52 protein-coding genes (2 of these 52 cut by a window edge) are annotated in these 56,684 nt (G+C 59.9%); 18 read left to right on the top strand and 34 right to left on the bottom strand.

Annotated features, from left to right (window positions below):
- Together ACOQOY_RS01260 and ACOQOY_RS01255 are read left to right on the top strand one after the other, a co-directional pair.
- Positions 1–885 carry the 3' portion of an MmgE/PrpD family protein gene (locus tag ACOQOY_RS01260; RefSeq protein WP_420583677.1) on the top strand. It extends 432 nt beyond the left edge of the window, so the window shows 885 of its 1,317 coding nt (coding positions 433–1,317); its start codon lies beyond the left edge, outside the window; its stop codon occupies positions 883–885.
- Positions 886–1,048: 163 nt separating this feature from the next.
- Positions 1,049–2,239, top strand: a complete 1,191-nt coding sequence (locus ACOQOY_RS01255; protein ID WP_420583676.1) for a pyridoxal phosphate-dependent aminotransferase — start codon at positions 1,049–1,051, stop codon at positions 2,237–2,239.
- 49 nt (positions 2,240–2,288) lie between these two features.
- Here the strand turns inward: ACOQOY_RS01255 and ACOQOY_RS01250 are convergent, their stop codons facing one another.
- The 3 genes from ACOQOY_RS01250 to ACOQOY_RS01240 form a co-directional block, all read right to left on the bottom strand.
- Positions 2,289–4,697, bottom strand: coding sequence for a GcvT family protein (locus ACOQOY_RS01250; protein ID WP_420583675.1), 2,409 nt, complete (start codon positions 4,695–4,697; stop codon positions 2,289–2,291).
- 37 nt (positions 4,698–4,734) lie between these two features.
- Positions 4,735–6,288 carry a trimethylamine methyltransferase family protein gene (locus tag ACOQOY_RS01245; protein WP_420583674.1) on the bottom strand — a complete coding sequence of 518 codons (1,554 nt, stop codon included), beginning with the start codon at positions 6,286–6,288 and terminating at the stop codon, positions 4,735–4,737.
- 135 nt (positions 6,289–6,423) lie between these two features.
- Positions 6,424–7,431 carry a GlxA family transcriptional regulator gene (locus ACOQOY_RS01240; RefSeq protein ID WP_420583673.1) on the bottom strand — a complete coding sequence of 336 codons (1,008 nt, stop codon included), beginning with the start codon at positions 7,429–7,431 and terminating at the stop codon, positions 6,424–6,426.
- Positions 7,432–7,651: 220 nt separating this feature from the next.
- Here ACOQOY_RS01240 and ACOQOY_RS01235 point away from each other — a divergent pair, with 220 nt between their 5' ends.
- Positions 7,652–8,995 (top strand): MmgE/PrpD family protein, encoded by a 1,344-nt coding sequence (locus tag ACOQOY_RS01235; protein ID WP_420583672.1) that lies wholly within the window; start codon positions 7,652–7,654, stop codon positions 8,993–8,995.
- A gap of 12 nt (positions 8,996–9,007) precedes the next feature.
- Here ACOQOY_RS01235 and ACOQOY_RS01230 read toward each other — a convergent pair whose 3' ends face one another.
- The 20 genes from ACOQOY_RS01230 to ACOQOY_RS01135 all read right to left on the bottom strand — a co-directional run bounded on the left by ACOQOY_RS01230 (position 9,008) and on the right by ACOQOY_RS01135 (position 29,940).
- The gene (locus ACOQOY_RS01230) at positions 9,008–9,664 is read right to left on the bottom strand and encodes a TetR family transcriptional regulator (protein WP_420583671.1); all 657 of its coding nucleotides are present in this window, start codon (positions 9,662–9,664) and stop codon (positions 9,008–9,010) included.
- A complete protein-coding gene (locus ACOQOY_RS01225) occupies positions 9,661–10,188 on the bottom strand; it encodes a hypothetical protein (protein WP_420583670.1) in 528 nt (175 codons plus the stop codon). The genes ACOQOY_RS01230 and ACOQOY_RS01225 overlap by 4 nt, the downstream gene beginning before the upstream one ends.
- Positions 10,189–10,199: 11 nt before the next feature.
- Complete coding sequence (locus ACOQOY_RS01220; RefSeq protein ID WP_420583669.1) at positions 10,200–11,135, bottom strand: SDR family NAD(P)-dependent oxidoreductase; 936 nt, start codon at positions 11,133–11,135, stop codon at positions 10,200–10,202.
- Between the two features lie 205 nt (positions 11,136–11,340).
- On the bottom strand, positions 11,341–12,093 hold the full coding sequence (locus ACOQOY_RS01215) for an SDR family NAD(P)-dependent oxidoreductase (protein ID WP_420583668.1): 753 nt from the start codon (positions 12,091–12,093) through the stop codon (positions 11,341–11,343).
- On the bottom strand, positions 12,090–13,007 hold the full coding sequence (locus ACOQOY_RS01210) for a LysR substrate-binding domain-containing protein (protein WP_420583667.1): 918 nt from the start codon (positions 13,005–13,007) through the stop codon (positions 12,090–12,092). The genes ACOQOY_RS01215 and ACOQOY_RS01210 overlap by 4 nt, the downstream gene beginning before the upstream one ends.
- Before the next feature lie 25 nt (positions 13,008–13,032).
- On the bottom strand, positions 13,033–14,235 hold the full coding sequence (locus ACOQOY_RS01205) for an NAD(P)/FAD-dependent oxidoreductase (RefSeq protein WP_420583666.1): 1,203 nt from the start codon (positions 14,233–14,235) through the stop codon (positions 13,033–13,035).
- Positions 14,235–15,050: an NAD-dependent epimerase/dehydratase family protein gene (locus tag ACOQOY_RS01200; RefSeq protein ID WP_420583665.1), complete on the bottom strand. Its 816-nt coding sequence runs from the start codon at positions 15,048–15,050 to the stop codon at positions 14,235–14,237. Before ACOQOY_RS01200 ends, ACOQOY_RS01205 begins: the two co-directional genes overlap by 1 nt.
- A gap of 8 nt (positions 15,051–15,058) precedes the next feature.
- A complete protein-coding gene (locus ACOQOY_RS01195; RefSeq protein ID WP_420583664.1) occupies positions 15,059–16,264 on the bottom strand; it encodes a pyridoxal phosphate-dependent aminotransferase in 1,206 nt (401 codons plus the stop codon).
- Entirely contained in the window at positions 16,261–17,880 is a 1,620-nt protein-coding gene (locus tag ACOQOY_RS01190) for a hydantoinase B/oxoprolinase family protein (RefSeq protein ID WP_420583663.1), read from the bottom strand. The genes ACOQOY_RS01195 and ACOQOY_RS01190 overlap by 4 nt, the downstream gene beginning before the upstream one ends.
- A gap of 3 nt (positions 17,881–17,883) precedes the next feature.
- The gene (locus ACOQOY_RS01185; RefSeq protein WP_420583662.1) at positions 17,884–19,971 is read right to left on the bottom strand and encodes a hydantoinase/oxoprolinase family protein; all 2,088 of its coding nucleotides are present in this window, start codon (positions 19,969–19,971) and stop codon (positions 17,884–17,886) included.
- Positions 19,968–21,638: a thiamine pyrophosphate-binding protein gene (locus ACOQOY_RS01180; RefSeq protein WP_420583661.1), complete on the bottom strand. Its 1,671-nt coding sequence runs from the start codon at positions 21,636–21,638 to the stop codon at positions 19,968–19,970. Before ACOQOY_RS01180 ends, ACOQOY_RS01185 begins: the two co-directional genes overlap by 4 nt.
- A 107-nt stretch (positions 21,639–21,745) precedes the next feature.
- Entirely contained in the window at positions 21,746–22,477 is a 732-nt protein-coding gene (locus ACOQOY_RS01175) for an aspartate/glutamate racemase family protein (RefSeq protein WP_420583660.1), read from the bottom strand.
- 11 nt (positions 22,478–22,488) lie between these two features.
- Positions 22,489–23,238: an SDR family NAD(P)-dependent oxidoreductase gene (locus ACOQOY_RS01170; protein ID WP_420583659.1), complete on the bottom strand. Its 750-nt coding sequence runs from the start codon at positions 23,236–23,238 to the stop codon at positions 22,489–22,491.
- Between the two features lies 1 nt (position 23,239).
- Positions 23,240–23,977, bottom strand: a complete 738-nt coding sequence (locus tag ACOQOY_RS01165; protein ID WP_420583658.1) for an SDR family oxidoreductase — start codon at positions 23,975–23,977, stop codon at positions 23,240–23,242.
- Positions 23,974–24,639, bottom strand: a complete 666-nt coding sequence (locus tag ACOQOY_RS01160) for an amino acid ABC transporter permease (protein ID WP_420583657.1) — start codon at positions 24,637–24,639, stop codon at positions 23,974–23,976. The genes ACOQOY_RS01165 and ACOQOY_RS01160 overlap by 4 nt, the downstream gene beginning before the upstream one ends.
- A 10-nt stretch (positions 24,640–24,649) precedes the next feature.
- The gene (locus tag ACOQOY_RS01155; RefSeq protein WP_420583656.1) at positions 24,650–25,321 is read right to left on the bottom strand and encodes an amino acid ABC transporter permease; all 672 of its coding nucleotides are present in this window, start codon (positions 25,319–25,321) and stop codon (positions 24,650–24,652) included.
- Between the two features lie 4 nt (positions 25,322–25,325).
- Positions 25,326–26,081: an amino acid ABC transporter ATP-binding protein gene (locus ACOQOY_RS01150; protein ID WP_420583655.1), complete on the bottom strand. Its 756-nt coding sequence runs from the start codon at positions 26,079–26,081 to the stop codon at positions 25,326–25,328.
- 74 nt (positions 26,082–26,155) lie between these two features.
- Positions 26,156–26,977, bottom strand: a complete 822-nt coding sequence (locus ACOQOY_RS01145) for a transporter substrate-binding domain-containing protein (protein ID WP_420583654.1) — start codon at positions 26,975–26,977, stop codon at positions 26,156–26,158.
- Between the two features lie 116 nt (positions 26,978–27,093).
- Positions 27,094–28,509: an FAD-binding oxidoreductase gene (locus tag ACOQOY_RS01140; protein ID WP_420583653.1), complete on the bottom strand. Its 1,416-nt coding sequence runs from the start codon at positions 28,507–28,509 to the stop codon at positions 27,094–27,096.
- Between the two features lie 3 nt (positions 28,510–28,512).
- On the bottom strand, positions 28,513–29,940 hold the full coding sequence (locus tag ACOQOY_RS01135) for an aldehyde dehydrogenase family protein (protein ID WP_420583652.1): 1,428 nt from the start codon (positions 29,938–29,940) through the stop codon (positions 28,513–28,515).
- Positions 29,941–30,164: 224 nt separating this feature from the next.
- Here ACOQOY_RS01135 and glmS point away from each other — a divergent pair, with 224 nt between their 5' ends.
- The 5 genes from glmS to ACOQOY_RS01110 are packed head-to-tail and all read left to right on the top strand — an operon-like array spanning position 30,165 to position 35,409.
- Entirely contained in the window at positions 30,165–30,656 is a 492-nt protein-coding gene (gene glmS / locus ACOQOY_RS01130) for a methylaspartate mutase subunit S (protein WP_420583651.1), read from the top strand.
- Between the two features lie 20 nt (positions 30,657–30,676).
- Positions 30,677–32,143, top strand: coding sequence for a methylaspartate mutase subunit E (locus ACOQOY_RS01125; protein ID WP_420583650.1), 1,467 nt, complete (start codon positions 30,677–30,679; stop codon positions 32,141–32,143).
- Between the two features lie 16 nt (positions 32,144–32,159).
- Complete coding sequence (locus ACOQOY_RS01120; protein WP_420583649.1) at positions 32,160–33,407, top strand: methylaspartate ammonia-lyase; 1,248 nt, start codon at positions 32,160–32,162, stop codon at positions 33,405–33,407.
- Positions 33,404–34,561, top strand: a complete 1,158-nt coding sequence (locus ACOQOY_RS01115) for a CaiB/BaiF CoA transferase family protein (RefSeq protein WP_420583648.1) — start codon at positions 33,404–33,406, stop codon at positions 34,559–34,561. The genes ACOQOY_RS01120 and ACOQOY_RS01115 overlap by 4 nt, the downstream gene beginning before the upstream one ends.
- The gene (locus ACOQOY_RS01110) at positions 34,558–35,409 is read left to right on the top strand and encodes an HpcH/HpaI aldolase/citrate lyase family protein (RefSeq protein WP_420583647.1); all 852 of its coding nucleotides are present in this window, start codon (positions 34,558–34,560) and stop codon (positions 35,407–35,409) included. Before ACOQOY_RS01115 ends, ACOQOY_RS01110 begins: the two co-directional genes overlap by 4 nt.
- Here ACOQOY_RS01110 and ACOQOY_RS01105 read toward each other — a convergent pair.
- From ACOQOY_RS01105 to ACOQOY_RS01095, 3 genes are all read right to left on the bottom strand, one after another.
- Positions 35,384–36,328: a LysR family transcriptional regulator gene (locus ACOQOY_RS01105; RefSeq protein WP_420583646.1), complete on the bottom strand. Its 945-nt coding sequence runs from the start codon at positions 36,326–36,328 to the stop codon at positions 35,384–35,386. The two genes, ACOQOY_RS01110 and ACOQOY_RS01105, sit on opposite strands and share 26 nt — an antisense overlap.
- Positions 36,329–36,342: 14 nt before the next feature.
- Entirely contained in the window at positions 36,343–37,938 is a 1,596-nt protein-coding gene (locus tag ACOQOY_RS01100; protein WP_420583645.1) for a FumA C-terminus/TtdB family hydratase beta subunit, read from the bottom strand.
- 95 nt (positions 37,939–38,033) lie between these two features.
- Positions 38,034–38,906: a LysR family transcriptional regulator gene (locus ACOQOY_RS01095; protein ID WP_420583644.1), complete on the bottom strand. Its 873-nt coding sequence runs from the start codon at positions 38,904–38,906 to the stop codon at positions 38,034–38,036.
- A gap of 205 nt (positions 38,907–39,111) precedes the next feature.
- Between ACOQOY_RS01095 and ACOQOY_RS01090 the strand changes: the two genes are divergently transcribed.
- Both ACOQOY_RS01090 and ACOQOY_RS01085 read left to right on the top strand, forming a co-directional pair.
- Positions 39,112–39,681 (top strand): YHS domain-containing (seleno)protein, encoded by a 570-nt coding sequence (locus ACOQOY_RS01090; protein ID WP_420583643.1) that lies wholly within the window; start codon positions 39,112–39,114, stop codon positions 39,679–39,681.
- 61 nt (positions 39,682–39,742) lie between these two features.
- Positions 39,743–40,291, top strand: a complete 549-nt coding sequence (locus ACOQOY_RS01085) for a DM13 domain-containing protein (protein WP_420583642.1) — start codon at positions 39,743–39,745, stop codon at positions 40,289–40,291.
- 51 nt (positions 40,292–40,342) lie between these two features.
- On the opposite strand, the gene ACOQOY_RS01080 is transcribed toward ACOQOY_RS01085, so the two are convergent.
- The 4 genes from ACOQOY_RS01080 to ACOQOY_RS01065 are packed head-to-tail and all read right to left on the bottom strand — an operon-like array spanning position 40,343 to position 43,432.
- Complete coding sequence (locus tag ACOQOY_RS01080) at positions 40,343–41,443, bottom strand: pyridoxal-phosphate-dependent aminotransferase family protein (RefSeq protein ID WP_420583641.1); 1,101 nt, start codon at positions 41,441–41,443, stop codon at positions 40,343–40,345.
- A complete protein-coding gene (locus tag ACOQOY_RS01075; RefSeq protein ID WP_420583640.1) occupies positions 41,443–42,177 on the bottom strand; it encodes an SDR family NAD(P)-dependent oxidoreductase in 735 nt (244 codons plus the stop codon). Before ACOQOY_RS01075 ends, ACOQOY_RS01080 begins: the two co-directional genes overlap by 1 nt.
- A gap of 5 nt (positions 42,178–42,182) precedes the next feature.
- Complete coding sequence (locus ACOQOY_RS01070; protein ID WP_420583639.1) at positions 42,183–42,713, bottom strand: 2,4'-dihydroxyacetophenone dioxygenase family protein; 531 nt, start codon at positions 42,711–42,713, stop codon at positions 42,183–42,185.
- A gap of 17 nt (positions 42,714–42,730) precedes the next feature.
- Positions 42,731–43,432, bottom strand: a complete 702-nt coding sequence (locus ACOQOY_RS01065; RefSeq protein WP_420583638.1) for an SDR family NAD(P)-dependent oxidoreductase — start codon at positions 43,430–43,432, stop codon at positions 42,731–42,733.
- Between the two features lie 96 nt (positions 43,433–43,528).
- Between ACOQOY_RS01065 and ACOQOY_RS01060 the strand changes: the two genes are divergently transcribed.
- The gene (locus ACOQOY_RS01060) at positions 43,529–44,284 is read left to right on the top strand and encodes an IclR family transcriptional regulator (protein WP_420583637.1); all 756 of its coding nucleotides are present in this window, start codon (positions 43,529–43,531) and stop codon (positions 44,282–44,284) included.
- Positions 44,285–44,299: 15 nt separating this feature from the next.
- On the opposite strand, the gene ACOQOY_RS01055 is transcribed toward ACOQOY_RS01060, so the two are convergent.
- A complete protein-coding gene (locus ACOQOY_RS01055; protein ID WP_420583636.1) occupies positions 44,300–46,333 on the bottom strand; it encodes an FAD-dependent oxidoreductase in 2,034 nt (677 codons plus the stop codon).
- A 304-nt stretch (positions 46,334–46,637) separates the two neighbouring features.
- On the opposite strand from ACOQOY_RS01055, the gene ACOQOY_RS01050 reads away from it, so the two are divergent.
- Positions 46,638–48,431, top strand: coding sequence for a cobalamin-dependent protein (locus tag ACOQOY_RS01050; protein WP_420583635.1), 1,794 nt, complete (start codon positions 46,638–46,640; stop codon positions 48,429–48,431).
- Between the two features lie 9 nt (positions 48,432–48,440).
- Here the strand turns inward: ACOQOY_RS01050 and ACOQOY_RS01045 are convergent, their stop codons facing one another.
- A complete protein-coding gene (locus ACOQOY_RS01045) occupies positions 48,441–48,860 on the bottom strand; it encodes an Lrp/AsnC family transcriptional regulator (RefSeq protein WP_420583634.1) in 420 nt (139 codons plus the stop codon).
- 138 nt (positions 48,861–48,998) lie between these two features.
- Between ACOQOY_RS01045 and ACOQOY_RS01040 the strand changes: the two genes are divergently transcribed.
- Entirely contained in the window at positions 48,999–49,775 is a 777-nt protein-coding gene (locus ACOQOY_RS01040) for a carbon-nitrogen hydrolase family protein (RefSeq protein WP_420583633.1), read from the top strand.
- 38 nt (positions 49,776–49,813) lie between these two features.
- On the opposite strand, the gene ACOQOY_RS01035 is transcribed toward ACOQOY_RS01040, so the two are convergent.
- Both ACOQOY_RS01035 and ACOQOY_RS01030 read right to left on the bottom strand, forming a co-directional pair.
- Positions 49,814–50,551, bottom strand: coding sequence for a response regulator (locus ACOQOY_RS01035; RefSeq protein WP_420583632.1), 738 nt, complete (start codon positions 50,549–50,551; stop codon positions 49,814–49,816).
- On the bottom strand, positions 50,548–51,738 hold the full coding sequence (locus tag ACOQOY_RS01030) for a sensor histidine kinase (RefSeq protein ID WP_420583631.1): 1,191 nt from the start codon (positions 51,736–51,738) through the stop codon (positions 50,548–50,550). The genes ACOQOY_RS01035 and ACOQOY_RS01030 overlap by 4 nt, the downstream gene beginning before the upstream one ends.
- Positions 51,739–51,962: 224 nt before the next feature.
- Between ACOQOY_RS01030 and ACOQOY_RS01025 the strand changes: the two genes are divergently transcribed.
- The 5 genes in view from ACOQOY_RS01025 to ACOQOY_RS01005 are tightly spaced (at most 8 nt apart) and all read left to right on the top strand, a layout consistent with a single transcriptional unit that may run on beyond the window.
- Positions 51,963–52,976, top strand: coding sequence for a substrate-binding domain-containing protein (locus ACOQOY_RS01025; protein ID WP_420583630.1), 1,014 nt, complete (start codon positions 51,963–51,965; stop codon positions 52,974–52,976).
- An 8-nt stretch (positions 52,977–52,984) separates the two neighbouring features.
- Positions 52,985–54,454: a sugar ABC transporter ATP-binding protein gene (locus ACOQOY_RS01020; RefSeq protein WP_420583629.1), complete on the top strand. Its 1,470-nt coding sequence runs from the start codon at positions 52,985–52,987 to the stop codon at positions 54,452–54,454.
- Entirely contained in the window at positions 54,451–55,377 is a 927-nt protein-coding gene (locus ACOQOY_RS01015) for an ABC transporter permease (protein ID WP_420583628.1), read from the top strand. The genes ACOQOY_RS01020 and ACOQOY_RS01015 overlap by 4 nt, the downstream gene beginning before the upstream one ends.
- Complete coding sequence (locus tag ACOQOY_RS01010; RefSeq protein WP_420583627.1) at positions 55,374–56,351, top strand: ABC transporter permease; 978 nt, start codon at positions 55,374–55,376, stop codon at positions 56,349–56,351. The genes ACOQOY_RS01015 and ACOQOY_RS01010 overlap by 4 nt, the downstream gene beginning before the upstream one ends.
- Positions 56,348–56,684, top strand: the beginning of a protein-coding gene (locus tag ACOQOY_RS01005) for an SMP-30/gluconolactonase/LRE family protein (protein ID WP_420583626.1). It continues 566 nt past the right edge of the window; only the first 337 of its 903 coding nucleotides appear in the window; its start codon is at positions 56,348–56,350; its stop codon lies beyond the right edge, outside the window. Before ACOQOY_RS01010 ends, ACOQOY_RS01005 begins: the two co-directional genes overlap by 4 nt.

Below are 56,684 nucleotides of genomic sequence, written 5' to 3'. Positions count from 1 at the left end.
GACTACCACACTTCGGGCGCGTGGGTCGCTCTGGCCGCGGCGGCCATGGGCGCGCGCATTCTGGGGCTGGATGAAACCCGCACGCGCGAGGCGCTGGGGATCGCCGAGTACCACGGCCCCCGCAGTCAAATGATGCGGGCGATTGATGCCCCAACCATGGTCAAGGATGGCTCGGGCTGGGGGGCGATGACCGGAGTCTCTGCGGCCTATCTGGCCCGAGATGGGTTTACAGGCGCACCGGCGATTTCGATGGATGCTGCCGATTTGGCGGATATCTGGGGCGATATCGGGCAGCGTTGGTACATTCAGGACCAGTATATCAAGCTTTACCCGGTCTGCCGCTGGGCTCAGCCCGCCGCCGAGGCCGTCATGGCCCTGCACCGCGCGCATCAGTTCAGCGCAGACGACATCACCGCAATCCGGGTCGAAAGTTTCCACGAAGCCAAACGCCTGAATGCGATCCCGACGACAACAGAACAGGCACAGTATTCGCTGCCCTTCTCAGTGGGTGCAGCACTGGTCGCCGGAACCATTGGCGTTGACGAGGTGATGGAACCGGGTCTCAGCAACCCCGATATCCTGCGTCTGGCCCGCATGGTCGAGATTGAGGAAACCGACGCCTTCAACGACGCCTTCCCCGCGCGCCGCTTTGCACAAGCCCATATCGTACTGGCAGATGGGCGCACGCTGACGTCCGAGGTCACCGAAGCACAAGGCGATCCTGAAGACCGGGTGAGCCACGAGATCATCCGCGAGAAGTTCCTGCGCCTGACGGAACCGGTCATGGGTGAAGACAAGGCGCGGGCGCTTCTGGCCAGCATCGAAGGTCTTCCGAATGACGGAGACCTTTCTGACATGATCAACAGGCTCAGCTATAGAAGCTGAGCTGCCACACCCGCCGTAAGGGCAGATCAAGCCGTGTTGGCAGGGCAATACTAATGGCGCCGCTAGATGCTCTGAAACTATGTTCAGGCTAGGAATTTGGCCATTCGTTTGAAATCATCCGGGTAATCCGCGGTATAAAGATCGGAATGAAAGAGGCCCTTCCATGCTGTCCAAACTTGTTCAGGCCCTGCCCTCATCGCCGATCATTGAGGTGTTCAACAAGGCCTATACCTTGCGCCAATCCGGGGTCGATCTGATCGACTTTTCAGTGGGTGAACCCGATTTCGACACTCCCGACCATATCTGCGAGGCCGGTATCGCCGCAATCCGCGACGGCGACACTCGGTATACTCCGGTAGACGGGAACATGACCCTCAAGGCCGCGATTGCCCAGAAGTTTCAGCGCGACAACGGGCTGCCCTACTCCCCGGATCAGATCATCGCCTGTTCCGGGGCCAAGCCGCTGTTGGCTGCTGCAATCCAGTCCGTGCTGAACCCCGGGGATGAGATGATCCTGCCCACGCCGTTGTGGGCGTCGCATCTGGGTATGGTACAGGCCGTAGGTGGCCATCCGATCCTTATCGACACAGCAGATCACGCGTTCAAGCTGACACCAAAGGCGCTTGAGGCCGCAATCACACCTAATACGCAGCTATTGATGATCTGCTCGCCGTCGAACCCAACCGGTGCGGTTTATTCGGCCCCGGAACTTGAAGCATTGGCCGAGGTTCTGCGCGCGTACCCTCAGGTCAACGTGATCTCGGACGACCTGTATGAACATATCGTTTTTGATGGCGTGCAGTTCGCAACTCTGGCCGCTGTGGCTCCGGACCTGCAAGACCGGGTGCTGACCATCAATGGCGTGTCCAAAGCCTTTGCCATGACCGGCTGGCGCATCGGTTTTTCTGGCGGCCCGGTCTGGTGGGCGGATGGTATCCGCAGCCTGTTCAGTCAGACCAATGGCGGGCCGTGCTCGATCAGTCAGGCCGCAGCGGCTGCCGCCCTGACTGGTCCGCAGGCGTTCCTGAAGGACTGGAGCAAGATCTATCAGGCCCGCCGCGATATTGCCCTGTCCGGACTGGCAGAGATCGACGGACTGAAGACGCAAACCCCACAAGGCGCGTTCTACTTGATGCCCGATTGCGGAGAATTTTTGGGCCGGGTCAAATCGGACGGTCAGATCATCGAGACGTCAATCAACCTTGCCTCGTATCTTTTAGAGAACGGAGTCGTCGTGGTGCCCGGACCGGGTTTTTCCTGCGATCCGTTCTTCCGCATGTCGATCGCAACATCGGAATCCAACATCCGCGAAGGTGTGCGCCGTATGAAAACCGCGCTGGATCTTCTGACGTAAACCCCTAGGGCGTTCAGCCCCAGGGGTTAATTTTCTTAAGGCGAGATGATCAGGCCCGCAAGCGCTTACCTTCGGGATCAAAGGGCGGCTCGGACAGGATCGTGGCCGGAACCGCGCCGCCCAGAATGGCCACATGAACCGTATCACCCGGCTGCGCCAGACCCGCCTTCACATAACCGATGGCCAGCGATTTTTCGACGCTATAGCCATAGGCACCACTGGTCACCTGACCGGCCGGTGTGCCGTCGGGCAGGAAGATCGGCTCGCCACCCAGCGCGTCATTGCCGTCGCTGTGAACCTCCATCAGCAGCATGTTCTCACGCGGTGCGCTGTCAGCAATGGCGGCATAGGCGTCTTTGTTGAGGAAGTCCTTGTCCATCTTCACCAGACCGGCCAGACCCTGTTCCTGCGGCCAGTATTCCGGGCTGTAGTCACGGCCCCACGAGCCATAGCCTTTCTCGACCCGCAGGCTCATCAGTGCGCGACCACCAACCGGCCCGGCCCCGATGGCCTTGCCCGCCTCGATCAATGCAGCATAGAGCGTAGCCTGATCTTCGGTGGCACAGTGCAGCTCCCACCCCAGATCGCCGGTGAAAGAGACGCGCAGCGCGACGGCTTCGACCCCGGCGATGGTGATGCGCTTGGAACGCATAAAGGGGAAGTCCGCGGTTTCCAGCGAGGTATCGGTCAGACCCTGCAAAAGGACCCGCGATTGCGGCCCGGCCACGTTGAAGCCGCACATCGCCTCAGTCCGGCTTTCAAATGTTGTGCCTTCGGGCAGCGGAGCATCGGCGAAGAAGCGGCTGTGATAACGTTCCGCCATTCCCGAGCCGATGATCAGAAACTCATCCTCGGCCAGACGGGTCACGGTGAAGTCACCGGCCGGACCACCGCGCTTGCCGATCAGCGGCGTCAGGCAGGAGCGACCAACGGATTTCGGCATGTTGTTGGCGAAAATGGCGTTCAGCCAATCCTCGGCACCGTCGCCTTTGACTTTGTATTTGGCAAAGTTCGAGATGTCGATAATCCCGGCTACGTCGCGCAGCATCCGTACCTCGCGGCCAACACTGTCCCACCACGGCTGACGGGTGAACCCGGCGCTGTCGGGCGTGTCGGCGTCAAAGTACAGCGGATGCTCCCAGCCATAGTTCAGGCCGAATTTCGCGCCCATATCCTTTTGCATCTCATAGATCGGGCGGGTGCGGACCGCGCGGCCGGCCTCACGCTCTTCGCCGGGGAAGTGGATCTTGAAGCGGTTGGCATATTGGTCTTCGACCCGCGCCTTGGTGAAGTCCTTGCCCGCCCAGTGGCCATAGCGCGCCATGTCCCAGCCGAACATGTCCAGCTTGGGCTCGCCCTCGACCAGCCATTCGGCAACGTGCTGACCCATGCCGCCCGACTGGCTAAAGCCCGGAATGATCCCGCAGCAACAGAAGTAACCTTTGAGTTCCGGAACCGGCCCCATCAGAACCGAACTGTCCGGCGACCAGATCATCGGGCCGTTAATGACCCGCTTGATCCCGGCAGTGCCAACGACCGGCACCCGGTCAATGGCGCGCAACATGTTCTCTTCGATCCGTTCCAGATCGTCGGCGAACAGCTCATGCCCAAAGCCCAGCGGCGTGCCGTCTTCGGCCCAGAAACGCATGTCTTTCTCATACGCGCCAACCAGCAGCCCGTTGCCTTCCTGACGCAGGTAGTATTCACCGTCGCGGTCCGCGACGGATGGCAGACGTCGATCCAAGCCTTCGATTTCCGAGATCGCCTCGGTCACGAAGTACTGATGTTCGGTTGGCATCAGCGGCAGTTCAACCCCTGCCATCGCGGCAACTTCGCGCGCCCAGAGACCCGCGGCGTTGATCACCCACGGGGTACGGATGTCACCCTTTTCGGTGCGCACGATCCAGCTGCCATCCGGTTGCGGCTCGGTCCCGATTACCGGGGTAAAGCGCATGATCTCGGCACCGCGCTGGCGCGCACCAACCGCATAGGCGTTGGTCACGCCCGACGGGTCAACATTGCCGCCATCGGGTTCAAACATGATGCAGCGGATGCCGTCGTAGTCGACCAGCGGGTGCAGGCGCTCGGCCTCTTCGCGGGACACTTCGTGGAAGTTCATGCCATAGCGGCGGGCTTTGGCCTCTTGCAGGCGCAGCTGATGCTCGCGCGCTTCGGTCTGGGCCAGATACAACGAACCGGGCTGGAACACGCCGCAGCTTTGACCGGTTTCAGCCTCAAGCTCGTTATACAGCGTCATGGTATAGTGCTGGAGGCGCGATATATTGGTGCTGTCATGCAGCCCGTGAATATTCGCCGCTGCGTGCCAGGTCGAGCCGCTTGTCAGCTCATCCCGCTCCAGCAGGACCACATCGGTCCAGCCCAGCTTGGCCAGATGATAGAGGATCGAGCATCCGATGACGCCACCGCCGATCACGACGGCCTGAGCATGGGTGCGCATGGTGTTTCCTTTCAGATAAACGCGAGACAAAGGCGGTTTATGGCTCGCCTGCCCCGATCTCTTCCTTGCGGTGTGCGATATAGGTGGTCAGTTCCTCGGCAATGGCCGGGTCCAGTGTTGGTTCCTGATATTCATTCAGCGCCCGCTGCCACAATTCGGTGGCACGGGTCAGCGCGTCCTTGGCCCCTGCGGCCTCCCACGCGCCGTGGTTGGTCCAGTCCGACAGGATAGGCGAATAGAACGCCGTCTCGTACCGTTCCAGCGTATGCGAGCTGCCAAAGAAATGGCCTCCGGTCGGTACGTCGGCAATGGCATCAAAACCCAGCTCATCTGCCGAAAAGTCGATGGGCCGCAGCATCTCCATCATGTTCTGGATGATCTCGACATCGAGGATCAGTTTCTCATACGAAGCCGTCAGACCGCCCTCAAGCCAACCTGCGGCGTGATAGACCATGTTGGCCCCGCCCATCACGGCGCCCCATGTGGCCATCGAGGTCTCATATGCGGCCTGAAGGTCCACGGCGTTCGAGGCGTTTGCGTTCGATGTGCGGTATGGAATCTTGTAGCGGCGGGCCAGTTGACCCGCGATCAGGTTCGCCTTGGTGTTTTCGGGCGTGCCAAACGCAGGAGCGCCGGATTTCATATCCACGTTCGAGGTGAACGCGCCATACATCACCGGCGCGCCGGGTTTGACCAACTGGGTCAGGACCACACCAAACAATGCCTCAGCATTCTGTTGTGCCATGGCGGCGGGCAGGCTGACCGGGGTCATCGCACCCATCAGCGTGAACGGCGTCACCGATACGGGCTGACCGTTTTCGGCCATGGCAATCAGGCCGTCAGCCATTTCACCGTCCAGCAGGCGGGGCGAGTTGACCGAGATGATGGTGATCAAACCCGGATCCTCGGCCATTTCCGCGACCGAGATGCCACGCGCGATAGCCATCATGTTGATCCCGTCCATCGCACGGCCCTGCCCGATCGCGGTGCAGTGGAAGGACAGATCGCTCAGGCGCAGGTTGGCGTGATAGGTGTCCAGATGGCGATTGTTGGCGGGCAGTTCCATCGGCGCGGTGACCTGATTGCCGATGATATTGATCGCGTTGAAATGATGCGCCAGACGGATAAAGTTCTCATAGTCTGTCAGGTTGCCCGGCCGGCGTCCGTTGATGCAGTCATGAACGTTGGGCGGCCCTGCCACCAGACCGAAGGTCACGCCACGCCCGCCAATGGTCAGCTTTTTCGACGGGTTGCGTCCGGTCAGGGTAAAGGTTTCCGGCACCGTGCGCAGCGCCTCATCCACCAGTTCCTGATCAATGCGGATCGTGCCTTCGTCGCGGTCAACCTTGGCCCCGGCGGCCTCAAAGATGTCCATCACGCGCGTGCTGATGACGCGGATGCCAAGTTCCGACAGGATACGCAGCGAGGTGTCGTGGATTGCCTCGATCTGCTCGGGCCGCGCAAGCTCCATCGGCGCATAAGCGTTCTGTACACTATGCCAGGGCATCTGCTGAATCGGAGCCCTCCCTCGCGACGCCCGATTGCGGCGGCCTCCGCTGCGTCTTTCTGTTGCTTTGCTGGCGGTGTTCATGACCCGATCTCCGAAACTGCTGAGAAACGCTCAAATCACCTTTTTGGGCCGGAATTCTGAACGCACTTCTGGCCCCTCAACTTACTTTCAGTATACCGCAGTACGTTGCACTTTTCGGACTATTTCTTGCACATTTCAGCCAACCCTGCGCACGCTCTGACGTCGCGTTTCCGAGGGGCTTTCATTGAAATGAGATTTGTAGCTGCGGCTGAAATGACCAAGGCTGGAAAAACCGCAGAGTTCCGCAATCGACTCGAGCGATTCCGTCGAACCAAGGATCATGCCCCGCGCCGCCCTGAGCCTGAGGTCGAGATAGAATTTGGACGGCTGCATCTTTGTTCCCGCCTGAAACAGACGGGACAACTGACGGTCCGAGACCCCGACACGCGCCGCGATATGCGGGATCGGTTTGGGCTGCGACAGATGGGATTGCATGATTTCAATCGCCCGCAGCAACCGCGGATCATTGACCCGGAACCGCCAGCGCACATCCTGGCGCTGCTCGTGCGAGGAAGGGCGGATCTGACCGTGCAGGAATTGCTCGGCCACGTCATTGGCCAGCGCATCCCCCTTAAGCCGGGCAATCAGCGCCAGCATGAGGTCCATCGCCGCCGCACCGCCGGCCGAGGTCAGCACGTTGCGATCCCAGCAATAGATGTCGGGCGACAGTTTCACATCGGGGAACGTCATCTCAAGCTCGCGAGCCGTTTCCCAGTGGATCGTCACCCGCTGGTCCCCCAGCACACCGGCACGGGCCAACAAATACGTGCCACTGCTGATCGCGCCAATCATCCGGCCCGTGGCACGCAGGCGTCTGAGGCGCGAGAACAGCATGGTGTTGCGGTAGTCTGAGGGGAAGAAACTGGCGACAATGATCGTCAGGTCCGGCAGGGCCGCGTTTTCCAAATCCTGCTCGGCTGGGATCTCCATACCGCTGCTGGAGGTCACATGACCTGCGGTGTCGCTGAACAGGCTCCAGGAAAACAGTGTTTCGCCCAGTAGTCGATTGGCGGCCCGCAATGGCTCGATGGCAGAAGACAGCGCCATCATGGAAAACCCGTCAATCGCGATGAACTGGATCGTCATCGGCGACGGCAGGCTGATGCCGTCTTTCAGATCACCCTGTTTTGCCCTGTCTGCCAATGTTGGCTCCATTTCCCGGCCACCGGACGCCGCGCATGCGATCAATTCGCGACTTGCGACGGATCATATGTGCCAGCAGCCAAAGAAGACCGCTGCCCGTTATACTCGTCCGCCAGATATATACCTCCATATCAACGTCATGACATGTCGGTTTTGTGCAATTCGCTCCGCCTACGGGTCGGTAGGTTTAGGTTAGAGCACATGACAGGGCAGGTATCTTATGGTGGTGAGATTTGACGAATTTGCAGCCGGGCTGCGGTACGAAGACCTGCCCGAACAGGCGCTGTGGACCTTGCGCCGGTCTTTTCTTGATACGATGGGCGTTGCCGCCATCGGCGCGACGACCGAATTGTCCGGGATCGCCCGCCGCGTTGCTCCGATGATTTTTGGTGCAGGTACTGCCGGACAGGCGCGATTGCTGATGGACGGGCAGCCCGTCAGCCCGGTCGGCGCTGCGATGGCGGGGGCGTTTACCGTAGACAGTATCGACGCGCATGACGGGACCACGCCCTGCAAGGGGCACGCGGGATCGGCGATCTTCCCGGCCATGATCGCAATGGCTCAGGCCAGCGCCCCAGACATCGACGGCAAAGGCTTCGCTGAAATCCTCGCCACTGCGTATGAATTGTCCTATCGCGCCGGGCTGGTGCAGCACGCAACCTGCGCCGACTATCACACGTCGGGCGCATGGACGGCCGTAGGCGTGGCAGCCGCCGGGGCCAAGCTGCTGGGGGGCAGCGCCGAACAGATCAGGCACGCGGCGGGGATCGGCGAGTATCACGGCCCACGCAGTCAGATGATGCGCTGCATCGACCACCCGACCATGGTGCGGGACGGGGTGGGATGGGGCGCGCCCTCGGGCGTCACCGCCGCCTATCTGGCCCGCGAAGGGTTCACCGGCGCCCCTGCCCTGACCTGCGAGGGCGAGGACGGAGACGCCTTTTGGCAGGATCTGGGAACAGGCTGGCGGCTGATTGACCACACACATTACAAAGCCTACCCCTGTTGTCGCTGGGCGCATCCCTCATTGGATTCCGTCAGGGACATGATGCAGGCGCACAACCTGAGCCATGAGCAGATCGAGCGCGTCGACATTCGCACCTTCCACTATGCAACCCGCCTTGCCGGCCACGAACCCGCCAATCAGGACGAGTTCTCTTACGCTATCGCCTTTCCTGTGGCGGCCATGATCGTGCGCGGTCAGGTCGGTGTTGACGAGTTGAGCCCCGAGGCCTTGCGAGACCCCGAAATCCTGCGCGTCAGCCGCGCGGTCCAGTTGATTGACGACCCCGAGATGACGCGGATCAGTACCGACAAACGCTGGGCGCAAGTCACACTGGTTCTGAAAGATGGACGCCAGATCGAAGATGACCCGCGTACCCCGCGCGGTGACGCCGATCTGCCGCTCAGCAATGCCGAAATCCTCTGCAAGTATCACGCGCTGGCAGACCCGGTTCTGGGCGCTGAACGGGCCGGGCAGATCGCCGAGCTGGCGCTGCACTTTGACAGTCTGAACCGGGATGAGTTCAGCCGATTGCTATCCCTGTGCTGCCAGCCGATTTGATCCGGGCAGTCGTTAGGACTGGCCACCAGGCGCGCAAGCCATCCCGGCGATCTGTGCCTCAAGCATGCGCTGCAATTCCGCGCGAAAGTCCAGATCAAGGTGCTGCAACCCGTCATAGACAGCAAGCTGCCGGATCGGCGCGTCAGGGCTGGCCATCGGCCAAAGCCCTGCAACGATGATCCCAGAAGCAAAGGAAATCCGCGCCGCCAACCCCGCATCCACGCCGTCCAGAACTCGCGCAATGGCTTGTGCCACCCGCTGTGAATCTGCCTGCCCGTCCGTTTTGATGTCTCGGATTGTTTCCAGCGCGATGTTCTGCTCAAGCACCGAGGCTGAAACGCTGAGCAGATCGCACAACAACGGCTGCTGATCGTATAGTTGGGCGATGACGCCGCAAAGCTGAGAAATCGTCATAGGGCCGCCCGCAGTTTCGGCCTCAAGCCGGGTGGCGAACCTGTGGGTTTCCTCGTGCAGCAGGATCAGCAGGATCTCTTCCCGGCTGCCAAAATAACGGTAAAGATTGGATTTCGTGATATCTGCCCGGCGGCCCAATTCGTTCAGAGACCAGCCCATCACTCCGGCCTCTGCGCACAGGTCCCGCGCGCGGAACAGAATGCCCGCCCGGCGCTCGGCCTTCTGTTCGTCCCGTCGGGCGCGCTGAAAACTCATTCTGACTCCGCTGTGGATGATGTCGTCTGTTCGATCTCTGCCTCGATTGCATTTGCATAGGTTACAGCGCGTTCTTTCGAGAACATATCGACAATCAAGGCGGACAACCCAAGAAAGACAAGTGCCACCGCTATCGCACGCAGTGTGGCATGTTCCGAAAATACAAACAGCGCCAAGGCAGCGGCAAATGCCACAGCGGCCCCGATCAGCGTGTAGGTATAGAGAGCCTCAAACGCCTCGACCCGCGCCTTTTCGGCATGAACAAACGCAACCGGGTCCTGATTGAACGCGGCTGCATAATCCGCCAGCCTGTCCTGGCTTCCGATGGAGCCACCCAAACCACCGGCCAGAAAGATCAGGGCAACGACCACCAGAGGTATCGGCAAGGCTTGCCCAACAGGTGTCGGCGCAAATCGCCACATAAGCCCGGCGACCACCAGAACCACTACTCCGGCGGTTGCCAGCAGCGACATCTCAAAGGCCTCGCCCCTGGCCCAAGCCAGCGTATGGTCCAGAAACTGCATGGCGCCCTCCGTTACTCTGCCGCCTGTGCCGGGGCCAGTCCGGTCATTTGAAGCGTGATCTCTTTCATACGGGCGACATTTGCATCGTCCAACGCCAGTGGGTTCGGGGCCAGAAGTATGTCTTCGTAGATGAACTCGCCCGACGCCTGTTGGTACTTTTCGTCCAACGCAGCGGCAACGATACGTTCACCCCCAACCCAAGTCGGAGCCGCCAACTTTCCAAACAGCGCTCCGAACACGCGCGAGAGCCCTTTGCTGTCACGTCCCAAATTAGATTTGATATAGCCGGGGTTCAGGCAATTGATCGTGGTATCGCTGTCGACCAGCCGCTTGGCCACATCACGGCCGTGCATAATCAGGCAGAGTTTTGCCTGCGCATAAGAGGCCAGCAAGCTCCATTTGTTTTCCAGCTGAAGATCTTCGAAATTCAGTTTGGCAACCTGTTGCGTCCCTGAAACCAGTTGTATGATCCGCCCGCCGGGGGTCGCTTTGATCCGCTCCAGCAACAGTTCGGTCAGCAGATACGGCCCCAGATAGTTGACCGCAAAGTTCACCTCAAACCCGTCCGGGGTCAGTTTACGCTCGGACATGTTGATGCCTGCGCAATTGATAAGATAATCAATTCGCTCAAACCGTTCCAACACTTCGGCGGCCGCACGGCGCACCTGATCGAGCAGGCCAAGATCGCATTGCACAACCGAGAACTGGCCCTTGTGCCCGGCAGCAATCAGTTCATCCACCACCCGCTGCGTCTTTTCGAGATTGCGCCCGAACAGGCAGATATCGGCCCCCATTTCAGCAAAGCGTTCGACTGCTACGCGACCCATCCCGTCCGTACCACCAGTGAAAATGATCGTTTTTCCGGTCAGGTCCCTGTTGGGAACCATTTCCGTCGTCTTGCGGGCAAAGAATGTCTCTAGCCAGAGATTTCCTGTGGGCCGTTTCATAATGAACCTCATAGATCGCAGGTTTAAATCGTTTCCCATATTATAAGACCGTCGGTCACTTATTTAAAGACCATCGGTCACATAATCGCATAAGGCGCTAGAAACACACCTGAAATTCTCGCTTTCCAAGGGCAAAAACGGACCCTCGTAACAGAGGGTCCGGCGTCGATTCATCCAAATTGTACTGCGCGATTCTCGGGTTTTTTTAAATCAATCCACCGTTCACATGGATCACTTGCCCCGTCACATATGACGCTTGCTCGCTAAGCAGAAAGCATATGCAATTGGCCACGTCCTGCGGCATCCCTAACCGTTGCAGCGGGATGCGCTGCCTGATTTCATTCAGGGTATCGTCGTCCAGCCCATCCCCTGTGCCTTCGTCCTTCTGAATGTAGCCCGGCACGACGGAATTGACCGTTATACCATCTTTGGCCAGCGCCAGAGACAGGCTGCGCACGGCAGTTTCCACCGCGCCTTTCGAGGCCGCCGAGGCCGGGAATTGCGGCATATCGGTTCGGAAGACATGTGCGGTGAAACTGCTGACCGCAACAATTCGGGCATTCGAAGACGCGCGCAGCAGGCTGTGGCTGGCCTGTACCAGTTCAAACAGGCTCTGGGTATTGCCACGGAAGGCATAGGCGATGTCGTCCAGCTCCATATCCGCCAGTGACAAAAGCAACGGAAAGCCTGCATTCGCGACCAGAGCATCCAGGCTGCCGAAACGCGCCTCATGCGCGGCGATGATCTTTTTGCCCTGCCCCGGCTCGGCAAGATCGCCGGTGATCAGTTCAACCTCGGCACCTTTGGCCCTTGCCTGTTCGGCAACGCCTTCCAGACGGTCGATCGAACGGCGAGTGTGCAAGGACAGCCGCACTCCGGGCTGGGCCAGCTTCAGCGCCACCGAAGCCCCTACACCGCTTGCGGCACCTGTTACAATTGCAGAGAAATCTTCAGTCATTCGAGGGTCTTTTCCCAATCTTGCGACGTTACCCAATTGCAGAAATTCGCCACGCCCGAGACACGGCGATGGGCTTTGGGCAACACCAGATAAAACCCGGGAACCTGATCCGCGGGCATGTCATACAGAATATCTACCCCCAGCGGGGCCACAAGATCGCCGGACCGGATGTCCCGTTCCGCGTCCACACGCGAGATCAGCCCAATGCCCAACCCCGCCATTGTGGCCCGCCGCATGGTTGCCGCATCGTGAAACGCCAGTTCCGAGGTCGAGTCCGCCGACCCAACCTGGAGAAAGTCGAAGATATCCGACCAAAGGGAGTTTTGCAGAACCGGATGCAACAGACGATGCTGCGCCAGATCTTCCGGAGATTTAACCTGTTCAGCCAATTCCGGCGTGCAGCAGATGACCTTGTGATCCTTGATCAGCAGGTTCACCTCAAGATCGGGCCAGTCGCCGAAACCCCATTGCACCGCCACGTCGATGTCATCTCGTTTGAAATCAGGCGTGTCGACCATGGTGGTCATCCGCAGATCGGAATTCGGCACCGACTCGCGAAACCCTTCCAACTGGAGCATAAGGTAACGGGTCGCAAAATAAGGGGATACGTTCAGGGTGATCCGATCCTGATACTTTTTGGTCGTGACCCTGCGCACGCCCTCGGCCAGTTCTTCAAACCCCGCATCAACATAGCGCGCCAACAAAACGGCGGTTTCGGTCGGTTCAATGGTGCGGCCGCGCCGTTCAAACAGCACGACCTGCAATGTATCTTCCAACAGCTTGATCTGCTGGCTCACCGCTTGCGGTGTGACCAGTAATTCGTCAGCCGCGCTGCGGATCGACCCGTGGCGTACCGCAGCGTGAAAAGCCTTGAGCGCGTTCAGAGGCGGTAGTCTGAGGAGATTTAAGCTCATGGTTTTCCAATGCGCTGCCCAAGGGTCAGATTACCGCTTTTTCCAGGAACGGTTCGTTACGGACAACCCTATCATAGCCGATCTCAGTCAGGTCAAGGGTACGGTACGCGCCGTAAGTGATCCACTCGGACACGCCGCGCCCGACGGCAGGTGACTGCTGCAATCCGTGGCCCGAGAACCCGTTGGCGAAGATGAAGTTCTTCACCTCATTATGCGGCCCGGCTATCACGTTGTGGTCCAGCGTGTTGAAGGCGTAATGACCGGCCCAGAAGTTGACCAGCTTGATCGCTTCGAAGGATTCAGACCGTTCGGCGAGGTCGATCCACAGCCGTTCGAACTCCTCATGGCGGGGCTCGAAATCGTCCCAATCCACGGCGGGGTCTTCGGACGGTACAGTGCCTGCCAGGAAATACTTGCCTTCCGGGCGGCAGAACGAACCTGTCGGGTCGATCATCAGTGGCAAGCGGCCTTGGTTCACATTCGCAGTACCTTCCGGTGACTTGGCGCAATCGAACACAAACAGTGAGCGTTTGCGTGGCTCGACCGGAATGGTCAGATCGGCCATCGCTGCGGTTTGTGCCGCACGTGGACCCGAGGCGTTGACCAGCGTGCCGCAGCCGATTGTCTTGCCGCTTTTCAGCACAACGCCGGTGACCCGGTCACCGTCGCGGTTGATGTCCACGACCTCGTCAATCAGGTATTCCGCACCCTGCGCCCGCGCCTTTTTGCGGAAGCCGTTCATCAGGCCGGTGTTCGAGAACCAACCCTCACCCGACTGCCCATAGCTGGCCAGTTGCAAGTCATCCACGCGGATATGCGGGAAAGCTTCCTTGATCTGCTCCGGGTTCCACAGCACCACATCCGCGCCCAGAGATTTCTGGACCTCGTGGTTTTCCCGCAGAATCTGCGCCTGTTCGTCGGTCGAGGCCAGGAACAAATACCCGCCCTCGTGGAAACCCAAATCCGGTTTCTCGCCGTCCACTTCCATCGTGTCGGCAAATTCACGGATGAACTTGGTGCCGAACTGACCGATCTGCACGTTGACCGGGTTCGAGAACTGATTGCGGATCGCCGATGAACTCAGCGAGGTCGAGGCCTGCGCAAAAGTCGGATCACGCTCGATCATCAGGACCGAGCCGTTGAAATCCGGGTTGGCAGTCAGGAAATAGGCTACGGCAGAACCGATAACGGCCCCGCCGACGATGACGACGTCATAGCTGTCTTTCATCACTTTTCCTCATCATCCGGGTGGCCCAGTTCACAGAACCAACCACCAAGATATTGAACGGACAGAGCGTTGGGGTCAGCGACCTCAGTCCGCGCCTCCACCGCCTCACGATAGGGTTCCGAGCTGTCCTGTGGGATATAGCCCAGATGATTGGCGCCCGAGTTGTCCACCACTTTGACCTTGTTGTCAGACAGACCGAAGGTCAGCGTGTGGCCGATGCGTGGGGCGGTCAGGGCGGCGGCCGTCAGGCGTACACAGTCGTCAAATGACAGGTAGGACCACAGCATCCGGCGATCCGCCGGTTCCGGGAAGGACGAGAAAATCCGCAGACAGGCCGACTCAATGCCGAACTTGTCCCAATACAGACGGCTGAGGCTTTCGACAAAGTTCTTAGAAACCCCGTACAGGCTGTCCGGGCGTACAGGCGCGTCGACGCCGATATGGTCTTCCATCTTGTGGTAGCCGATGGCGTGAACGGACGAGGCATAGATCACCCGCTTGGCCCCATGTTTCCGCGCACCTTCGTAGATGTGGTACGAGCCGCGGATATTGCTGTCGAGAATGGTCTGCCAAGGGCTTTCCAGAGGCGCGCCGCCATAATGCACGATGGCGTCGCAGCCTTCGGTCGCAGCAATGGTGGCGTCCATATCCGAGAGGTCGAAGATCACCTGTTCTTCGTTCTCGGCCAAATCGTCAATCGGTTTGCGTGCCGCCAGACGGATCGTGTCTGCCAGCGGGGCCAGGCCCTTGCGCAGTTCCGTGCCAAGGCGACCGGCAGCGCCGGTGATCAGAATCTTCTTGTAAGGTTTTGTCATGATAGTCCTCAGCGTTCCAGTTTGCCGACGGCATCCGCGATGCGGCTAATGGCTTTGTTTAGTTCTTCGTCAGATGTTGCAGTCGAGATGCGGAAGAATGGCGACAGCCCGTAAGCCGTTCCCGGAACCGCCGCGACATGGCCTTCGTCCAACAGGTATTGCGTCACCGCGATATCGTCCGACAGCACATTCCCGGCGGGCGTCTTTGCCCCAATCAGCGCCGCGCATCCGATATAGGCATAAAACGCACCTTCCGGCGGGTCGAGTGTCAGACCCTCGATCCCCGCAATGCCTTCCACAACCAGATCACGGCGGCGCTCAAATGCCTCGCGGAACCGGGCCACTTCGTCCTGCGGTCCATCAAGGGCCGCTTGCGTGGCGATCTGCGCTGGGGTGCAGACCGAGGTGCAGGATTGGCTTTGCACCGTGGACATCGCCTTGATCAGGCCGCGCGGTCCGGCTGCATAGCCAACCCGCCAGCCGGTCATGGCATAGGCTTTTGACACCCCGTTCACAATCAGACTGCGGTCGCGCAGTTGCGGACAAGCCGCGCCGAAAGACACGAACTCGTGCCCGTCAAAGACGATATGTTCATAGATTTCATCCGACAGGATCATGACCTGCGGGTGACGCTCCAGAACTTCGCCAAGGGCCACCAGCTGCTCGCGAGTATAGACTGCGCCAGACGGATTGCCCGGCATGTTCAGAAACAGCCAGCGGGTCTTGTCGGTAATCGCGTCTTCCAGAACCTCGGGTGTCAGTCGGAAACCGGTCTCAGCGGGACAGGCCGGTGTAACAGGCACGCCACCGAACAGCTTTGCCATCTCGGGATACGAGACAAAGTATGGCGCGGGCAGGATCAGCTCATCGCCTTCTTCGACCGTCGCCATCAGAGCGTTGAAGATGATCTGCTTGGCCCCGTTGGCCACGGCGATCTCATCAATCTCATAGTCCAGCCCGTTTTCGCGTTTGAACTTCGCCGCGACCGAGCGGCGGCAATCCGGTGTACCCAATGCCGCCGTATACAGCATCCGCTCGCGGCTTGCGGCTTCGAACGCGGCGTTGGTCACATGCGCCGGGGCGGAAAAGTCTGGCTCGCCCAGCCCCAGATTGCACACGTCGACACCCGTGGCCGCCAAATCTTTGGCGGCCTGACTGACGGCCATCGAGGCCGAAGGTTTCACGACCGACAGGCGTGAGGCGATTTTGGTCATGACTGGTCTCCGGACACATAGCCCTTCAGGTGATCATCAGCGTGCGCCTCGGCATCGCGTTCAGACGCCGGGCCGAACCCGCCCCCACCGGGGGCTTTGAGGATCAGACGTTTGCCTGCGGGGACATGCTGCCAACCCTTGGGACGCAGCTTGGTCCCATCGCACAGCTCGACAACGCCGGGGGCACCATCTTCGCCGCCATCGCGTCCGCGGGCAGGGTGGTTGACCCGGTCGAACATGGCGGAAAAGTCGAACTCATGCCCTTCGGCCGGAGCGATCTCGATGATCTGACCCAGACCACCACGCAGCTTGCCTGCGCCACCGCTGTCGGGGCGCAATTCCTTGCGCCAGACAACGATCGGCCCGGTGTGTTCGGTCGCCTCGATCGGCATCGTGTGCACACCGGACGGGAACGCCGTTGCCGCCAGCCCATCCAGACCAGGCCGCGCGCCGGTACCGCCCGAGTTGAACATCAGCACTTCGGAACGACGACCTTGACCGCCCGCCTCGGGGCGCGCCGAAATGTGAATGTTCCACAGGGCAGCTGCGCCTTCGGCCATGATCTGACCAGGCAAGGCTTTGGCCAGCGCCCCAAGAACCAGGTCAGGGACCATATGGCCCATGACATGGCGGAGAGATACGGGCGCTGGCCGCTCTGCGTTCAGGATATTGGGAGGAGAAGAAACCGTAAACGGCTCCAGAGACGCAGAGTTGTTCGGAATATCGGGGGCCACCACGCATTTCACAGCGTAGCAGGCATAGGCTTTGGAATAGATCATCGGGCAGTTGATGCCCCATTTGCTCTGACCGTCGGTGCCAGCGAAATCAACATTCACTTCACCATCCTTGACCGACAGAGTGGTCGCCAGCTGAACCGGCACGTCATAGCCATCCACGGTCATCTCATTGCCCCAGCTGCCCTTGGGCAGTGCAGCGATGCGTTCCAGCGTGGCGGCGCGCGACCGGCTGAAGATGAACTCACCCAGATCGTCCAGACTGTCCATGCCGGTTTCCGACATCATGTCGATCAGGCGACGGTGGCCCACTTCGTTACAGGCCGCCAGCGAGTAGAAATCGCCCACAACCTGATTGGATTCACGCACGTTGTTGCGCAGAATGTTGATCAGATCGCGGTTCACTTTGCCTTTTTCGGCAAACTTCATGATCGGGATCAGGATGCCTTCTTCGTAGACCGATTTGCCATCGGCACCAAAGCCACGGCCACCGACGTCAACCACGTGCGCGGTACAGGCAAAAAAGGCCACCAGCTTGCCATCCTTGAAGGACGGCGCAACCATGGTGATGTCATGCAGGTGCCCGGTGCCCTTCCACGGGTCGTTGGTCACATAGCAGTCGCCTTCGAACATCTCTTCGCGGGGAATTTCCGCCAGAAAATGCAACACGGCTTCGGCCATGGTGTTCACGTGGCCCGGCGTGCCGGTCACGGCCTGCGCCAGCATCAGACCTTCGGGGGTAAAGACACCAGCGGACAGGTCGCCTGCTTCGCGAACCGAGGTCGAAAACGCGGTGCGCAGAAGGGTCAGCGCTTGTTCCTCGACCACCGAGATCAGGCGGTTCCACATCACCTGCATACGGATTTCTGAAAGTCCGGCCATGGCTTAAGCCTCCTTCCGAATAAGTAGAATGGTGCCGTCACCTTGAAGCACGGCGTCAAAGGGCGAGGTCACGACGGTCGAGGTTTCACGCTCGACGATCACCGCAGGACCGGTGACGCGATCACCCGCCGACAGCGTATCGCGTTCGACGATGCGGCTGTCTTGCAGACCATCGCTGCTGGGATCGAATACCGGACGGGTGTTCGGCGCGTCCGCGACCGAGCCCTCGGTCACAAGCTCGACCCGTGCCGGAGCCGGACGGATGTCGCTGGCCTTCATCGACCATGTGACGATCTCGATCTCCAGGCCGTTCAGGCCGTCAATGGCGCGGCCAAAGAAACGGGCATAGTTCTCGCGGAAACGGTCGCGGATCAGGTCAACGTCATCAGCGGTCAGGACTCGATCCGGGATCGCAACCGGGATTTCCCAGCCCTGCCCCTGATAGCGCATGAAGCCCACGACTTCGCGCTTGATCTCACCATCTGTACCGGCGCGCACAAACCCTTCGGCGGTTTCGCGCAGGTCGGTCAGCATGGAGTTTACGGCGTCGACATCGAACTCGGACAGGCGCACCAGACGCGAGGCCAGCGCCTCGTACCCAAACGGTGCTTTCAAAAAGCCGATGGCCGAACCAACACCCGCACCCGGCGGGATCAGGCACTGGTCAACACCCAGCTTTTCGCACAGACGCGCCGCGTGCAGCGGGGCCGCACCGCCAAAGGCGATCATCACGTTGTCGCTGATGTTCTTGCCGTTCTCGACCGCATGAACACGGGCGGCGTTGGCCATGTTTTCGTCAACCACTTCGACAATGCCGAAAGCAGCCTCAAGCGGTTCCAGAGACAGCTTGTCGCCAACATCCTTGGCAATCGCTTTGCTCGACGCATCCTTGGACAGCGGGATGGCACCACCGGCAAAGTTGTCGGGGTCGATCTTGCCCAGCATAAGGTCGGCATCGGTAATCGCGGGGCGGTCGCCACCGCGCTGGTAACAGGCCGGGCCGGGTTCTGACGCGGCACTTTCCGGGCCGGTCTGGATGCGACCCATCGAGTCGACCCACGCAATCGAGCCACCACCGGCCCCGATTTCGATCATCTCGATCACCGGGATCGAGATCGGCATGCCCGAACCTTTGCAGAAGCGATAGGTCCGCGCCACCTCGAAGGTGCGGGCCGTCTGCGGCTCAAAATCTTCGATCAGGCAGATCTTGGCGGTGGTGCCGCCCATGTCATAGCTGACGACTTTTTCGATACCGAATTTGGCCGCAACATCTGCGGCAAAGATCGCACCACCCGCCGGGCCGGATTCAACTAGACGCACCGGAAACTCAATCGCAGTTTCGACCGAGATCAGACCGCCGCCCGAATGGATCATGAAGACCGGGCAATCTGCACCTTGCGCTTGCAGACGCGATTGCAGGCGGGTCAGGTAGTCTTCCATCTGCGGGCGCACGTAGGCATTGGCGCAAACGGTGTTGAAACGCTCGAACTCGCGCATCTGAGGGCTGACCTCAGCCGAGATCGAGATCGGCATGCCCGGCAGTTTCGCAGCCAGAATTTCGCGCGCACGTTCTTCATGCGCCGGGTTCTGGTACGAGTGGATAAAGCCAATCGCCACAGCCCCAAAGCCGCCATCTCGGATTTCGTCGGCCAGCGCCTCAAGGCGGGCTTCGTCCAGCGGCTGCAGTTCGTTGCCTTGCGCATCAATCCGACCTGCGACCGGGAACCGGTCCTGACGCGGGATCAGCGGGGCAGGCAGTTTCAGGTTCAGGTCATATTGCTCGAACCGGTTCTCGGTCCGCATCTCGATGACATCACGGAACCCTTCGGTCGTTACCAGCGCGGTCTTTGCCCCGCGACGCTCAATCAGCGCGTTGGTGGCCAGCGTGGTGCCATGGATGATGATGTCCAGATCGCTAAAACCAATCCCGGCCTGCTCGGTCACGATGGCGATCCCGTCCAGGATCGCCTGTTCCGGCGCGGTGTAGTTGGTCAGAACCTTGGTCGAGTGGATTTCGCCACGCACATCCAACGCAATATCGGTAAAAGTACCGCCGATGTCGGCACCCAGACGGATATCTTGGGTCGTCATGCCTGAGCTCCTTTTGCTGCGTCGCGCATCTGGCTGAGGGTCTGGCGCGGTGTCAGCGCCTCTGGGGAGATATTGAGCTCCAACACCGCGCCGGTATCCGAAGCCATCGCACGTTCAAACGCGGCCTCGAAATCCTCGGTCTTTTCAACACGCTCGGCGTGATAGCCATAGGCCTGGGCGAGCGTCACGAAATCGGGGTTCTCCAGCATGGTGCCGGAAATCCGCTCGGGGTATGTCCTTTCCTGGTGCATCCGAATGGTGCCGTAGATGCCGTTGTTCAGGATCAGAACGATCGGCTGCGCACCCGCCTGCATGGCGGTGCCCAATTCCTGACAATTCATCTGGAAATCGCCGTCCCCGGCAAAGCAGACAACGGTGCGTTCAGGATTGGCAACCTTGGCGGCAACCGCGGCAGGCACACCGTAGCCCATCGCGCCCGATTGCGGCGCCAGCAGACGCTGGCCGGGGCCGAACTTGAAGAACTTGTTGGGCCAGACGGTGAAGTTGCCCGCACCGTTGGTCAGAACGGCATCTTCGGGCAGACGGTCCCGCAGGAAGGCGGTGACTTTGCCCATGTCGACGGGGCTGGGCAAGTCGGGCAGGTCGAAGGCCGCTTCGAAACCCGCACGGGCATTGGCGCGCCAGTCGGCCCAGTCACCGCTGACCTTTTGATCTGCCAGAGCCGCAGCAAAGGCGTTCGAGCCCGCCTGAATACCCAGATCCGGCACATACACTTTGCCAATCTCACGGTCAGAGACGTGAACGTGGATCAGCTTTTGCGCAGGTTTCGGCACGTTCAACAGGGTATACCCGTCTGTGGTCATCTCGCCAAAGCGCACACCAATGGCCAGAATCAGATCCGCGTCCTGCACCAGCTTTTTGGTGACCGGCGTCATTCCTACGCCAGCGTCACCAACATAGCTCGGTGAGTGGTTGTCGTAGAAATCCTGGAACCGGAACGCCGCCAACACCGGCAGGTCCGAGTTTTCGGCAAATTTTTGCAGTGCCGCGCTGCCCTCGTCAGACCAGCCACTTCCACCCATCAGGATCAGCGGGCGTTTGGCCTCGGACAGGGCCGAAAGGACCGCCCCCATGGCGGATTGCGAGGGGGCGGCCTCTTCGACAGACATCGGGCCAGTGAGAGCGGGAACGGCCGTCATGTCAGTCAGCATATCTTCGGGCAGCGCCACAACGACCGGGCCCGGTCGACCCGTGGTCGCGGTTGCCCACGCACGCGCGATGATCTCGGGGATGCGGTCGGCGTCATCAATCTCGGTCGCCCATTTGGCGACAGTGCCGAAATAAGCGCGATAGTCGATCTCTTGAAACGCCTCGCGGCCTTTCATGTCAGTGCCGACCTGACCCACGAACAGCAGCATGGGCGAGCTGTCCTGCATCGCGGTATGCACACCAATCGAGGCATTGGTCGCGCCGGGGCCGCGGGTCACAAAGCAGATGCCGGGTGTGCCGGTCAGCTTACCGTAGGCCGAGGCCATAAAGGCTGCGCCACCTTCGTTCCGGCACAGGGTAAAGTCCAATGCGCCCTGCGTGTCATGCAGCGCGTCCAGCACCGCCAGATAGCTTTCGCCGGGAACGCCAAAACTGTGCCGCGCCCCAAGCGCCTGCAAGCATTCGACGATTACTTTTCCGCCATTTCTCTGAGTCATTTCGGACCTGTTAGTCTAAGGGTTCTGGACGCATTCTAGTGTCACCGGCACAAAGTCGTCGGTGCAGAAATTCTTGAAACAGAAAAGAAATTCTACACCGATCCATTTCACATCACCCCGGTATAGGGTTTACGCGCCAGCGTCTCGTGTACGTAGTTGATCATGGTGATAAAATCGAAGACCGGCAGCCCGGTCGCGGCCTGCACCGCATGGGCATATGGCGGCAAATCCGAGCATTCCAGAAGGATCGCGCCAAGGTCTTCGTGATCGGCCTGAAGCTGCTGCGCGACCTCGATTACACCTTCGCGAATCGCGTCGTCATCCAGCGTGCCGTCCGGATAGAAAATCGCCTGAGTGAAGGCTTTGTTCTGCTCCATACCGCCAAACGCCAGAGGGGTGTTTTCAGCAATACCCGATTTGGTCAGATGTTCCTGCGTCAGGTTGGACTTGTCCGCCGAAATCACCCCGACTCGCTTGCCGGTGATCTGGTGAATGAACGGCACCTGAAGCAGGCTCGACATGAAAACCGGGATGCTGACGCTGGCCGCGATCTCTTGCTGAAACAGCGCCATAAATCCACAAGCGCCGGTGATGGCACGGACGCCTTCGGCCTCCAGTTTTTGGGCCGCCTGAATGAACGGCTCCAACAGGGCCGGGTCCCGGTCATAGATCAGACGGTGGTTATCGGCCCCCTCCGCTACGGCGTAGCGGACGGGGAAATCATAGGTCGTGGCATTTGCCACATTGCCGGGGATATACGGATATTCACAGTCCAGAACGATGATCCCGATGGTCTCACCGGCCCAGTTCTGACTTTTCCGGCGGGTTTTGTAGATCATCGCCCTGCCCTTTACGCGTAAATGTAACCGCCCGAGACGATGATGTTCTCGCCGGTCATGTAAGTGTTTTTTGGACCACCGGCCATCATCACCCATTCCGCCATCTCGCGCGGTTCGCCACCGCGACCCAGAGGGCTGGCTGCGGCCAGTTCGCCCAGGAATCCAGCCTCGCGTGCCTTTTCAGTGGCCATGCCAGCAGGAGCGACCGAGTTCACCAGGATGTTGTCCGGGGCAACCTCATGCGCAAAGCTTTTGGTCAGGCTGACCACGGCGGCTTTGGTTGCTGCATAGTGGGCGTTTTGCGGATGCGCTTTGAACGCATCGACCGAGGTGATGTTGACGATCCGGCCTTTGACTACTCCGTCCGTCTCTTGCGCCCGGAACTGCTTGATCGCGGCAACGCACATGTGGAACGTGCCTTTGATGTTGACCGCGTTCGACGCGTCCCAATCCGCATCGTTGATTTCCAGCATCGGCTTGCGCGGATAGATCGCGGCCGAGTTGATCACCGTGTCCACGCGACCCAGCTGTTCCGCGATCTGCGCAAACGCCGCATGCGCCGCATCAGCGGTGCGGATATCACACGCCGCCGAGGCGGTTTTCAGGCCCGCCGCACGGGCCGTAGCCAGCGCCGCTTCGGCAGCCTCCCCATTGACATCAATGATGCCAATGCCTGCAGCGCCGTTTTCCACAGCCATATCCGCCAGTAGTAGGCCCAGACCTGCGCCTCCGCCTACTACAACAACAGACAATCCGTCCATTTTAGTCTTCCTTTTGAGCAAAGCCCCCGCCACCAACAAACTGGGCGGTAGGCAGAATATCAAACCGTGTCACATCCACATGCGCCGGCATTTGCAGCACTGACAACAGCATCTGGGCCACTTCATCCGGCTGCACCGCATCAAAGGCGGAATACATATCGGCCCGCGCGCGGTCGGTCAGTACTTCTTTGTAAAGGTTGGTTTCAACCCGACCCGCGACGATCTCGGTCACCCGCACGCCCGAGCCGGATATGTCGCAACGCAGAGCCGCCGCAAAGCTGGAAATCGCCGCTTTGGACGCACCATAAACCGCCATGTTCGGGAACGGTCCCTGACCCGCAGTCGAGCCGGTAAAAAACACATGACCCTGCTCACGCGCCACCATGCCCGGCAGAATCAGACGTGTGGTCGCCACAGCCGCGCTAAGGTTCACCTCGAACGTGGTGTCGATATCCGACTGATCCATCTCATCAAAACGGGTCACAGGGGGGATTACCCCGGCGTTATTGACCAGCACGTCGATCTGCTCACCCTCCAACGCCGTTGCCAGCGCCTCGCGGTCGGTCAGATCCAGTGCCAGCGGGCGCACGCCCTCGGTGGCCTGCATCTGCTCAAGCGTTGCGGCGCTGCGGCCCAGTGCGATGACCTGATAGCCCGCGCCCGCCAGAGCAAAAGTGATCGCCTTGCCAATGCCACTGGTGGCACCCGTGACCAGAGCAGTTTGTTTTTCTTTGTTCATGCTTTGACAACTTTTAGAAGCCGCCCTTCAACCATGCTGACGGCACGGGTCAACGGGAAGCCGATGCAGAAGTAAATGATCGCGACGGCGGTCAGAATCTCGATCGGACGCGCCACATTATTGGCGATGTTTTGCCCGACATACATCAGATCCGCCATACCCACAGCCGAAACTAATGCACTTTCTTTGAACAGCGACACAACGTTTGACAGCAGGTTCGGGATCGCACGCAACACCGCCTGCGGCAGGATCACATAGATCGTGCGCACACCGCTGGGCAAACCCAACGCGGTACAGGCGTCGAACTGACTGTTTTCGATGGATTTCAGCGCCGCACGAAAGCTTTCCGAGGTGATCGCGCCGCTATACAGCGACAGCGCGATCACAGCCGAAGCAAAGCCGCTCAGCTCGAGCCCCAGAAACAGAGGCAAGCAGAAGAAGATCCAGAACAGCTGCACCAGAACCGGGGTACCGCGAAAGAACTCCACATAGATCGTGCTGGTCCAGTACAGGAAAGGGTTGGTCGAAGTCCGCGCCATGCTGAGAATGAAGCCCCAGATCAGGCCAAGGATCACCGCCAGCCCAACAAATTGCAGCGTGGTCAGCAACCCGCGCCACAAAACACCCGAGTATTCAAGGAGGAATGAGAAATCGAGTTCCATGGGTTCCTCCTTAGGAAGCGAGCAAGCGCTTGGTGCGCTTTTCGACAAGGGTTACCGCCTGAGACACCGGGAACGACACCGCAAAGTAGATCAGCGCGACAGTTGTCAGGGTCTCAATCGGGCGGAAGGTCTGCGTTGCGATGTAGCGGCCCTCATACATCAGATCCTGAACCGAGATCAGCGCGACCAGAGCGGATTGCTGGAAGATGCCGATACCGTTGGTGATCAGAACCGGCAGCGCAAGGATCAGCGCCTGCGGCAGGATCACGTAGATGATCCGCTGAAAGGCATTCAAACCCAGCGCGGTGCTGGCATCGTTATGTGCATGTGGAATGGCCTGAATCGCGGCGCGATAGGCTTCGGCGTTGAAGGCCGCGAGGTTCAGACCTAGGGCGAGAATGCCCATGAATTCCGCGCTCCACCACACATTGAACAGGATCGGGACGCAGAAGAAGAACCACACCAGCTGAATCAAGGCCGGAGTACAGCGGAAGAACTCGATATAGGCGGTCAGCGGCCAGACGATCAGCTTGATCTTCGACATCATGCCGATGGCGACGATGAACCCCAGCACCAGACCGATGATGTTTGCCCACATCGTCAGTTCCAGCGTCACCCACAGACCTCGCATCAGGTCGGGTATCGCTTTTTCGACATAGAACCAGTTGAACTCGTAATTCATCGGCTCACCCCTCGATATGCAGCACGTTGCGCAAAAAGTCACGTGTGCGGTCTTGCTGAGGGTTGCCGAACAGCTCTTTTGGCGGCGCGGCTTCGATCACCTTGCCGCGTTCCTGGAACACGACCTGAGTGGCGATGTTGCGGGCGAAATGCATGTCGTGGGTCACGATCATCATCGGCATTCCGGCCTCGGCCAGTTCCATCATGGTGTTTTCCACCTCGACCACGAGTTCCGGGTCCAGCGCCGAGGTCACCTCATCAAACAGCATCAGCTTGGGGTCCAGCATCAGCGCCCGGGCGATGGCCACACGCTGTTTCTGACCACCGGACAGCTGGCTGGGGTAGAAATTGGCGCGCTCGGCCAGACCGAAACGTTCCAGCAGGCCCATCGCCTTGTCGCGCGCCTCGGATTTTTTCACGCCGCGTGAACGTGTCGGGGCAAGGCAAAGGTTCCCAAGGACGCTGAGATGCGGAAACAGTGTATAGTGCTGGAACACCATCCCCACCTCTTTCTGAACCTGACGGTTCAGCTTCATTTTCCCGTTGGGCGCGCCGTCGATATATTGATCGTTGCCCAGACGGATGGTGCCGCCCGCGATATCCTCAAGCCCCATCATGCAGCGCAACAAGGTGGATTTGCCGCAACCCGACGGGCCAATCAGAACCAAACGGTCCGTGCTGCCCATCTTCAGATCAAAACCTTCAAAGATCGAAAGCGACCCATATCGCTTGACCAGTCCGTCAATCTCAACAAAGGCCATGACGCCCTCCCATCTTTTTGTCCCAGCTTGAAAATGCCGCCCCGGTGATCCGGGGCAGCACAAAAAACCGGGAATTATTCGCCGGAAATTTGGTCAACCGCGGCTTCGTACAGACGCTGTACGTTGCCGGTCGCAACCTGCTCTTCCAGATAGATGTCCAGAACCTGGATGTCCTCCAGCGGCACGGACTTGCGCAGACCGAATGCGATGCCCTGTTTGGCAATCGCAGGCTCGGGCAGGGTTTGTGCGGCCCAATCCGGGTTTTGCAGGATGGTGATGCGGTGGATGTCGCTGTCGGTTGCGAACACGTCAGCGCGCTTGGCGATGATGGCCAGACGGCCTTCGTTTGCGCCATCCAGACGGATGATCTTGGCGTTCTCAACCTGAGGCGTGATCGACAGGTCACCGGCAGCGCCCTGAATGACCGCGATGGTGATGCCCTCTTTGTCGAAGTCCGCCAGCGAGGTCATGTCTTCGGTGATTTTGGGGTTACGCGTGTCATACAGCAGGCCGATCTCATAGCTCCAGATCGGGATCGAGTAGTTCACAGCCAGCGCACGCTGCGGCTTGCGGTTCAGAGCCGAGGAGATGTCCCACTTGCCAGCTTGCAGGCCTGCGACCATGTTGCCCCAGGTGGTTTCAACCGGCTCGACCTTGACGTCGATCGACTCGGCAAAACCGTCCATCACGTCCAGAAAGTAGCCCGACCATTCGCCGGTTTTGGGGTCACGCACCAGAAGTGGCGGGGCTTCGGCAACGCCGACACGCAGGGTGCCGCGCTCTTGCACGTCGGCCCACAGGTTTTCACGCTCTTGCGCAACGGCGCCTTGCGCCAGAGCTGCTGCGGAGAGAGTGGCCACCGCGGCAAAAGTTTTCATTTTGGACATAAAGGACATGGGTTTCCTCCCGTTGGTCTCGGAACCCGGCATGCACGGGTGCACATACTCGGAATGCAAAGACTGTGGCCCAGCAAACCCCTGTCCAAAATCAAGAATTTCGGTAAACCGACAAGTTATTCTTGCGTGTTATCTTCCTGTAGGATCACCCCGGGGTTGAGGGTGTTGTCGGGATCGAAAGCGCGCTTGATGGCGGCCATCAGATCGCGTTCTTCGTGACTACGCAATTGATCTGCAAAGGTTATTTTTGACCGTCCCAAACCATGTTCGGCCGCAAAACTGCCTCCTGCCTCCTCAGCCGACTGGTAAAGGCAAATCGAAAGGGCGGCTTTGCTATCGCCAAAATCGTCCTGCCCAACAGGCGGTGACAGGTTGAAGTGAATATTGCCGTCACCCAAATGCCCAAACGGGTTGAGTCGCACTCCGGGCAGAATCGCATCCAACTTGGGTACAGCGGCATCAACGAACGATCCCAGCACCGCAACCGGCACTGAAATATCGTGCTTGATCTGCGCCGATTCCAGTCGCTGGCCTTCGGGCATTTCCTCGCGCAGATGCCACATTGCACCGCGTTGCGCATCATTGGCAGCGACCGCGCCATCGGTGATCAGGCCCGCTTCAAACGCTTCTCCCAGCGCTTCCTCCATCATCGCCGACAGGTCAATTCCCTTGGCCGAAGTCGACAGCTCAACCAGCACATAGGCCTGCGTGCGTTCGCTCAGCGGATAATCAAGACCCGAGACATTGCGCAGCAACATCTCAAGCCCGGTTTCACAGAAGAATTCGAGCGCCGAGATGAACTCACCCAGATCACGCCGTAGCACGGCACCCAGCCGCACCATGGTGTCGAAATCGTCGACCGCCAGCAGCGCCGTCGCGCGCGAAATTGGCGCAGGGTACAGACGCAGCGCGGCGCGTGTTACCACGCCCAGCGTGCCTTCGGACCCGCAGAACAGACGCCGCAGCTGATAGCCCGCATTGTCCTTGAGCAAAGGTCGCAATCCGTTCCAGATCCGCCCATCGGGCGTCACCACTTCAAGCCCCAGAACAAGGTCCTGCATCATGCCATAGCGCACCGCATGGCTGCCGCCCGCATTGGTGGCGATCAAACCGCCGATCTGCGCGCTGCCTTCCGCGCCCAGATGCATGGGGAAGATCAGGTCGTGCTCTTCAACAGCCTGATGAACCGAGGCCAGAACGGCCCCGGCCTCGACCGTGACCGTGACCGTAAAGGCTAGCGGGTCGACGTCGCCGATCTTGTTCATGCGCGACAGTGACAGGATGATATGCCCCGCCGCGCCGGGAACAGCCCCGGCGCAAAGGCTGGTATTACCCCCTTGCGGCGTGACCGGAACACCCGCCGCATGGGCCAGACGCATCACCTCGGCCACTTCGGTCGTGTTGGCCGGACGCGCGACGCCCAAAGGCGTGTGCGACTGCATGTTCAGCCAATCGGTCTGATAAGCCTCGACATCGTCCGTCAACCAGCCTTTGGGGCCAAGTAGAGCAGCAAGATCCTGTTCCAGCGCCATGGTTTAACCCGCGAATGTGTAGGCTGTCTTGACCGTTGTGTAGAACTCGACCGCATAGCGTCCCTGTTCGCGCGAACCGAAGGACGAGCCTTTGCGACCGCCGAACGGCACGTGGTAGTCCACGCCCGCCGTCGGCAGGTTGACCATCACCATCCCGGCTTCGGACCGGCGCTTGAATTCGCGCGAATGGCGCAGCGAGGTGGTGCAGATACCCGAGCTGAGACCGAACTCGGTGTCATTGGCCAGCGCAACCGCATGGTCGAAATCGCTGGCTTTGATGACACTTGCGCAGGGGCCAAAGATCTCTTCTCGGCTGGACCGCATGTCATTGGTGGCATTCACGAACAGTGCCGGTGCCTGGAAAAAGCCGGGGCGATCCAGATGTGCGCCACCGATCACTTCGGCCCCTTCTTCTCGGGCCAGATCGACATAGCCAAGGTTGCCGCGCAGCTGACTTTCGGACGCCACCGGACCAATCTGAGTCTCGGTCTCAAGCGGATCACCCAGAACCAGCTTGTTCATTGCGGTTTCCATACGCTCGACAAAGGCGTCGTGGATGCCTTCTTCGACAATCAGGCGCGACGAAGCGGTGCAGCGCTGACCGGTCGAGAAGAACGCGCCGTTCAGGCAGGCACCCACGGCCACGTCCAGATTGGCATCGGCCATGACGACCATCGGGTTCTTGCCACCCATCTCCATCTGCAATTTCTTGCGGTGACGCGCGCAGCCCTCGGCGATACGCTGACCAACACCTTCGGACCCGGTGAACGAGATCGCTGCGACCTGCGGATGTTCGACCAGAGCGTTGCCGATGACCGAACCCGGACCCATGGCAAGGTTGAAGACGCCTGCGGGGCAGCCCGCCTCTTGCAGAATCTCGGCCAGAATATGGGCCGACGCCGGGGTCTGCTCGGCTGGTTTCATCACAACCGTGTTGCCGAAGGCTAAAGCGGGCGCAGCTTTCCATGCGGGGATCGCAATGGGGAAGTTCCACGGCGTGATCAGACCCACAACGCCCAGAGGTTCCCGTGTCACTTCGACATCCACACCATCGCGGATCGAGGCAATCGCATCACCCGCCAGACGCACGGCCTCACCGCCGAAGAACTTGAACAATTGCCCGGCGCGCACGGTCTCGCCCGTGGCTTCGGCCAGCGTCTTGCCCTCTTCGCGGGCCAGAATGCGACCAATCTCGGCACTGCGGGCCAGAATGGCGTTGCCTGCACGATCCAGAATGTCGGCGCGGAGCTGGGGCGACGCATTCGCCCATGCAGGGAACGCCGCAGCCGCAGCGGCAACAGCCTGATTGACGGTTTCCGCATCGCCACGGGTGAATTGTCCGATCAGGTCATCAGGGTTTGCAGGACTGCGATTTTCGATCTCGGTCTGGGCAGCGACCCATTCGCCCCCGATGAGATTTAACTTGGTCATATCCAGCTCCAGGTGCAGAGAATTTCCTGCGGATTATGCGGTATCGCGAAATTCAAAGTGCGCAAGAAATTCTTCTTTTGAACAACAAATTCTTCGGGCCTTGGCACACTCGGTCACCTTATTAGTAATTTTTTCTTATCATTGTAAATTCTTTCGTCATTTTTCTTTACGGTAAGAATCACAATTGTTACGACGGCAAACAGCGCGACAGAGGAGAGGTCAAAATGTTTGACGCCAACGCAACATACAAAGTGGTTCTGGGTGTGATCGGAGCCGACTGCCACGCGGTAGGAAACAAGATTCTCACCAGCTTGCTGAACCGGGCCGGTATCGAAGTTGTCAATCTGGGCGTCATGGTCAGCCAGGCGGAATTCGTGACCGCAGCGCTTGCCGAGAACGCCGATGCCATTCTGGTCTCTTCGATCTACGGGCATGGCGAGATTGACTGTCAGGGCCTGCGCGAACGCTGTGAGGCCGCCGGTATCGGCAATATCCTTCTGTATGTTGGCGGCAATCTGGTGATCGGCAAGCAGGATTTTGAAACCGTCAAATCCCGCTTTGAAGACATGGGATACGACCGCGTGTTCCCGGCCTCGGCCAACATTGATGACGTGGTTACATTGCTGAAAGGCGACATCGAGCTGAGCCGCGTGCCGAACCTCGGCCACAACTCTGGGGCCGCTGCCGTCGGTTTTGCCGACTGGGCAGCCATCTAGTTCAGGGATCGAGTGACGACATGAGCGGCGCGCCAGAGATCACCAATACTCAGCTGTCAGATTCAGTTTTCGACGCTGAGCGTGAGACCATCCTGCAATCGTGGCATACCGGCTCCGATGTGGATTTCGACGCGGGCGTGGCCCGTCAGTTGGAGCTGCCCGAAGAGAAGCGTTTCTCCAAGGCGCTGGCAAAAGCAGATGAAAACGGGAAAACCCTGCTGCAACCGCGCGCCGGTGTGGCGCTGCTGCGCGAACATACCGCGCTGATGCAGGGGTTGAGCCCTTATTGCGATGTGCTGCCCACCACGATTGACGCCTATACCCGGCACAACCGCTATGACGAGGCACAGGACGGCATCGACCGGTCGCGCAAGGCAGGGACCTCTCTGCTGAACGGCTTTCCGGCTGTGAACCACGGCGTCGACGGCTGCAAACAGCTGGTGGATTCCGTTGAGAAACCGATCCAGGTGCGCCACGGCACGCCTGACGCGCGCCTGCTGGCCGAGGTCACACTCAGCGCCGGGTTTTCGTCTTACGAGGGCGGAGGGATTTCGTACAACATCCCCTATGCCAAGAATATCCCGCTAGAGCAGTCGATCCGCCACTGGCAATATTGCGACCGGCTTGTGGGCCGTTTCGAAGAACATGGCGTGCGCATCAATCGCGAGCCGTTTGGCCCTCTGACCGGTACGCTGGTGCCGCCGTTTATCTCGCATGTCGTGGCCATCATCGAAGGTCTGCTGGCGCTGGAACAGGGCGTGCGCTGTATCACGCTGGGCTATGGGCAGGCGGGCAATCTGGTGCAGGACGTCGCCGCGCTGCGGTCCTTGCGGCGTCTGGGTCATCACTATTTCCAGAACGCGGGCTATGACGATTATCAACTGACCACAGTGTTTCACCAGTGGATGGGCGGCTTCCCCGAGGATGAGGCCAAGGCAACGGCGGTGATCTGTCTGGGCGCTCTGGCGGCCAAACAGGCCCGCGCGACCAAGATCATCGTGAAAACCCCGCATGAGGCCAGCGGCATCCCCTCGCTCGAGGCCAACCAGGCCGGGCTGAAAGCCACCCGTCAGATGGTGAACATGATCGCGGATCAGAACCGCAACGACGGCAATGAAATCCTGACCGAGGTCGAAGTGATCGAGGCCGAGGTTCACGCCGTCATGCGTGCGGTTCTGAAACTGGGAAAAGGCGACATCGCGCGCGGTGCGGTTCTGGCCTTTGAAACCGGCGTCATGGATATCCCGTTTGCCCCGGCCGTCGGCAATGCGGGCAAACTGACGCCCGTGCGCGACAATCACGGCGCTCTGCGCATCTTTGAAACCGGCAACGTGCCACTGCCCAAGGATGTCATGGCATTCCACCGCGACCGCATCGCCGAACGCGCGCGATCCGAGGGGCGCGACGTCTCGTTCGACATGGTGGTCGACGACGTGCGCGCCATTTCCGCCAGCAAACTGATCGGTCGCCCGTCGGCCGCTGCCTAACGCTTTTGAGGCTGTTATGAAAATCAAGAATGTCGTCTTCGCCCCGGGGCTTGCCTCGTATTATTTCGATGATCAGGCGGCCATCAAACAGGGCGCTAAACAGGACGGGTTTGTGTACTGCGGCGCGGCCAAAACCGAAGGGTTTGCGCAGGTCCGTCAATACGGCGAAAGCGTTTCGATCCTGCTGGAGCTGGAAAACGGTCAGATCGCCGAGGGTGATTGCGCCGCCGTGCAATACTCCGGAGCCGCCGGGCGTGATCCGCTGTTTCTGGCCTCATCGGTCATTCCGTTCCTGCAACAGAACCTGACCCCGCACCTGATCGGCCACGACATCCGCAGCTTCCGCGAAAGCGCAACATTCTTTGATGCGTTTGAGGTCAATGGCAAACCGCTGCACACCGCTGTGCGCTATGGCCTGTCACAGGCGCTGCTGTCTGCCGCGGCCATCGCCAAAGGCCAGATGAAGTTCGAAGTGATCTGCGACGAATGGGGTCTGGAAACGGTCCACGCACCGCTCAGCCTGTTTGGTCAAAGCGGCGATAACCGCTATGAGGCCGTCGACAAGATGGTACTGAAACAGGTCGACGCCCTCCCCCACGGCCTGATCAACAACATCCCGCAGAAACTGGGCGCAACCGGCGGCAAGCTGGCGGAATACGTCACCTGGCTGTCCCGCCGCATTCAGGATTTGCGCACCGATCCAAGCTATCACCCTGCCCTGCATATCGACGTCTACGGTACTGTCGGGATGATCTTCGACAATGACGCGGGCCGGATTGCCGAGTATCTGGCCTCACTTGAAAGCCGCGCTGCGCCGTTTGATCTGTATATCGAAGGCCCCGCCGATGCTGGTGAGCAAGAGGCGCAGATTGCCCTGCTGGGCGAGATCCGCACCAAGTTGAAGGCGATGGGCAGCACCGTCAAAATCGTTGCGGACGAATGGTGCAACACGGTCGAGGATGTGGTTCGGTTCGTCGATACCGGCTGCTGCGACATGGTTCAGATCAAAACCCCCGATCTTGGCTCGCTGCACAACACGATCGACGCGGTTCTTTACTGCAAGGCCAATGGCGTGGCCGCCTATCAGGGCGGCACCTGTAACGAGACCGATATCTCGGCCCGCGCCTGCCTGCATGCCGCCATGGCCACCCGCCCTGATCGCGTGCTGGTCAAACCCGGCATGGGGTTCGACGAAGGCATGACCATCGTCGCCAATGAAATGCACCGCACCCTTGCCCTTTTGCAAACACGAGCAGCCGCATGACCGATACTTCGCTGAAACCGTATGACGGCCTTCTGGTCGTTTCTCTGGAACAGGCGGTCGCCGCGCCTTTGGCCTCGTGCCACTTTGCCCAGGGCGGCGCGCGGGTGATCAAGATCGAACGCGATACCGGCGATTTTGCGCGGAAGTATGACGGTGCGGTCAAAGGGTCAGCCTCGTATTTCGTTTGGGCGAACCACGGCAAAGAAAGCCTGTGTCTGGACATCAAGAACCCGGACGATGCCGAACTTCTGCACCGAATTCTGGACGAGGCGGACGTGTTTATCCAGAACCTCGCCCCCGGTGCCATTGCCCGCGCGGGGTTTGGCGAGGAAGTTCTACGCAAGCGCAACCCGCGCCTGATCACCTGCGATATCAGCGGCTATGGTGAGAACGGGCATTACAGCGACATGAAGGCCTATGACTTTTTGGTGCAATGCGAAAGCGGTCTGGTGGCCGTGAACGGCGCGCCGGGTCATCCCGGACGCATCGGCGTTTCGGTCTGCGATATCGGGGCCAGCATGAACGCCATTATCGGCATCCAAAAGGCTCTGATCGCGCGTGGTATCAGCGGCAAGGGAAGCGCGGTGAAACTGTCGCTGTTCGACACCGCCGCCGACTGGATGACCGTGCCGCTGATGCACACGGTCTATGCCGGTAAGGCTCCGCAACCGGTTGGCCTGCATCACCCCTCGATCGCGCCCTATGGCGGGTTTGCCACGGCGGATGATGAGGTTCTGGCGATCTCAATCCAAAACGAACGCGAGTGGAAACGACTTTGCGCTGATGTGATCGGTCAGCCCGAACTGGCCACCGACCCGCGCTTTTGCGATGCCGCGCAGCGGGTTGCCAACCGGGCCGCGCTGGACAGCATCGTCGCCGCGTTCTTTGCCGCCCAGACCCGGGCCGTGCTGGAAACCAAGCTGTTCGACGCGGCCATCGCCTATGGGGCCGTGAACTCGGTCGGCACCTTTGCTGAACACCCGCAGCTGCGCCGCACGCCGGTCACGCTGGAAAACGGGGACGAGGCTCATCTGGTCGCCGCCCCCGTCCGCCACAGCTTTGACCCCGAGACGCCGCGCTTTGGAAGGGTCCCCGCGCTGGGAGAGCACACAGACATCATCCGCGCAGAGTTCGCGGCAACCGTTGCGGCATGATGCGGTCCTACCTCTTTACCCCGGCGCATCGCGAGTCGCTGATTGCCCGCGCGCATGAGCGTGGGGCCGACGCGGTTCTGCTGGATCTGGAAGACAGCGTGCCGCGTGATCAGAAACAGGCCGCGCGCGACCTGTTGCCGGAGGCGGTCGCAACGCTGGCGAAGAACGGGATGCCGGTTATCGTTCGGGTCAACGCCGATCTGGGCAATTGCATCCGCGATCTTGAGACTGCTGCGCTGAACGACGTACACGCGATTATGCTGCCCAAGGTCATGGGGGCCGATCACCTCCGTCTGGTCAATGACTACCTGTCAACGTTGGAACGTCAGGCCAAACTGCCCGACGGCCAAATCCGCCTGATCGCCCTAATCGAAACCGCCGAGGCGCTGCTGAACGCCGCCGCCATCGCCAAAGCGTCCCCCCGCCTGATGGCGCTGGCCTTCGGGACCGAGGATTTCTCGACCGATTGCGGCCACGCGCCGTCGGTGGCGGCGCTGAAAGGTCCGGCGCAAGCATTGATCCAAGCCGCCAAGGCGGCAGGTCTTCAGGCCATCGGGCTACCGAGCAGCATTGCGGAAATCAACGACATGGACGCCTATCGGGACTGTACCACGCTGGGCCGGGCCATCGGATTTGACGGCGTCATGTGCATTCACCCGCGTCAGGTCGGCGTGGTCAATCAGGTCTTTACCCCCAGCGCGGCCGAGATCGAACACGCAACTCGCGTCGTCGATACCTTTGATGCCGCCGTGGCGCAGGGGCTAGGGGCCATCATGCTGGACGGCAAGATGATCGACCCGCCCATCGTGGCCCGCGCCCAAGCTATGTTGCAATCCCTGCATCGTTGAAGAACTCATGCATGAAGGCCGGACCGGCCTGATCCACGTAGTCCCGAAACGCCAGCGCGCCGGGGCGCAGGGGTTTGTCCCGCTTGTGCAGGACGAACCAGTCGCGGAATTCGGGCATCCCCTCGACATTCAATATCTTCAACTTGCCCGCCATCGTCTCAAGCGCGATCGTATGGCCCGAGATAAAGGCCAGCCCCATATTTGCCATGACCGCCTGTTTAATATTGGCGTTGCTGTCCATCTCTTGCGCCTTGGGCAACGGCAGTTCGGATTCCGAGAAGAAATGCTCGTGCACCATGCGCGTGCCCGATCCCGGCTCTCGCACCAGAAACCGGTGATTGGGCAGGTCTGACCGCCGAATGCGCTTGGTACGGACAAGCGGGTGATCCGGGTGGCCGATCAGAACATAAGGATGCTTGGCAAATTGGTGCGAGATCGTTTCAAGCCGCCGCGGAGGACGCCCCATCAGCGCCAGATCAATCTGGTCCGTCTCCAGCATCTCGATCACGGCGCGGCGGTTGGCGATCTCGAATTGCAGGTCGAATTCAGGGTTTTCCTGCTGAAACCGGGCCAGCAGATGCGGCCCGAAATTGCGCGCCGTGGACACCATCGCCACGCGCACGCGGTGATCCAGTTTGCCCTGCATGATCTGCACAACATCCACCGCTTCGGACAGGGTTTCCGTCATACGCTCGGCATATGGCACCAAGGCGGTCGCCACCTGGCTTGGGATCACGGACCGCCCGGATTTCTCAAAAAGCGGCGCGCCGAAGGCTTCGCTGAGCCGGCTCATCTGCATCGAGACCGCAGGCGGCGTCAGCTCCAGCCGCTCGGCCGCGCGCACAAAGCTGCGCGTTTCGATTGCCACCAGAAAAATCTGCAACTGGCGCAGGGTGATTTTGTCTGATGACAGCGTCATTGCGGCTCCTGTGGTCAGAATGAGGGCTTGCGGGTAAAGAAGTCGCCGCCTTTGTCGTCAATAATCACAAATGCCGGGAAATCCACGACTTTAATGCGGAACACCGCCTCCATGCCGAATTCGGGGAAGTCCAGAACTTCGATAGATTTGATAACGTCCTTGCCCAGCACTGCCGCCGCGCCGCCGACCGAGCCCAGAAAGAACCCGCCATGCTGTTTGCAGCTTTGCACCACCGAGGCCGCCCGGTTGCCCTTGGCGATCATGACGCGCGAGGCACCAAGCGCCTGCAACTCGGGCACGTAAGGGTCCATCCGCGCCGCTGTGGTCGGCCCAAACGAACCCGAGGCGTGGCCTTCGGGCGTTTTGGCGGGACCGGCATAGTAGATCGGGTGGTCCTTGATGTAATTCGGCAGGTCCCGGCCATCGCGCACCATCTTTGCAAGCTCAGCATGGACCAGATCGCGCGCGACGATCATGGTGCCTGACATCAGAACCGGGCTGGAGACCGTAAGCCTGGACAAGGCTGCGCAGATATCATCCATCGGCTGATCCAGATTGATCCGCGTCGCGGCCTGCGCGTCGTAGTCCTCGTCAGGCAGAAAGCGGCTGGGGTCACGTTCCAGCTGTTCCAGCCAGATCCCATCGCCGTCGATGCGCCCCTTGACCTGACGATCCGCCGAGCAGCTGACCCCCATGCCAACCGGCAAGCTGCCGCCGTGACGCGGCAGGCGGATCACGCGTACGTCGTGGCAGAAATACTTACCCCCGAATTGCGCGCCCAGGGACATGTTGCGCGTCAGCTCCAGAATCTGCGCCTCAAGCTCAAGATCCCTGAAAGCACGCCCCTCGGCGTTGCCGATGGTCGGCAGGTGATCCAATTCCTTGGCCGAGGCCTGTTTGACAGTTTTCAGACACTGCTCAGCCGACAGCCCGCCAATGACGATTGCCAGATGATACGGCGGGCACGCGGTCGTCCCCAGCGTCCTGATCTTTTCGTCGAAAAACGCCAGAAGGCGCTCGGGTTCCAGCAACCGGCGGGTCTCCTGAAACAGAAAGGTCTTATTTGCCGATCCACCACCCTTGGCCATGAACAGAAAGTCGATGGTGTCGCCGTTGCAGGCCTCGATATCAATCTGAGCAGGCAGATTGGTGCCAGTGTTCTTTTCCTCGAACATAGTCAGCGGCGCCATCTGCGAAAAGCGCAGGTTGCTGGTCTGCCACGTGTGCCGAACGCCATCGCGCACGGCCTCGTGCATATCGCCATCGACCAGAGCGTATTGCCCCTTTTTGCCGTGGATGATGGCCGTACCGGTATCCTGACAGCTGGGGAAATTCCGCTCGGCCGAGATCACCGCGTTCTTCAACAGCTCCAGCGCCACATAGCGGTCATTTTCCGACGCATCCGCATCGTCCAGAATATCCCTAAGCTGTTGCAGATGGTCGGGTCGCAGCAGATGCGAGACATCTGCAAACGCCGTTGTGGTGAGATGGCGCACAGCATCGGACGAGACATTCAGGAACGATTTGTCGCCGAACATTGCGCGTTCGACACCCTCGGTTCCAAGGTTGCGATAGAGCGTACTGCCAAATTTTTGAGTCGTCTGTTCCATGTCTGGCTGGGTAATCGAAGCGCCCGATTAAGTCAATTTTTCTTATCCAAAATGAATGCTAATTCAGCCTTCCTTATCTATGGATCAAAACGCTATCACGCCGGGAAATCACGAGCCAAACGCAGCACGCGGTTCAAGTGTCTTTGGCTCGGGCTTTTGGGATTCACCACCAGATTAACCCTGCGCCTGACATCTGTGTCCACAATCGGCCGCTGAAGAATGCCATCCATCACCGGGAATGTCTCAGGGTGTACCGTACAGCCCAACCTGGCCTGGATCATGGATTGAACCCAATGCTCGTGCGAGCTTTCAAACACGACTTTTACCTGCGGTCGCCTTTGATCCGGCAGCAGGTCTTCGAAAGACAGAGACAGTTCACAATATCTGCGCAGAACATAGGGCTCACCCTCCAACTCATCGAAGGGAACGGCCTGCATATCCTCAAAGCGGTGGCCTTTGTAGAATGAAACCACGTAGCGTTCCTCATAGAGCGGGTGGACCTCGAACCCTTTGGGAAATCGGTCGCCGGTAGTGATGCACATATCCAGCAAGCCCATTTCAAGCTTCTCCGACAGCTCTTCGCTGGTGCCGTCGGTGAAGTTCAATGTCACCTCCGGCGCAAGCCCGGTCAGCTCTTTCAGAAACGGCTGCATGATCGTCGTGCCCAGCGTACACATTATCCCGATATTCAGTGCCGACTTGCGGTCTTCCATTCGATTTTTCGCCAACTCGACCGCTTCGGCCTCGACATCGACCATGTCCTGAAGGTATGGCCTGATCTCATTGCCGAAAGCGGTCAGCCTGACCCCGTCGGCCGATCTTTCGAACAGGGGACCGCCCAGTTCCTGCTCAAGCTTGGTGATCGCGCGGCTTAGCGATGGCTGGGATACATTGCAGCTGCGTGCGGCGCGGGTGAAATTCCCGATCTCACAGACCTTGAGAAAATATCGAACCTGATACAGCTGCATGATCGCTCCTCCGGTCAAAGTGGCAATGAGGGCATGCTGCGCCGAGCGATACCTTTTGTCTATGACTGAAGGCTCAAATTATATTGTTCTCAAAATCCGCGACTTCCTAATGTTCCCGGTATTCCAGCAGGCGTTTCGCCCCGCTGGAGGGCGATCTGAACGATCCGCTCCAATAAAACACGAATGAACAGAGAGGAAATGCACCATGAAACTCCCGACCAAACTCTTCCAGCGTTTTGCGCAGGGTCTGGCTCTGGCTGTAACGGTAACCGCTTTTGCGGCCTTTAGTGCCCCAGCACAGGCCGCAGAGGAACTGAACGTGACCGCTGACGGTATCGCGATGGACGGTTTCGATGTCATTTCTTATTTCGACGCCCATAAACCGGCCAAAGGCGTCCCGGAGTACAGTGTCGACTATCGCGGCGCGACATGGCTGTTTTCCACCGAGGAAAACCGCGACAAGTTCGCCGCCGATCCGGCGTCGTTTGAGCCGAAATACAACGGCTGGTGCTCGAACGCCGTGTCCAAGGGCTATTCAGCGGATGTTGATTTCGTGAACGGCTGGGCCGTAATCAACGGCGGTCTGCATCTGTTCTGGGCGGAAGGCACCAAGCATAACTTCCTGTCCGAAGTCACCGCCAAGCAGGTCCGCGCCGAGGATAACTGGCCAACCGTTCTGGATGGCATCCGCAACGGCACGGTCAAGTTCCCGCGGCATGCGGACTATTACGATACGGTCGGCATCACACACCCTCAGGAGCTTCCTGAATCCTGAACCAAGCTGACCTAAAACGTCTGCGTCCGGCCTTTGGGTCGGGCGCAGATATGCACATTCTGTGCCTATCACATCACGTCTTCTCGATCACACCTGCATTCCACATAAGGCCAACCAGCAAGGGCTGCCCGTGATCGGTACGCATCCCACGCAACTGCCGAAGTGGATTGTGGATGACACTGCCCGCAATCTGCACAGCAACCCGGAAAGCCTCATGAATCGTCGAAAAATTCTTTTTGGATTGGCGGCAGTCTGCATGGCCCCGGAGTTTGTATACGCACAGGCGCAGCCTCCGGCGGGCCAAAAACGGGCTTCGGGTCAGTTCACGACCGGCAGCACATCGGGCGGGGTTTCGCTGTATCAGGATGGGGACCACTGGGCGGTTTATCTGGAAACGGATTTCGACCACGAAGGCTCACCCGATCCCTGGGTCGCTCTGGGTCAAAACGGGTTCCGCCGTGACGCCATCATTGGCGAACTGGTCGAGTTCAAAGGCGACCAAACCTATCCAATCGGCCCGAAACTGAACGCGAGTGAGTTCAACGAGGTTTACATCTGGTGCGTCGAACACAACGTGTCTTTGGGCCGGGCGCGCCTGACTTGGCGCTAACGGGGCGCCGAGTGTATCCGCGCCGCAAAGAGACGCGGGCCAACTGTGTTGTCAGCTTTGCGTCGCCAGAAAGCTCTCAAGCCCGGCCAAGACGGGCCGCAGGGCGGATATGCTGGCGTGATCGCCCATATGCGCGACCCGAAAGACCTCTTCCCTGTTGGTACCAAACCCGCCCGCGATGCGCAGGCCGTGGTTCTCAACCAGATAAGCCACCAGTTCGGACGAATTGAACCGCCCGCCAGTTTTGACCCCAGTGACACCCGCGGCCCGTGATCCCGCGTCGATCAGAAGGTCAAAGCCCAGCCCTTCCATCGCGTCACACAGGAAATCGCGCGCCGTGCTATGCCGGTCATAGCGCGCGTCCAGACCCTCAGAGAGGGCTTTGCCCACCGCGATATCGAGCGCGTGAACAGCCGCCACCGGCATTGTCGTAACGCTGGGATGCCAGTCGCGTGCAACCTCGACCTGATTGCGCCAGCGCAGAAGGTCGGTGACACCGCCGCGCGGGGATGTCTTGGCCTCAATCCGGGGCCACGCGTTTTCCGCGACCGCCACCAATCCCAGACCGGGGATGGATTCCAACCCTTTCTGCGAACACGAGGTCATCACCGCGATACCCCAGTCATCCACGCGCGACAGGCATGTCCCCAAGGCGCTGACCGAATCCACCATCACCGGAACGCCAGCCTCTTGTGCGACTTTGGCAAGGGCCTCGATCGGTTGCAGCAAGGTCGTGGAGGTCTCGACATGGGTGAAACACAGCAGGTCGATCTTTTGCTCGGCCAGTGCTGCGCGTACCGCTTCGGGGTCGGCGGGTTTGCCTTCGGGGACCGGCATCATAACAGCCTTGGCGCCGCACCCCTCGACCGCCCATTTGAGAATGGTGCTGAAATAGCCTGCATCCAAAATCAGCGCGGTTTGTCCAACGTCCAGCATCGCCCGGATTGCCATCTCGTTCGCCAATGTCCCGCAGCCCGGAACGATGGCGACATGGCCGCTGGTGCCAAAGACCTTTTGCAGGTTTTCGGTCGCACGCATATAGGCCTGTGCGAACTCGGGTCCCACATGCAGTCGCTGTGGGCCGTCTTGCGCGGCCAGCACCTCGGACGAGACCTCGACCGGACCGGGGGTAAAGTTGCGAATGTGCGTCATCAATATGTCGCCCTTCCACCGGACAGATCAAAGACCGCACCGCTGTTAAAGGTGCAATCCTCAGACGACAGCCACATGACCATACGAGCAGCCTCTTCGACCCAGCCAAGACGTTTCATCGGAGATTTGTCGATCATGATCTGTACGAATTCTGGGGTCATTTGATCCAGTATTGCGGTCTTGATCGCCGCAGGCGCGATGCAGTTCACACGGATATCAGTTTGCGCCAATTCCTTGGCCAGCGATTTGGTAAAGCCGATCACGCCTGCCTTGGACGCCGAATAGGCCGAGGCGTTGGGCGTCCCCTCCTTACCGGCCAGCGAGGCCATGTTGACGATGCGGCCAAAACCGCGTTCCTGCATCACCGGAACCACCGCATGGGCAAGGTAGAAGGTGCCGGTCAGGTTCACGTCGACCACCCGCGCCCAAGTGGCCGGGTCGCTGTCGACCACTGGCTGGGTCGGGCCGGCAAAACCCGCGTTGTACGACAGAAAGTCGATGCCGCCAAAGGCCGCCTTGGTGTCCGCCACCGCCGCCGCGATCTGGCCCGGCCGGCAGATATCCACCTTGCAGGCAATTGCCCCGTCGGGGGTATCCTCGGGCGCGGACAGATCCCAGATGGCCACATTGGCTCCGGCGGAGGCATAATGGCGCGCAATCTCGGCCCCGATACCGGCCGCACCACCGGTTACAACCGCTGTGCGACCGGAAAAATCATAGGTTACGTTGCTCATCGATCCTACCGGATAAAGGTTTTCACGTAGTCCGCGCCCAGGCCGACCTTTTCGAAATGTGCGCGGCACATGTCGATCTTGGTGAACACATCTTCGTATCCCAGATGGTTCCCATCAGGATCGACATAGTACATCACGCCGTTGACCTGAAAATAGGTGATCATCTCATCCACGTCATCCGGCACGACCAGAGTGTGTGTCTCACCCGGAGGTTCAAACACATAGCCGCCTTCGCGCGCTTCCCAGTCATGTTCCAGATAATGCCAGCGGCCTTTCAGGACAAAACCGTGCACCGCGTTGGGGTGGCGATGGCGCGACAGGACACCGGATTTGGTCACCTTCAGCAGGTTCATCCAATAGCCCTGACTGACATTCAGGCAGAGCGGGCGAAAGAACACATGTTCGGCCTGCTGCACCCACATGCGCGGGTCGTTTTCGGCCAGCGCATCGGGGATGACGATCTCGGGCAGCGCGTCCTGCGGCATCGGGTGCTTGTAGGGAACGCGCGGGTTCTCGTCGGTTTCGGTCAGTGGCATTTCGCTTCCTTTTCCGTTCAGACAGCAGCGTAGCCGCCGTCAACATTCAGAATTGTTCCGGTGATGAACCCGGCCTGATCCGAGGCCAAAAACAGCGCCGGTCCGATCAGATCTTGGGGCTTGCCCCAACGCGCCAGAGGGGTGCGCGACAGAATGGCCTCGCTGCGGGCCTCATTGTCCTGCAAGTTCTGCGTCAGCGGCGTGGCGATCCAGCCCGGTGCCAGAGCGTTCACGCGGATGCCATCGGTGGCATAGGCAATCGCCAGCGACTTGGTCAGCTGCGCAATACCACCTTTCGAGGCCGCATAGCCCGGCACCAGCCCGCCTCCGAAATAGCTGAGCATCGAGGCGATGTTGATGATCGACCCACCGGTTCGCGCCAAAGCAGGACGCGCGGCGGCGCAGATACGCATCGTGCCATTCAGATTGATGTCGACGACCTGCGCGAACACCTCTGGGTCGTGTTCCTCATCGCGGCGGATGACCCCTGCGGCGTTTACGACCACATTGAGGTCGGGCAGGTCCGCGACCAGTGCCTGCGCCGCCACACCATCCGTCACGTCCAGCGCGCGATACTCAAGCCCGGGGGCGTCTTCGGGCAACGGTCCAAGCCCAGCGGCCACCACCCGGTACCCGGCCTGATGGAACCCTTCGGCAATGGCCTTTCCAATCCCACTTGTCCCGCCGGTGATCAGAGCTGACTTTTGCGGATTTCCCATTGCACTTTCCACGGTTTGTTCATATTATGGACAGCATAGTCATTATCTGGACAAATACGCCAATCCCCTTCACCGGTCAATCACGCAGGCATCGGAATGACGAAACAGGTTCAGGGTACGCAGAGCTTTTCTCGCAGCATCGGTCTGCTGCAACATATCTGCGACCGGCCCAACCCGCCCACGTTGCAAGATTTGCTGAGCGAATGCGCCTTTACGCGCCCCACGCTCTATCGGCTGTTGCAGGGGTTAGAGGCCGAGGGCCTGATCACCCAAACCGCCTTGCGCCAATACAAACCGGGGCCACGGCTGATCAATTTGGCGCGCACCGCGCTGGCCAAATCCGATCTGCGCGAGATGTCGCGAGACGCGCTTGAAACGCTGAGGGACGCAACTGGCGAGACCGTGCATCTGGCCGTCCCAAGTGGCGAGGGGCTGGTCTACATAGACAAGATCGAAAGCCTTGAAACAGTTCGCATGAGCTCAACCATCGGCACCTTTGTGCCGCTGCATTCCAGCGGAGTTGGAAAGGCTTACCTGTCCGCCTTGCCAAATGCGGAACTGACCAAGTGGCTTGAGACCTCTGACCTGCGGGCGATCACGCGCTTTACCACCACAGATCCCGACGCCTTGCGCAAGCACATCACGCAATGCCGTGCGCAGGGTTATATTTTCGACAATCAGGAGAACGAAGAAGGTATCGCCTGTTTTGGCGCAGCCCTGCTGGACGGCCACTCTCATCCCGTCGGCGCGATCAGTGTGTCCGTCCCCCTGTTCCGGCTGAAGGCGGACAAAGCGGCCTATGTCACCCCGTTGCTGGAGTGCATAGACCGTATCTCTCAAAATTTGCGGTGACGGTCCCCGCCCGGATCAGGCGTGCATCAGCAGCCGCTTGGCATCCATGATCGCCGCGTGGATGTTCCGGCTGGCCACGGCGTCGCCAATACGGAACAGCTGAAATTTGCCCTCAGGATTCGTCGTCAGGGTCTGCGCAGCGTACCGCAGCAACGCCTGCTGGTCCGTTTCGCCCCGATTGACCGACAGGGGTTTCAGCTCGAAATACAGATCATCAAACGGCATCGCCCCAGTTTCGACGATGACCTGATCGGCCTCAAAGGTTTTACGTGTGCGGCCATATTCGTCATAGAACGTGGCGGTCAGGCGGTTGCCCGATTGCGCGATGCTCTCCAGTTTCAGGTTCAGAGTTGTCCGCACATCATAATCACTGAACGCCTTGAGGTAGGCCGGATAGTTGGTACCCCCAACCTCGGGCGCCAGAATGCGTTCAGGGGTGACGTAGTGCAGGTTCGCCCCGTTTGAGGCCACGAATTCGGCCGTTGTCATGCCCTCATGCGACCCACCATCGTCATAGAGCAGGATGTCTTTTCCCATATGCGTTGCACCCGAAAGAATATCCCATGAGGTCGTCGCCAGATGCGCGCCGGATTTCAGGAAATCGGTCGATGGCACACCGCCGGTTGCCACGATGACGATATCCGGGTTTTCGGCCAGAACATCGTCGACCTCGGCAAAACAGTTGTAGCGGAATTCGACGCCTTGGCGCTCGCATTCCTCCAGCCGCCAGTCGACGACGCCCAAAATTTCTTTGCGGCGTTGCAGGGCTGCGGTCAGCAGAACTTGTCCGCCCGCCTGTGCAGCGGCTTCCATCACCACGACCTGATGCCCGCGTTCGCCAGCGACCCGCGCGGCCTCAAGCCCGCCCGGACCGGCTCCGATGACAACCACCTTCTTCTTTGCTACAGCCGGTTTCAGAACGTGAGGGATGTGCTTTTCGCGCCCCGTGGCTGCGTTGTGGATGCAGACGGCCTGCCCGGCATAGATTGCGTCGATGCAGTACCCCATACCCACACAGGGACGGATCTGATCTTCTCGCCCCGTCGCCAGCTTGTTGACGATATGCGGATCGGCCATGTGGGGCCGGGTCATGCCGACCATATCCAGCTTGCCACTTTCGATGGCATAACGCGCGGTCGCCACGTCCTGAATCCGGGCCGCATGAAAGGTCGGCATCCCCGTGGCCTCGCGTATTTTGGCGACCTGGTCCAGATGCGGCGCGGATTTGTGCCCCATGGTCGGGATCACGTGCGAGACACCTTCATGCGTATCCACATGACCGCGCACGACGTTCAGAAAGTCGAACAGCCCGCTATCGGTCAGCGTCATCGCGATCCGATGACCCTCTTCCGCGTCGAACCCACCCTCGAATGTCTCATCACAGCTTAGCCGCGCGCCCAACAGAAACTCCGGGCCGACCCGTTCGCGCACCGCCTCGAACACGCGCATGCCAAACCGCATCCGGTTTTCCAGCGACCCGCCATATTCATCGTCGCGCTTATTGGTGGCCGGGGACCAGAACTGGTCAATCAGGTGGCCGTAGCATTCAAACTCCAACCCATCGAGACCCGCCGCCTGGACCCGCTCGGCCGCGTCAGCATAGGCGGCAACCACGCGGTCCATGTCCCAGTCCTCCATCACCTTGGGATATGCGCGATGGGTGGCTTCCTTGATATGCGACGGCGCAATCGGCGGTAGCCAGTCTTTTTTATTCCAGTTGTTGCGCCGCCCCAGATGAGTGATCTGGATCATCACCGCAGCGCCATGACTGTGTACGTCATCTGCCAGCTCGGACAGCCATTTAACCACTTCGTCCTTATAAAGCGTGATGTTGCCAAAGGCGGGCGGGCTGTCCGGGGCCACAACCGAGGACCCGCCGATCATTGTCATCCCAATGCCACCCTTGGCCTTTTCGGCATGATACAGGCGATACCGGTCTTTCGGCATGCCATCCTCGGTATAGGCGGGTTCATGCGCGGTCGAGAGTACACGGTTTCTGATCTCAAGATGCTTGAGCTGAAACGGCCTGAGAAGCGGATCGTCCTTCATGTTCCGGGTCCCTAACTGTGTCTGGCTAAACTGTCAGACGTCATATCCGGTTTCCTTAGCTGCCTCTGAATGCAGGTTAAAACCCGGCGCGACTCTGTCAGGGCAGCCTGCGTGAGGTCGCGAAAAGGATCAAACAAAAGTTTTGGGGCTCTGCCCACGCACTGCTTTTCGGATCGGTCTTGAACGGGCGACGCGCCTTTCCAACCTTGCCGCGTTTTGACTATCAAGGCACATATGCCTCGGCACCAAAGCTGACCCCGCAATACCATCTTGCCAATTCACTCGGATAGGCCACTTTGACACCATGACTGACATCGCCACCAAACCTCTTACAGCCGCCCTGCTGCCGGAACAGGATTTGCCCAGCGGCGCAGACCTGCTGAACACGGGCCGGAAAATGGCCCGCGACTGGAGCGTTGGCGACAGTCTGTTCCACCGCAGCACGGGCTTCCGAAACGAGGTTGATTACAAGCGCGCGCAGATGCGGTCCGGTCGTGTGATGCAACACGCACATCTGGGGTTTCGCGATCTGTCGCATTCGGTCGACGCAATCCGGCAGGTCTATTACCGCTGCGCGCAACGGGGCGCACAGGTCGACCGGTTCGGCATGTGTCTGGATTGGTCGATGGGCTTTCCAAGGAACCTAAGGACCGAACAGGCGCGTGGCACAGGTATTTTGCTGAACGACGTCGAGGCGTTCGCGCAACTGACTCAGGCCAGCCCCGCCGCAATGCACTTTGGCGATTTCATGTTGGGCTTTCCGGCGGCGCTGGAAAACACCTGTGCCGCATTGGCCGCAGGGGCGACGGCGATTGGAAATCTGGGCCAGTATTTCACCTTTCGCCTGCCGGGGCATGACGACGACGTTGAAACCACGCAATCCACCGTTCAGGCCCTCGGCCTGATTGCGGCACAGCCCATTCCGGTTCTGGTGCATTCCAATCTGGATGACGGATTTGCAGCGGTGTTTGAAGACCTGACATCGGCGCTGGGTCAGGCTTTGCTGGAAAAATACATCGTCACCGATCTGATCGGCGCGCCTTATGCGGTGTGTTACGGCCACCACTTCACCGAACCCCTGACGCGGATCGCGTTTCAGCGGGCCTTGGCCCGGATCAGCGACGGTATCCCCGGATCGCAGATTTACGGCGCAACCGTTCTGTACAAGGGGACGCATCCCGAAAACTATGCCGGGCTGTCCTCGTATCTGCTGTCGGACATTGTCGCGCAGAAACTGCTGCCGACCGGACATGCGCTGAACCCGGTTCCGGTCAGCGAGAATGAGCGTATCCCGGATGTTGCGGAAATCTGTGACGCGCAATGCCATCTGAACAGGCTGGTCGAGCTTGCCGATGGCTATGTGCCACTATTTGATACGACCGGGATCGAAGCCGTCAGCGGCACTCTACTGCGCGAGGGGCAGGGTTTTGCAGATCGGGTTCTGGCCGGTTTGTCGGCAGGTGGCATCGACACCACCGACCCGTTCCAGCTGCTTTTGGCCTTACGCCGGCTGGGCGGACGCACGTTGGAGGAAACCTACGGTGCCGGAGCCCTGCGCCCGGACGCGCCGAGGCGCAGAACCCCCATCGTCGGCGCAACCACCTATCAAGAGCTGGAGGCCGAGGCTGAGGCATTTATGGCATCAGACTCGGGGCAGGCTCTGACCGCGCTGGCAAAGACCCCGGCCCGGATTCTGACCGCGACCACGGATGTCCACGAACATGGAAAGATGCTGTTGGATCTCGTCTTCGGCAAGGCCGGGTTTGCCGTCGAGGATGGCGGTGTTTCAAGCGACCCAGAGCACATCGTCGCCCTTATCCGGCAGAACCCTGTCGATGCCATCGCGCTCAGCACCTATAACGGCGTGGCATTACGCTATGCGAAAACCCTGCTGCGCAAGATGAAAGAGGCCGGGTTGGAGGTGCCAATCCTGATCGGCGGCCGTTTGAATGAAATCCCCGAAGCCAGCAATACCAGCCTGCCGGTGGACGTCTCAGACGCACTGACCGAAATCGGCGTCGTTGTGTGCAGCGATCTTGACGCAGCCACCAATGCGCTGAGCGCCCTTCTTGAGGAGTCCGGCGAACAAGTCCTTTGACCGGGCCGCTCAATAAAAATGATTGAGGCGGATGCTGCTGTTTGTCTCAGCCACCATCGGCATGCGACGAATGTCCCGCAGCACCGTATCCAGACGCTGATGCGAGGATGTGCGCAGCTCCAGCACCAGATCGAACGTCCCGTTGATCGAGCCAAGCGATTGCAGTTCGGGAATTCGTTTGAGCTGCGTAATGGTCTTTCGGCTGTCCCCCGGGGCCAGTTTCAAGAGCACGAGCGCCTCGACCAAAACATTCTCACGGCTGACACCCAGTTCAACCGTAAAGCGCCGGATCGTGCCATTGGCCTTCAGCCTGTCGATCCTGTTCTGAACGGTGACTCTGGATACATTCAGCTCGCGGGCCAGTTCGGCAGCAGACCGGCGGGCATCTAGGCTGAGGAGGCGCAGTAATTCTCGATCCGTAGTGTCCACGACAATCCTTTCGATCTGATCGCACTGTCTTGCATTTCGTCAGAAAACTCACGGATTGCTAGCACGTGATGACTGTTCTGCCAATCCGGCCCTCGCCATTCTGCCCCTCAAAACACCTGCACTATTTAGGAGCATCCCATGAAAGTCACCGTCTGTCAGATTGACCCGCGTCCGGCGGAACTGGACCAGTATCTGAACGCTCTGAAAGACCACGTCACATCCGAAGGCACGGACTTTCTGCTGTTGCCCGAGATGTGCTTTTTCGACTGGCTGGCCAATGATGCAACACCCGACGCCGCGCGGTGGGCAGATGCGGTCGCAGCGCATGAGGGCCGGATTGCGCAACTGTCTGACCTCGGGGTTGGTGGTGCGATGGGAACCCGTCCGATTGTGAATGCCGCAGGCAGCCGCCGTAACGAAGCCTATGTCTGGTCAGCGGATACCAACAGCGCCACCCCGGCGCATGAAAAATACTACCTGCCGGACGAGCCGGGGTATTACGAACACACCTGGTATGACCGTGGCCCCAAGGCGTTTGACGTGGCCCGCGTTCTGGGGATGCGCATTGGCGTTCAGATCTGCACCGAGATGTGGTTCTTTGAATGGGCGCGGCACTATGCGGCCTCGCGGGTGGATCTGCTATGCGTCCCGCGCGCAACGCCACATGGTTCGGTCGATAAATGGCTGGCCGGGGGACAGGCAGCCGCCGTTTGTTCCGGCGCATATTGCCTGTCATCCAACCTGTGGGCGCCGAAAGGCGCGGCACCGGACGCGGGCGGCCTTAGCTGGGTGATCGACCCCGAGGGCAACGTGCTGGCAAAAACCGATCCCGACAACCCGTTTGCAACGGTCGAGATTGATCTGGGCTTTGCCGCAGCCAGCAAGTCCACCTATCCGCGATACGTCCCCGAATAAGCTTAAGCGCCGGGCTGACCCACGGTCCGCCCGGCAGCTCACATATCACTCAGCGGGTTCTTGCGCTGCCACCACAGACCAAGCTCTTTTTCCGCCGAAACGATGCTCTCGCGGTTCAGTATCTGAGAGGTCATCGCCTTGGATACCGCCCGCACGCGTTTGTTGATGGCAATGTCGATATCGTTCAGCGGCAGGTCGCCAACATCCAGCTTTTCATAGATCGACAACAGCCGGTTCTGGACCGTACGTAGCGCCAACTTGCGGCGCAGCGCGATGGTCTTGTCCGGCAACCCCAAGGCCAAATCCGTCAGGATGGCCAGTTCAACCTCAGTCAGCGCTTCTCCTGAACGGCTCTGATCGCGCTGAATCTGGTGGATTTCACGATCGACCATGATCTGCGCCTCAACCAGCACCGCACGTAAGGCAAGGTGCATGCGCGACGGGCTGGCGGTTTTCAGGACATAGCCATAGGCAGCCTCTTTCGGGACAATCCGGGCGATGCCGCGCAGATAGGCCTCGTCCGAATAGTTGGACCAGAACAGGATGCGAGTGTCGGGCCGTTCCGACCAGATGGTGCGAGCGGCCTCAATCCCGTTGCGCTCTTTCATGCGCAGGTCCATGACGATGGCCTCGACCGAGTCCTGCCGGGCTTGTTCCTCACCTTCGCGGCCGTTGGTGGCCAGTGACACATCGGTTGCTTCGGGCAACGCCTCCTGCACCAGTTCCCGCAGATAATTGGCGTGCATCGCATCATCTTCAACCAACAGGACCTTCATGCCACCACCTCACTTTGCGGGCATTCCGAGACCGGCAGGCAGACACAAATCTGCGTGCCGCCGTCATAGCGGATGTCAAACTGCGCCGCGATCAGCCGCGCTCGTGTGCGCATATGGGTCAACCCGCCCGAGGCCTGTTCGGATTCAACCGCTGCCTTGCTGCGCCCGTCGTCACGCACATGCAGGTGCAGGCCATTGCGGCATTCGATCTCAACGTCGATCCGGCTGGCCTGCGCATGCCGGACCGCGTTGTTTATCGCCTCTTGCGCGATGCGGAACAGGGCGATGCGCTTGGCCTGCGGCAGTTGGTCGATCAAGCCGTGGGACAGATCCCGCACGTCTATGTCAATCTGCTGATCGGCCCCGATGGCCCGTTCAAGATGGGTGCGCACCGCGTGCTGAAACCCGAACAATTCCAGCAGCGAGGGGATCGAGGTATCAATGATCTCGCGCAGGCCCTGAATGCAGTTCTGCACACTGCCACGCAGGTTTTCTATGTCTTCGCGGGTCTTGCAGCCCTCAAGATCGCGGCTGATCCGCGTCATGTCGGCCAAGGTCTGGTCATGCAGGTCCATGCCGATCCGCTGGCGTTCCAGCTCCAAAGCGTCGGTCAGGCTGAGCGCGCCCAGGCGCAGCCCCTCTTCCCGCGCCTGCAATTCGGCCCGCATGATCGCCTCACGCCGGGCCTGCTCATTGGCGCGCAAAGCGTAAAAGTAGGGTGCCAGAATATCTGCTATGTTGCGCACCTGTTCGACCGCGTTCTGATCATAAAAATCACGTTTCTGCGACGAACAGTTCAGGGACCCGATTGTGCGGCCCAGCACCTTCATCGCCACATTCACCCGGCTGCGCATATTGTATCTGAGGATCGGCTCACTGTCCGACCCTTCGAACACATAGCGCGGGTCCTCCGGCGCGTTTCCGGTCAGCAAATAGTCACTGTCGCCGCGCAGGATATCGCGGACCGGCGATACCTCGACCGGCGCGCGAGTGCTGCTCCAGCTGGTGCGCAGACCGACCTCGTAGCTGGTGTTCCAATAGCCCTTGTCGTCGATCAGGCAGACGTCCAGATGGTCGACCTCAAGGATGCGGTCGATCTCGGATTTGACCGAACGCAACGCGGATTTGATATCCAGATTGCCAGCCAGATGGTTCGATATCCGCAGGTAATAGGCAAGATCGGCCATGGGGACACTTTCAACAGTCCGGTCCGTAGCGACCGGCAGGACTAAGTATAGGAACGCCACCTCGCCATGTCATGCGGGTTTCCGCAGTGTATATGCGGGTCCCCGCAATCAATGCGCGTGTCTTACTCTTACCTGATCGCGATAGTCGGTGAATCCTTACCGCGTTGGCCCTGATGGGCAGACACAACATACGTGCGGCGGTTGAGCCGCGCTGGGAGGATAAAATGACACTGAAGGCCATATTGCTCGGCGCGGCGGCCGGGATCATCACCCTGACAGCCCCCGTTGCCGAAGCGGATACATCAGACAAGCGCATCGCCCTGTCGAACAACTACGCGGGCAATTCCTGGCGTCAGGCGATGCTGGAGAGCTGGCAGAAAAACGGAGATCAGGCGGTGTCGGACGGCGTTGTCGCGGCAGCGGACGCATTCACGACTTCGGAAAATCAGGCCACCGAGCAGGCAGCGCAAATTCAGAACATGATCCTGCAAGGCTATGACGCCATCGTCATCAACGCGGCCTCACCCACGGCGATCAACGGCGCGGTCAAAGCGGCCTGTGACGCGGGCATCACGGTGGTGTCCTTTGACGGTATCGTGCAGGAACCCTGCGCCTGGCGCATCGCGGTGGATTTCCAACAGATGGGCCGCGAGCAGGTGAAGTACCTGGCCGAGCGTTACCCCGATGGCGGCAACCTGCTGGAAATCCGTGGTCTCGCGGGCGTCTTCGTCGATGACGAGATCAGCGCCGGTATCCATGACGAGGTGAAGAACACCAATTTCGAAATTGTCGGCTCAGTCCATGGGGACTGGGCGCAAGACGTGGCGCAAAAGGCCGTGGCCGGCATTCTGCCCAGCTTGCCAGAGATCGTCGGCGTGGTGACGCAAGGCGGTGACGGCTATGGCGCGGCGCAAGCCATCGGGGCCACAGATCGTGCCATGCCGACCATCGTCATGGGCAACCGCCAAGACGAGTTGCAATGGTGGGCTGATGAACAGGCCGCAAACGGGTATGAGACGACCTCTCTGTCGATTGCTCCCGGCGTCAGCACGCTGGCATTCTGGGTTGCTCAGCAGATTTTGGACGGCCAAGAGGCGCCCAAGGATCTGACCGTGCCGTTCCTCAAGGTCGATCAGGCCGATCTGGTGGACACGCTGAAAACCACGCCCAAAGGCTCGGTCGCGAATGTGGAATATACGCAGGATCAGGCCAAAGACGTAATCTCTTCGGCCAAGTAACCGCAGTGATGACGGAAGACGATACGAGACCCGGCGCAGGTTCTGCGCCGGTTGTATCTCTGGAACAGGCCAATATGTCTTTTGGGCCTGTTCATGCCCTGCGCGCCGCGTCCCTGACCATCCGCGCCGGTGAATGCGTCGGGCTGGTCGGCCATAACGGGGCCGGGAAATCGACGCTGGCCAACGTGATCAACGGGCGGCTGACGCAGACTCAAGGCACAGTGCAATATCGCGATGGCGATACCGCCTTACGCAACAGCCAAAACGCGCAAAACGCGGGCGTGCGCAGTGTGTTTCAGGAACTGTCGCTCTGTCCGAACCTGACGGTTCTGGAAAACCTGCGCATCCCGTACCGAACCATGCCGCGCAAAGGCTGGCGGCGGGCAGCGCAACAAAAGATGATCGACGCGCTCGATCTGGTCTTCCCCGGTCACGGCATCCGGCCACGCGCAACGGTGGGGAACCTGACCATCGCCGAACGCCAGATGGTCGAGATTGCCATTGCCTTCGCCGACCGCGACCGGGAGCCCAGCCTTGTTATTCTGGATGAGCCGACCTCATCCCTCGACGCCGCCATCGCGCAGCAATTGCTGGATCATATCAAACGCTTTTGCGCAGCAGGCGGCGCGGTTCTGTTCATCTCGCACATGATGGGTGAAATCTTCGAGGTCTCGACCCGGATCGTCATCATGAAAGACGGCCAGATCGTCGATGACCAGCCTGCAAAGGCCTTCACCCGTGCCTCGATTGTCGATGCGATGGGGCATGTGGCCCCCGACGAAACGGCAGATAACCAACGGGCTACGCGCGCGCTGGGGGACAAGGTTGTACGCGCCCCAAACGGTCTGAACGCGCGCGAAGGAGAGATTGTGGGGCTTGCCGGTCTGGCCGGTCACGGCCAGGCCGAGGCGTTGGCGCAGCTCTATTTCGACCATGCTCCAAAATGGAAATCCGCACGTGATCCCGAAGTGGTGTTCGTCGCTGGAGACCGCGCGCGCGACGGGGTCATGCCGCTCTGGTCGATCCTGCGGAACCTGTCGTTGACCACTCTGCCCGAGTTCAGCCGCAAGGTGATGGTGGATCGCAGGCGCGAAGGTGATCTGGTGAAAAACTGGAAAGAGCGGATCGGCATCCGCACCGACAACCTGCTGAACCCCATTCTGTCGCTATCCGGCGGCAACCAGCAGAAAGTTCTGTTTGCCCGCGCGTTGGCCTCGTCGGCCCCGATTGTGGTGATGGACGACCCGATGCGCGGCGTCGATGTCGGCACCAAGAAAGAAGTCTATCAGATGATCCGAGACGAGGCCGCCAAGGGCCGCAGTTTCCTGTGGTACTCGACCGAGACCGACGAAATCCTCGAATGTGACCGGGTCTTTGTGTTCCGCGCAGGGGAAATCGCCGCCGAGTTGACCGGCGACGAGATCACCGAGGAAAACATCCTGCACGCGTCTTTTGAGATGCAGGAGGCCGCCGAATGACCGCCGACCGTATGCGTCTGTTGCTGCCCGTCCTGTCTCTGGCCGTTCTGTTGGGCGCAGTATTTTACCTGCAACCCCGCGCGATGAGTTATTTCGGCCTGAACCTGCTGTTCAATCTGGCGATCCCGGTGGCGCTGGCGACCATTGCCCAGATGATGATCATCATGGTCAACGACATCGACCTGTCCGTCGGCACATTCGTCAGTTTCTGCGCCTGTGTAACGGCCACGTTTGTGCATGACACACCGCTGCTGGGCTATGCCATTCTGGCCGCAGCCATCCTCGCCTATGCTGCGCTTGGGGCGCTGATCCAGCTTCGCGGGCTGCCTGCCATCGTTGTCACGCTGGGGATGTCCTTTGTCTGGGGCGGGCTGGCGGTGCTGATCCTACCCTCACCGGGTGGCGCGTCACCGGAATGGCTGAAAACGCTCATGAGCCTCAAGACACCGCTGGTTCCAATTGCGGTCATCGCCCCGCTGGTGATCGCCTTCGCCGTCCACCTGCTGATCAAACGCTCGTGGATCGGAGTGATCCTGCAAGGCGTCGGCGGCAACGAACGCGCCATGGAACGCGCAGGCTGGTCCGTCGTCCGCTTGCGCGCCACTGCTTACGGTTTGGCCGGCTTGTTCGGAGTTCTGGCGGGCATGTGTCTGGTCGGCCTTACCACCGCGGCGGATGCCAACATCGCCCTACGCTATACGCTATTGTCGATTGCAGGAGTGATCCTTGGCGGCGGTGAATTTGTCGGCGGTCGCATCTCACCCTTCGGCGCGGTGATTGGTGCGCTGACCCTGACTTTGGCAGCCAGTTTCCTGTCCTTCCTGCGCCTGTCGCCGGATTGGCAAATCGGCGCACAAGGCGCGATCCTGATCCTGGTGCTGGCGGTACGCCTCCTGTTTGTCCGCAAGGAGGTCACGGCATGAGCGACAAGACCGCAATGACCGAAGCCCGTCCCAACCCGGCACGCGCGTTGCTACAAAAACCGTGGCTCTGGGCCTATCTCGCGGCCGCGCTGACCTTTGCCGCGACAAGCCTTCTGGCCGGATCGGGCGCGGGATCGCTGTTCTACGCGGCGCTGACCTTTGCGTCTTTCTCGGCCATCGTCGGCATCGGGCAAATGCTGGTGATCACGCTCGGCCCCGGCAATATCGACCTGTCGATCCCAGCCACGATGACACTGGCGGCAACGCTGGCGTTGAAATTTATGGATACGCAAACCGCACTGATCCTGCCCGGGCTTCTGGTCGCCATAGGGGTCGGCATCGGCTGTGGCGTGGTCAACTTCATCCTGATCCTGCTGCTGCGCATCCCGCCGATCATCGCGACACTCTCGGCCTCATTCCTCTATCAATCGCTGGCGATCTGGTCGAACCGGGGCCTGCGTATTAAGCCCCCCGAACCGCTGGCCGAGTTCGCCACCGGAGGCCTTTTAGGCATCCCAAACGTTGCCGTTGTCGGCATCGTACTGGCGGTCTGCGCCTGGTTGCTGCTCGAGCGTGCCATCGCCGGGCGCTGGATTTCCGCCATCGGCCAGAACCTGCGCGCCGCACGGCTTAGCGGTGTGCCGGTCAATGCCGTCCGGTTCGGCATCTATGTAAACTCAGCCGTCTGCGCGGCCCTGACCGGGTTCCTGCTGGCCAGCTTTTCGGGCGGGGCCAACCTGAACATGGGGACCGAGTACATGCTGATGTCCATCGCAGTGGTGGTGATAGGAGGTTCGTCAATCGGTGGTGGCAATTCCAACGTGCCGGGTATCTGGGGCGCGGCTTTGTTCATGTTCCTGATCGTGTCGATGCTGAACTCTTACGGATTGGGTGCGGGGATACGCCTGATCCTGACGGGCCTTGTGATCGTGGGCGTCGTCACCCTGGCCAACCGGAAAGGATATGGCGCATGAGCATTTATGAGATCATCCGACCCGAGTTCCGCGACCTGATCCATACAAATATCGGACTTACGCAAATCTCATCCGGCCATGTCTGGACCGAAGGCCCGGTCTGGTTTCCAGCACATGAAATGCTGCTGTTCTCAGATATCCCGCGCGCCCATATCTACAGCTGGACTCCGAACGGAGGCGTCAGCCTGTATCGCCAGAATTCCGACTACACCAACGGCAATACCCGCGACCGCGAGGGGCGGTTGCTCAGCTGTCAGCACGGGACCCGGTCGCTGGTGCGGACGGAACATGACGGCAGTCGGACCACTCTGGCCGACCGCCATGATGGTCGTC

It is taken from the genome of Ruegeria sp. (assembly GCF_965221235.1).
Taxonomy (GTDB): domain Bacteria; phylum Pseudomonadota; class Alphaproteobacteria; order Rhodobacterales; family Rhodobacteraceae; genus Ruegeria.
Note: the sequence above shows the minus strand (reverse complement) of the source record. Positions and strands in the feature narration are given on the sequence as shown.

What these genes read in the sequence shown, in the direction of transcription:
- ACOQOY_RS01010 (WP_420583627.1), top strand. Translation starts at nt 55,374, where the DNA reads ATGAGCGACAAGACCGCAATGACCGAAGCCCGTCCCAACCCGGCACGC.
- glmS (WP_420583651.1), top strand. Translation starts at nt 30,165, where the DNA reads ATGTTTGACGCCAACGCAACATACAAAGTGGTTCTGGGTGTGATCGGA.
- ACOQOY_RS01065 (WP_420583638.1), bottom strand. Translation starts at nt 43,432, where the DNA reads ATGGGAAATCCGCAAAAGTCAGCTCTGATCACCGGCGGGACAAGTGGG.
- ACOQOY_RS01055 (WP_420583636.1), bottom strand. Translation starts at nt 46,333, where the DNA reads ATGAAGGACGATCCGCTTCTCAGGCCGTTTCAGCTCAAGCATCTTGAG.
- ACOQOY_RS01035 (WP_420583632.1), bottom strand. Translation starts at nt 50,551, where the DNA reads ATGAAGGTCCTGTTGGTTGAAGATGATGCGATGCACGCCAATTATCTG.
- ACOQOY_RS01160 (WP_420583657.1), bottom strand. Translation starts at nt 24,639, where the DNA reads ATGGAACTCGATTTCTCATTCCTCCTTGAATACTCGGGTGTTTTGTGG.
- ACOQOY_RS01225 (WP_420583670.1), bottom strand. Translation starts at nt 10,188, where the DNA reads ATGCAGTTTCTGGACCATACGCTGGCTTGGGCCAGGGGCGAGGCCTTT.
- ACOQOY_RS01185 (WP_420583662.1), bottom strand. Translation starts at nt 19,971, where the DNA reads ATGACGACCCAAGATATCCGTCTGGGTGCCGACATCGGCGGTACTTTT.
- ACOQOY_RS01180 (WP_420583661.1), bottom strand. Translation starts at nt 21,638, where the DNA reads ATGACTCAGAGAAATGGCGGAAAAGTAATCGTCGAATGCTTGCAGGCG.
- ACOQOY_RS01025 (WP_420583630.1), top strand. Translation starts at nt 51,963, where the DNA reads ATGACACTGAAGGCCATATTGCTCGGCGCGGCGGCCGGGATCATCACC.
- ACOQOY_RS01150 (WP_420583655.1), bottom strand. Translation starts at nt 26,081, where the DNA reads ATGGCCTTTGTTGAGATTGACGGACTGGTCAAGCGATATGGGTCGCTT.
- ACOQOY_RS01190 (WP_420583663.1), bottom strand. Translation starts at nt 17,880, where the DNA reads ATGGCCGGACTTTCAGAAATCCGTATGCAGGTGATGTGGAACCGCCTG.
- ACOQOY_RS01120 (WP_420583649.1), top strand. Translation starts at nt 32,160, where the DNA reads ATGAAAATCAAGAATGTCGTCTTCGCCCCGGGGCTTGCCTCGTATTAT.
- ACOQOY_RS01060 (WP_420583637.1), top strand. Translation starts at nt 43,529, where the DNA reads ATGACGAAACAGGTTCAGGGTACGCAGAGCTTTTCTCGCAGCATCGGT.
- ACOQOY_RS01195 (WP_420583664.1), bottom strand. Translation starts at nt 16,264, where the DNA reads ATGACCAAAATCGCCTCACGCCTGTCGGTCGTGAAACCTTCGGCCTCG.
- ACOQOY_RS01015 (WP_420583628.1), top strand. Translation starts at nt 54,451, where the DNA reads ATGACCGCCGACCGTATGCGTCTGTTGCTGCCCGTCCTGTCTCTGGCC.
- ACOQOY_RS01115 (WP_420583648.1), top strand. Translation starts at nt 33,404, where the DNA reads ATGACCGATACTTCGCTGAAACCGTATGACGGCCTTCTGGTCGTTTCT.
- ACOQOY_RS01075 (WP_420583640.1), bottom strand. Translation starts at nt 42,177, where the DNA reads ATGAGCAACGTAACCTATGATTTTTCCGGTCGCACAGCGGTTGTAACC.
- ACOQOY_RS01070 (WP_420583639.1), bottom strand. Translation starts at nt 42,713, where the DNA reads ATGCCACTGACCGAAACCGACGAGAACCCGCGCGTTCCCTACAAGCAC.
- ACOQOY_RS01170 (WP_420583659.1), bottom strand. Translation starts at nt 23,238, where the DNA reads ATGGACGGATTGTCTGTTGTTGTAGTAGGCGGAGGCGCAGGTCTGGGC.
- ACOQOY_RS01220 (WP_420583669.1), bottom strand. Translation starts at nt 11,135, where the DNA reads ATGAAACGGCCCACAGGAAATCTCTGGCTAGAGACATTCTTTGCCCGC.
- ACOQOY_RS01080 (WP_420583641.1), bottom strand. Translation starts at nt 41,443, where the DNA reads ATGACGCACATTCGCAACTTTACCCCCGGTCCGGTCGAGGTCTCGTCC.
- ACOQOY_RS01090 (WP_420583643.1), top strand. Translation starts at nt 39,112, where the DNA reads ATGAAACTCCCGACCAAACTCTTCCAGCGTTTTGCGCAGGGTCTGGCT.
- ACOQOY_RS01095 (WP_420583644.1), bottom strand. Translation starts at nt 38,906, where the DNA reads ATGCAGCTGTATCAGGTTCGATATTTTCTCAAGGTCTGTGAGATCGGG.
- ACOQOY_RS01135 (WP_420583652.1), bottom strand. Translation starts at nt 29,940, where the DNA reads ATGACCAAGTTAAATCTCATCGGGGGCGAATGGGTCGCTGCCCAGACC.
- ACOQOY_RS01030 (WP_420583631.1), bottom strand. Translation starts at nt 51,738, where the DNA reads ATGGCCGATCTTGCCTATTACCTGCGGATATCGAACCATCTGGCTGGC.
- ACOQOY_RS01235 (WP_420583672.1), top strand. Translation starts at nt 7,652, where the DNA reads ATGGTGGTGAGATTTGACGAATTTGCAGCCGGGCTGCGGTACGAAGAC.
- ACOQOY_RS01205 (WP_420583666.1), bottom strand. Translation starts at nt 14,235, where the DNA reads ATGAAAGACAGCTATGACGTCGTCATCGTCGGCGGGGCCGTTATCGGT.
- ACOQOY_RS01020 (WP_420583629.1), top strand. Translation starts at nt 52,985, where the DNA reads ATGACGGAAGACGATACGAGACCCGGCGCAGGTTCTGCGCCGGTTGTA.
- ACOQOY_RS01165 (WP_420583658.1), bottom strand. Translation starts at nt 23,977, where the DNA reads ATGAACAAAGAAAAACAAACTGCTCTGGTCACGGGTGCCACCAGTGGC.
- ACOQOY_RS01200 (WP_420583665.1), bottom strand. Translation starts at nt 15,050, where the DNA reads ATGACAAAACCTTACAAGAAGATTCTGATCACCGGCGCTGCCGGTCGC.
- ACOQOY_RS01245 (WP_420583674.1), bottom strand. Translation starts at nt 6,288, where the DNA reads ATGAACACCGCCAGCAAAGCAACAGAAAGACGCAGCGGAGGCCGCCGC.
- ACOQOY_RS01215 (WP_420583668.1), bottom strand. Translation starts at nt 12,093, where the DNA reads ATGACTGAAGATTTCTCTGCAATTGTAACAGGTGCCGCAAGCGGTGTA.
- ACOQOY_RS01155 (WP_420583656.1), bottom strand. Translation starts at nt 25,321, where the DNA reads ATGAATTACGAGTTCAACTGGTTCTATGTCGAAAAAGCGATACCCGAC.
- ACOQOY_RS01125 (WP_420583650.1), top strand. Translation starts at nt 30,677, where the DNA reads ATGAGCGGCGCGCCAGAGATCACCAATACTCAGCTGTCAGATTCAGTT.
- ACOQOY_RS01140 (WP_420583653.1), bottom strand. Translation starts at nt 28,509, where the DNA reads ATGGCGCTGGAACAGGATCTTGCTGCTCTACTTGGCCCCAAAGGCTGG.
- ACOQOY_RS01050 (WP_420583635.1), top strand. Translation starts at nt 46,638, where the DNA reads ATGACTGACATCGCCACCAAACCTCTTACAGCCGCCCTGCTGCCGGAA.
- ACOQOY_RS01145 (WP_420583654.1), bottom strand. Translation starts at nt 26,977, where the DNA reads ATGTCCTTTATGTCCAAAATGAAAACTTTTGCCGCGGTGGCCACTCTC.
- ACOQOY_RS01210 (WP_420583667.1), bottom strand. Translation starts at nt 13,007, where the DNA reads ATGAGCTTAAATCTCCTCAGACTACCGCCTCTGAACGCGCTCAAGGCT.
- ACOQOY_RS01040 (WP_420583633.1), top strand. Translation starts at nt 48,999, where the DNA reads ATGAAAGTCACCGTCTGTCAGATTGACCCGCGTCCGGCGGAACTGGAC.
- ACOQOY_RS01230 (WP_420583671.1), bottom strand. Translation starts at nt 9,664, where the DNA reads ATGAGTTTTCAGCGCGCCCGACGGGACGAACAGAAGGCCGAGCGCCGG.
- ACOQOY_RS01250 (WP_420583675.1), bottom strand. Translation starts at nt 4,697, where the DNA reads ATGCGCACCCATGCTCAGGCCGTCGTGATCGGCGGTGGCGTCATCGGA.
- ACOQOY_RS01110 (WP_420583647.1), top strand. Translation starts at nt 34,558, where the DNA reads ATGATGCGGTCCTACCTCTTTACCCCGGCGCATCGCGAGTCGCTGATT.
- ACOQOY_RS01255 (WP_420583676.1), top strand. Translation starts at nt 1,049, where the DNA reads ATGCTGTCCAAACTTGTTCAGGCCCTGCCCTCATCGCCGATCATTGAG.
- ACOQOY_RS01100 (WP_420583645.1), bottom strand. Translation starts at nt 37,938, where the DNA reads ATGGAACAGACGACTCAAAAATTTGGCAGTACGCTCTATCGCAACCTT.
- ACOQOY_RS01105 (WP_420583646.1), bottom strand. Translation starts at nt 36,328, where the DNA reads ATGACGCTGTCATCAGACAAAATCACCCTGCGCCAGTTGCAGATTTTT.
- ACOQOY_RS01175 (WP_420583660.1), bottom strand. Translation starts at nt 22,477, where the DNA reads ATGATCTACAAAACCCGCCGGAAAAGTCAGAACTGGGCCGGTGAGACC.